Below are 57,671 nucleotides of genomic sequence, written 5' to 3'. Positions count from 1 at the left end.
GGGGCCCGGAATTCGAGCAAACAAGTAATCACAGCCCCGAAAAATGCTCATAAAAATCCATCCCGCCACCGCCCCAATAATTCCGAATACGATCGCGATCGCAAAATCATCAATTTTTTCTAGGTGGTACTGGGGAAAATGCCAAGTGGGTGCAATTCCCAAATGTGTAATTGCTGCAAATACTAGATAACTCGCGCAACTTGAAACAATGGCTGGCATCAAGGCTTCGTAATATTCCACAATATGCTCATGGTGCAAAATCTCCAACGCGAACATTGCACCGCCAAGAGGTGCGCCAAACAAAGCTGTGAAGCCAGCCGCCATCGCCGCTAAACTCAAAGTTCTGAGGTCTTCACCCTGGAGTTTTAAGCGCTCGGCAACCCAAGTACCAAAAGAACCTGTTACTTGTACTAGTGGCGCTTCTGGCCCAGCACTACCGCCTGCCGATATGCTGATTAGAGAAGCAAGAATCATTGAAGGATTTTTGCGAACATCTAAACGTCCGCCACGAAAATGAATATTATCAACAATCACGGCGATTTCACCGGGATTTCCCAGAAAATGAATTACCAGCCCGATAACTAAACCGGCGAATGGCATCACTATCAGGAGGCTAAAACCTTCAAATCGTTGCAGATGGTGAGTTAAAAATTCTAAAACATTCCAGTAAAACGCAGCGAATAGACCACCAGCAGTACCTACAGCTACCCAGAGGATCACCCACTGCGAAATCATCAGGGGATTACGTTTTACCAGTCCAAAAAGTTGAGCAAATGTCCAGCGTTGAGTTTGATTGCTAGCGGTGGTCTTTTTTGGTAACACTGTTTATTTCCTATTTGTGAAACGAAGAATATGGAATATTACGTTTTTTATCGTAAAGGCTATTTAGTTCACTGCATCATTTTTGGTCTATAAACCATTTTAGAAGAGCTTTCTTTTGATGGAATATCTAGCTCAATTTATTATTTCTCTTGGTAGATAAAATCACAAGTGAAAAAGACGAAAATAAAAAACAACCCTCATCTATTTTGAAACCTAGAGTTTTTTAAAAGATATATTTATGTAGGTTGGGTGGAGTGAAACACAACCCAACATTACCACCAAATTTTATGTTGGGTTACGCTATCGCTGCACCCAACCTACATAAAAAACTACAGTTCTCAAGGTAGACGAGGTTTAATATACAACATATCTGAAAATTAAACTGTAAATTTTTAGCTTGGGAGAAAATAAATATTTATGGCAATGTTCAGGGCATTAAACCTAGTCGTAACAAACAACTGCAACACCTTTAAGAACAATCTCAACCAGCAGATATAGCAGCCCTAAATCATTCGTGAAAATTACACCTCTCTTTCTTCTTTCCTTCCTTTGTGTCCTACCCTGCGGGAAGCTGCTCCGCGTCTATGCGTTCTTTGCGGTTCGTTTCCTAATCTACATCTTTCACAACTCAAATATGATTGCTATAGATTAATTACACCAGAATTTGCTCAAGCATTAGCTTGTTTTTAATTGGTGTTATTTATAAATCCAATAGACTTGTTTTATATAAGCAACCGCATTCATAAACGAATGCAATTTATCGGAGGAATTAATGAACTCAAAATATAACTTTCAATACTTTCAAGGCAGTTCTCTTTCTGATTTGTTTGCTCAAGATATCACAGATGGCTCTTATGGATTTATCTTAAATTATCCTGCAACTGGGAGTTGGGCTGCTTATCCCAACCGGAAAAAATATTTTATTCAAGATGGCAGTAGTGAAACTAGCAAAACCTCCTTCGACAAGATTTGTCAGAAAGAACCTTGGAAAAATCTGGCTGTCTTAGGCGATCGCCTTCCCGGAATTGTGATTATTCCGCCACCAAAGCCCCTGCTTGAATACTGGCAAGAGCATTTGGGATTCAAGTACTCCAATATTGAGATGATGGATGGCTCGACTTATCTAGACGATCTCAGCCACAGCGATCGCTTTGATAAACTCATCACTTTATTTCCCTTCGATTGTTTAAAACCTGAAAAACACGCTGTTACTTCGGACACCCATTACCGTTTACTCAGCAAAGTAACGCTAGAAGAACTAGGGGTGCAATGTCCAAAATATAAGAGCTACAATCTGCACCAAGTCAATATCGCAGACATTCAGTTACCACAATTTCCCTACTTAATTAAAACCTCCCACGGACTCTCAGGAGAAGGCACTTATATCATCAAAAGTCCCAGCGATCTAAACTACTGCCTTGAAGAAATTAAGAAATATATTGATATTAAGTTGCTTGATACGATTATTGTCTCCGAGTTCGTCAAGAATGAAGTACAGAATTACTGCGTACAGTTCTATGTCAACAAAGCAGGAGAGATAACTCTCATCGGCACTACCGGACAACTCGTCACTCCAGAAGGCAACTATTTAGGAGGAGTGATTGACTACGGCAAAACTGACATGAGCAAGTTCTTTGAAATGATTGCCAACGTTGGTGATTATGCTCATAAACAGGGGTATTTCGGCGTGATTGGCTTTGATGTACTGGAAAACCAAGACGGACAATTTTACGCGATCGATGCCAATTTCCGAGTTAATGGTTCTACTCCGTTGTGCTTGCAGCGTCATACTCTACTGCGACTGGGAAAAGAAGTAGCTAAATACTCCAGTAGCTACCGCATGGAGGGGACATTAGAATCAATCCTCATAACCTTTAAACCAGAATTAGATCGCAAAGAATTGATTATTCTATCGGCTTTAGAGAAGGCTAAATACGGAAAAATCTACACTGAACTTTATGCGATCCTTACTGGAGAAACTATCGAACAAATGCAGTATATTGAGCAGCAATTACAGACTAAAGGATTACAATTACTCTCTTAAATAGAATGATATAGGACTCATACTTACTTGCGTGAAAAAACTCCTACAACTCAAAAACTCTTCTTCCCTCTTGCCTATTGTCTTCCCACACAACTAAGTATGGCTACGCCACGCTGCGCGAACAAAAATCAAAACGAATTTATACAGTAAATATTTTATCTTCAAAATTAATCTGTTCGAAGCCTCATTACGATTGTTACTTAGTAGTTATTAACTCAGTCTTTTTATCATCCTGACAACACTGTATAAATCATTCCTAGGAGTGAAAGTGGGATGATTCTAACTATGGTATGAACCTAAGAGGATGTTTTAAAAGTCATGATTGATGTATCAAATATTTTTACCCCACCCTAACCTTCCCCTTATAAAGGGGAGGGAACTAGATTTCCTGTTTCCCCCCTTTATAAGGGGGGATTAAGGGGGGTAATTCGACTTGTGTGTACACCGTAGCCTTAGAAAGGGGGGAGGGAACTAGATTATTTTCCGGTTTTCCCCCAATGCATCGGGGGGATTAAGGGGGGTGATCATTCTATTAAAATCACAGCCAACCACTTTTAAAACATCCTCGAAAAGACAATGCAGTTAATAACGTATCCCAAGGTTTAAGCTCATGATATTCATGCCTCATAATTTTCTACTTATATGGCTGTTTCAACTGCTATCCGTTGGGATACTTGGTGGGGGAATCTACATTCTCTATGAGTGGTACGAACGAGAACTTATAGGAACTTCCTACTTAGTAGCTGGACTAGTAATGGTTCTGTGGACTTTTGGCGGTCGTTTTATCAGTTTGCCACTGCTGCGTCGTCCTGGAAATCAGGAACCCGAGTTTATGCGTAGTAAAACCGTGCAACGGTTGCCACGTCCTGATGGGAGCGTGTTACAAGTTGAGTTTTTTGGCCCTGAAGATGGTCAACCAATTATTTTGTCACATGGTTGGGGGCCAAACAGTACTATATGGTATTATGCCAAACGACAATTAAGCGATCGCTTCCGAGTAATTGTTTGGGATCTACCAGGTTTAGGAAAATCCTCAAAACCGAAAAATAACGACCACTCTATAGAAAAATATGCCCGTGACTTAGAAGCTGTTATCGCCATAGCAGGGGATAAACCTGTTATTTTGGTAGGACACAGCATGGGCGGGATGATTAACCTCACATTCTGTCGCCTGTTTCCAGAGCAATTAGGGAGTCGAGTAGCAGGCTTAATTCTTGTGGATACTACTTACACCAATCCGGTTAAAACCTGTATATTTAGTAATTTGGTACGTAAATTACAAAAGCCTATACTTGAACCTGTATTGTACCTGACTATCGTGCTGTGGCCGATTTTTTGGTTGATGACTTGGCTTTCGTATTTGAATGGTTCGCTGTACATCAGCGTAGAACTATCTGGATTTACGGGTACTGAAACACGCGGTCAACTCAATTTTGCCGCTTTCCTATCAGCATTGGGTTCGCCTGGTGTTCTGGCTCGTGGCACACTGGCAATGTTCAAGTTTGACGAAGCACAAACACTCGCAACTATTAACGTGCCTGTATTAGTCATGTGTGGGGCTTCAGATATAGCGACTAAACCTGTGGCCAGCGATCGCATGAAAGCAGAATTACCCTACTCTGAAAGATTCACCCTCAAACCAGGCGGACACATGGCATTGATGGAACAAAACCAGCAGTTTGCCGAAGCAGTCAGTAGGTTTAGCGCTGACTGTTCGCTCCGAAACAGTCATCTTAAATAGTGCTTTTTACTTCAACTCGGTAGATAATAGAACTCAGTATGAGCAAAAATACAGAACTCATATTTAGGGAGCTTTAATGACTCGACGTATTACCAGTGCTGTAAATTCAGTAGTAGCAAACTTATCACGACGCAATGCACTTTTATGGCTTGGAGGTAGCGGGATAACTACCGCCTTTATGGTGGGAACCCAAAAGGAAGTGGGGGCTCAAGAAAATAAAGAGTTGAAATTGGTGAACCCACCAACATTATATGATGCAACCCGAAATGGCTATAGTCATATAGCTGTAACGCCACCAAGGACTAGAACCGTCTATATTTCTGGTCAATTTGGTTCCGACTTACAAGGAAATCTTGTCTCCGATGACTTTGAAAAGCAGTTAGTACAGGCTTTTAAAAACCTCCGTTTTGCCTTACAAGCAGTCGGAGCCCAACCAAAAGATGTAGCAAAAACTACTATTCTTATAGCAGATTACAACCAAAGTAAATTGATCCCATTAGGACGTGAAATTAGTAATTTGTGGGGATATAAACCACCAGCAAATACTCTTATTCCCGTTCCAAGGCTTGCACTTGATGGGATGTTGTTTGAAATTGATGCTTATGCGGTAATTCCAGAAAAAGGTAATTGAGGGCTGGTTCCAACATAACCCTCTTTAAATATCAGTTCAATAACAGCAAGCCGGGTAACAAATTACTGTTTCTGCTCATCAATCATAGTCTCTTACTCTGAACAGGTAATTGCCTCTAGTGGTTAATCGCATTAATTTTTTTGGGTTGTCAGATCCCCGACTTCTTTAAGAAGTCAGGGATCTGAACACCTTAACTTTTCAGAAATAATGACATGAACCACTAGTACAGCACGGCGTAAATAAGCCACCCATTTGAAATATCTGAAACCCTTGCAAATAGGTAATTACGAATTACGCCTTGCGGTACTAGTCCCTAGTCCCTACTTAGAACGGCGCGATGCAGACGAACGAGCCCCAGGCTTCTCGCCATTAGTCGCAGGTGGCGCTGCTTTACGTTTAGTCGATGTCCGTGGTAAAGGTTTAGGAGTCCGAGGCGATCGCTTTTCACCACCAGATTTGGGTCTGTGTTGCCGTCCATTGGGGATTGGTTCGACTGTTGTATCGGGGTTAGGGCCAAAGCCAGCCACTACTTCCCTTGGCAAACGCTGCTCAATCAGTTTTTCGATATCTGTCAATAGGCTGTATTCATCGACGCATACCAGCGATACGGCTTCACCTGATGCACCAGCACGACCAGTTCGCCCAATGCGATGAACATAATCTTCCGGTACATTAGGGAGATCAAAGTTGACTACATGGGGTAGTTCGCTGATGTCAAGACCTCTAGCAGCAATGTCTGTCGCCACCAATACCTGTAAGCTACCATTCTTGAACTTTGCCAGAGCATTGGTACGCACCGGCTGACTCTTATTCCCGTGGATTGCCAATGCTTGAATGCGGTCTTCACCCAACTGCTTAACTAAACGGTCAGCGCCATACTTAGTACGAGTAAACACTAGCACTTGATACCAATTATCTCGCCGAATCAGGTGAGCAAGTAATTGACGTTTCTTGTCACGGTCTACTTGGTAAATTTTTTGGGCGATTGTCTCGGCGGTGACGTTGCGGCGTGCCACCTCAATCATTTTCGGGTTATTGAGCAACCCGGCGGCTAGTGCTTTGATTTTGTCCGAAAAAGTCGCGAAGAATAGCAAATTTTGTCGCTGTTTGGGCAAAAGTGCAAGGATGCGGCGGATATCATGGATAAAGCCCATGTCCAGCATCCGATCTGCTTCATCTAGAACTAAAACCTCAATATGTGACAGGTTCAGCGTACCCTGCTGCACGTGATCCAGCAGTCGCCCTGGAGTAGCAACCAAGATATCCACTCGGTTCTTCAAACGCTGTTTTTGCAGATTAATACCGACTCCGCCAAACATCACCATCGAGTTTAGCTGCAAGTATTTGCCATACTCGCGCACGCTTTCTTCCACTTGCGCGGCGAGTTCACGAGTCGGGGTGAGAATCAGTGCCCGGATCGGGCGGTATCCATTAGATGTAACTTTGACGTTTTTTTCGGACGATAACCGATGTAGAAGCGGTAGGGTAAAACTAGCGGTTTTTCCAGTGCCAGTTTGTGCGCCAGCTAGTAAATCGCTACCCGATAAGACGGCAGGAATCGACTGTATTTGAATTGGCGTAGGTTCGGTGTACCCTCGCTCTGTAACCGCACGGATAATTTCATTGGACAAGCCGAGAGTAGAAAAATTCATAAAACTCCAAAAGTAACATCGGCCTGTCGCCAATGGCGGCGTCAGTCTTAGGCGGACGGATAAAAAAGTCTTGAAAGGCTGGATGGGCAATAACGCAAAGACTGAAGAGCGAGTGCCGCAGTCCCACATTCTAACAGATTGTAGTCCATTGTGTGGTTAAAGTTGCTCTGATTCAGTGTTGTGTTAAATTAGCATTACTTGGAATATAAAGTATTGAACAATTAGGAGAAATTCGTTATCGCAATCCAAAAGCAACTGATTAATTCACAAATCAAGTCACCTCATGTCTTCTTGATTGACCATGAGAATAACAATCGTGGTCTAATCGACACCAATGAGGCGCTACAGTTAGCCGAGAGCCTAGAGCTTGACTTGGTTGTAGTCTCTCAAGGCAAAGAGGCCCCAATCGCCAAAATCCTGAATTATGGCAAGCTTCAGTATCAAAAGAAAAAACGTCAGAGCCAGAGTGCTAGACCTACGGTAAAAGAAGTTCGTTTCGGTTTAAACGTGGGTATTGCTGATTACAATTTACGTATTGAAAAAGCAGTTGGTTGGTTGAGTAAAGGCGATTCGGTGAAGTTTGCCATTCGTTTACGAGGCCGAGAACATCAATATCGTGACCAAGCAGGAGAACTGCTAGACAGAATTGCAAAAGACCTCAGTCAAGTAGGTAAAATCCAGTCACTGGATAAACGCTCACTAATTGTTCAAGTCATTCCTGCCTAGTTAATCTTGCGATCGCTGGAGGATGTATTTGTGCCAGCTTTTAAAACTCCCACGGCTATGAAAACATTGCTATTGCTCGTTTTCAGATCAAGCCGTGGGATTTTAGCTCAAAGCTAAGAAACCAAAAAAGCCAGAGGATAGGCAACAGCACTCCATCAGCTAAGAATGGGACATAGCCAATCAATCGGCGCATTTAGTGATTAGGTGTGTCAACGCATCAATCAGGCGATCGCTTTCCATTGGCACAATGTCCTGTCCATGCATCACATTTTGAGTAATATGAAAATGTACCAATGCCCCTAAGAGAATTCTTGCTGTTGCCTCTGGGTCAGGTATTTTTAGTTCTGGAGCCGCCAAGTAGTGAGTGAGAGTTTCCGCTACTGGCTTAATCATCACCCGAACACAAATTTGAGCTAACTCAGGAAAACGCCCAGATTCCCCAATTAGTACTCGCATAAATGCACTATGTTCTTTGTCGTTAAGCATCTGATCTAATGCTTTGGTTACTACCTGGCGCACTATGGTGGCTGGTTCTCCCTCAATCGGTTCTGTGCCAAAAATGGAGCTGTTCTTTTTGCTTGTCAGTTGCTCTAACAGTACTTTAAAAAGTCCTTCTTTATCTTGAAAGTGGCTGTAGACTGTCGCTTTAGAAACACCGGCTGCTACCGCTACCCGATCCATGCTTGTACCAGCATAGCCATTTTGGAGAAACTCTTGCATTGCACCTTGCAGAATTTGCTCTACTTTATCAACGGAATTATCTCGATCAACTTCGTCAGTTTTGATGCGTACCATTTATTAATTATCCTTTCTTATAAACAATATTAATAGATGCTCAAAATGCCCCAGTACAATATGGCGAAAATAAATATGCCCTTTGTTGAAGGGGACAGGGGGAAGGGAACAGGAATGAATACTATTTCGCTGCATAATGTCGAGCTAACTGATTGACAAGTTTAGTTGTATCATCTTGACTAAACTAGTCCGTTTAGTTTAGCATAAACTGAACTGTACAGTTTAGTACAAGTTGCTACTGGTGGTAAGGGGAATTAATAGTATGGAGCAAAACAGGAATTCAGAGGGTTTAAGGTCTTCTCAGAATCTTGTGCGATCGCCTGTTCTACTTGCAATAATTGCATCTCTAGCAATAGGTGGAATCAGTGTTTATACTCTGATGAAGCTTCAGGCTACAGCTAATGAGAAACAAAAAACACCAGTAGCAATTCAGCCTGTGGTAAAAACAGTCACAGCATTAGGACGGCTAGAACCAAAGGGAGAAGTAATAAAACTATCAGCGCCTTCTTCTAATGAAGGAAATCGGGTAGAGCAACTATTGGTGAAAGAAGGTGATTCGATCAAAGCTGGACAAGTAATTGCGATTATGGACAACCGCGATCGCCTTCAAGCGACTTTAGGTGAGGCACAAAAACAAGTTCAAGTTGCCAAATCTCGCCTTAACCAGGTAAAAGCTGGAGCAAAACAGGGAGAAATTGGAGCGCGTCAAGCTAGCGTGAATCGTTTGCAAGTAGAACTAGAAGGAAATATTAAAACTCAGCAAGCCACAATTAATCGTATAGAAGCAGAACTCCTTGGGCAACAACGGAGTTTACAAGCAACAGTGGCTCGCGTAGCAGCCGAGAGACGTAATGCCCAAGCTGAGGTACAGCGCTACGAGACTTTATACAAAGCAGGAGCAATTTCTAGCCAGGAAGTTGATAGCAGACGTTTAAGTGCAGAAACTTCCACTCAAGCGTTAATTGAAAGCCAAGCCACTCAGACAAGAACTGTGGCTACCCTACAACAGCAACTTAACGAAGCAAAAGCTAACCAGGATCAAACCCTCGCCAGCTTGCAACAGCAGATTAACGAAGCAAAAGCTAACCTGAATCAAACTGCTGAAGTCCGTCCAACAGATATAGCAAATGCACAAGCAGAGATAGAGAGCGCTCAAGCCACCGTGGAGAAAATTAGAACAGAACTGGCGCAAGCTTATGTTGTGGCTCCTAAAGCTGGTCGAATTTTGGAGATTAATACACGAGCCGGAGAAACTGTTGGCGATGAAGGAATTGTGGCTCTAGGTCAAACCGACCAGATGTATGCAGTAGTAGAAGTCTACCAAAGTGATATCAAGAGAGTGCGTCCGGGACAGGATGTGCGGGTAAGTAGTGATTCCCTACGCAATGAATTAGAAGGAAGAGTGGATTGGATTGGTATGCAGGTAAAGCGGCAAAATCTAATCAACGCTGATCCCTCTAGCAATATTGATGCCAGAGTTGTGGAAGTGCATGTGCAACTGAATAAACTATCTAGCCAAAACGCTTCTAGCTTAACTAATTTGCAAGTCAAGGCGGTAATTGAACTTTAATTGGGAATTGGGCATTGGGCATTGGGAATTGGGAATTGAGCATTGGGAATTGGGCATTAGGTTATTCCACCTCTTGCTTCCCCTGCCCCTGCCCCCTGCCCCCTGTCCCCTGTCCCCTGTCCCCTGTCCCCTATTCCCTATTCCCTATTCCCTATTATTATGAAATTAATCGAACAACTACGGCGGCGAACACCTTTAGGATGGCTGCAACTGAGTCATGAAAAAGGTCGTCTTTTGGTGGCATTGTCAGGTATTGCCTTTGCCGATGTTCTGATGTTTATGCAGCTAGGGTTTCAGACTGCCCTGTTTGAAAGTAATACAATCTTACATCGCAGTATGCAGGCTGATATGTTTGTCATCAGCCCCCAAGCACGTAACCTAGCAAATATGTCTAGCTTTACGCGGCGACGGCTGTATCAAGCAATGGATATACCAGGTGTAAAGTCGGCAGAAGGAATGTATATCAACATTGTTGATTGGAAAAATCCCCAAACACATCAGAAGACGACAATATTAGTTATGGGGTTCAACCCAGATCAGCAAGTGTTTAACTTAGCGGATGTGAATCGCCAGATAGATGCTGTTAAGCTACCAGATACCGTTTTGTTTGATCGCGCTTCTAGAGGAGATTACAATGAAGCGATCGCTAAAATTGACCAAGGTAAAACTGTCACAACCGAAATAGAACGCCGGACAATTACCATTAGCGGCTTATTTTCTGTTGGCGCTTCCTTCATCGCCGATGGTACTTTAATCACCAACGACCAGAACTTTTTGCGATTATTTCCCAGACGAGAAGCCAGCAGTGTCAGTCTCGGTTTAGTGCAACTACAACCAGGCTATGATCCAAAGCAAATGAAAGCAGCTTTAGAATCTCATTTAGATGACGATGTTAAAGTTTTGACCAAAACAGAATTTATCGAATTTGAAATAAATTACTGGAAAACAAATACTGCGATCGGATTTATCTTCAGCCTGGGTGTAGCAATGGGATTTATGGTGGGCGTGATTATCGTCTATCAAGTTCTTTCTACAGATGTGAATTCCCACATCAAAGAATACGCCACTTTCAAAGCAATGGGGTATAACAATCTTTATTTATTAGGTGTGGTGCTTGAGGAGGCGATAATTTTGGCAGTCTTGGGCTTTATCCCAGGAGCGATCGCACCTTTAGGACTTTATCATTTAACTCGTAATGCCACTAATTTGCCACTTTATATGACCGTAGCACGAGCCACCACAGTGCTAATACTAACCATGATTATGTGTATTATTTCCGGTGCGATCGCCACCCGAAAATTACAGTCTGCCGACCCCGCAGATATGTTTTAAATTTGTCATTTTTCATTTGTCATTTGTCATGGGTCATTTGCAAAGGACAAATGACAAATGACGAGCATCACGAGTAATCAAGCTATTTATGAGTAGTCAGCCTGTAATCTCTGTTAAAAATCTCGACCATTACTTTGGTTCTGGTCAACTTCGTAAGCAAGTTCTCTTTGATATCAACCTGGATATTAACGCCGGCGAAATTATTATTATGACTGGGCCTTCTGGTTCTGGTAAAACTACACTTCTCACCTTAGCCGGCGGCTTGCGTTCTGCCCAATCCGGCAGTTTGCAGATATTGGGACAAGAACTTTGTGGTGCTAGTACAGCACAACTTACCCAGGTGCGACGCAATAACGGTTATATTTTCCAAGCGCACAACTTGCACGGTAGCCTGACAGTACTCCAGAACGTCAGAATGGGCTTGGAAGTGCATAATAATATTTCGCCAGCAGAGATGAAAAGCCGTTCAGCCCAAATGTTAGAAGAGGTAGGATTAGGGCATCGGCTGAGTTATTATCCTGATGATTTATCTGGGGGACAAAAACAAAGAGTTGCGATCGCTCGTGCGTTGGTAGGTCGTCCTAAAATTGTTTTAGCAGATGAACCCACCGCCGCCCTTGACAGTAAATCGGGACGAGATGTGGTCAACCTCATGCAAAAATTAGCTAAAGAACAGGACTGTACCATTCTCTTGGTTACTCATGACAACCGCATTCTAGATATTGCCGATCGCATTGTCTACATGGAAGATGGCAAATTAGTAAATGACGGTGCTGTTGTTGCAGCCGGTTAGTTAGGCTGGTTGTTTTTTATTAAACTGATTCTATTCCTGAGAGGATCGCAACATTACTCTTGATGTAACCCATTGCTAAAGGAGATTGACCATTTAACAATGACAGAATTTGATTAAATATTTGTGGAAGAGTTGCACCATACAAATGCCAAAGCTTTTTCCAAAGTTGAGTTAATATGCGATCGCCTGCAATATCGTCAGTACCCGGTCGTAGCAACCAATGGGTTCGCAATATCTGAAAATGACGAATATCATTACTCTGCATAACTTTATAAATCTCTTGAGCAGCATATTCCACCAATTCATCTGTCACCACTTTCATTACTAGGGGTTGCAATGTAAATGAGGGTTCATAATCGCTGACCCATTTTTCTAAAAGCGATCGCCTCTCTAAGGCTACAATGCCCTCTAAAACCATACCTGGGTTAACGGATATCAGCAAATGGGTTTGCAATCGAGAGAATGAGACAGGTTCTTGCCAAATTGCCAGCCAGTAGAGAATGTCTTGCTCTAAGCCGGAAAGTTGCTCAAATTGCTGTTTGAGAATTACACGCAAGCGATCGCCCACAATTAGAGTATTCTGACTTAAAAAAGCAGCAATATTCCCGCCAAATACAGACTGAATCAAGGGTGTTACCAGTTTCAGCGCCAAGGGATTACCACGATAAAGTTGAATTAATGCCGATAACCCTAGTTCTTTGCCTGTAAATCCCCTTGATTGTAATAATTCTATAGCCTCTGCTTTTGCCAACCCTTTGAGATTTAAACAGCGAGATGTTTTTGTATTAATTTCGATATTCTTTAGTTGTTCTCGGCTGCTAATGAGAATACAGCTTTGATGCCGTTCTCGACCTATTTGTTGGATAAATTGACCATAGCTGAGGTTTTCTGACTGTGAGAAAATAGCCTCTAATCCATCCAATACCAATAGACAGTGACGTTTTTGTAACTGCTCTATGAGTTGTGTCGTACCTTGTTGAATATTCTGCACAACGCCTTGCTCAAAGGAGTTTAACAAGCTATTCAGCAGAGAAATCAAAGATGGGGAAGTTTGCAGAGACTTCCAAATTAAACAATCAAATTTTGACTGAATGCGGTCTACTAAAGCCAGTGCTAGGGCGGTTTTACCAATACCAGCGATACCGTTAATGGTGATTAATTTACAGTTTTGACTGGTGAGCCATTCTTCTAATTGTGCCAATTCCTGATTTCGTCCATAGAAGCTTTCGATATCAGGCGCTTCATTGCAATCTAAGTCAGGTGTGGGGATAACTACAGTAGATTCTAAGTCTGCATTGGATAATTCTGCGATCGCTTCCCAGTTGACAATACCAACAGCTTGACAGATAGCGATGAAGATTTCTCGCTGAATGCGATCGCCTTGCCAAAATCGGCGTAAAGTAGCTCTAGAGGTATGGGCATCTTGCCACCAACGTGCGGTGCTAGTTTTTGTCCAACCTAGACGTTGACGGGATTTGTCTACAATTGCTAGTCCTGCTGTTGATGCTTTCAGCGAGTTTGACATACATCAACTTTATAATTCACTATTTGAGCGTTTGCACATCAGGATAATTAATAATTTTAGCATCAGCAGTTAATAAAAGACAATTATAAAATCTTGCTGTAGCCACAATCATTTGATCGAATAGGTCGCTATGGAATCCATTTAATTGAGTTAAATCAACTATTTTTGGCAAAGACAAATTTAATAGTTGTACTCCCGGATAAGCTAAAGCAGCTTCTAGCCATTTATCAATATCTACAGGCAAAATTAGTCGCTTTTTCTCTACTAATTTCGCTACTTCCCAGCAAGAAAGAATGCTGATTCTTAAACCGTCAGGTTCGTAATCTTGTAACTATTGTTGCTGTTTTTGAGTCAGTCGTGAATCGTTCTGTACCCACCAAACCCAGATATGAGTATCAAGTACAATCATTGTAAAACTTCCCAATCTTCCACAGCTACAGGTTCAGTTGGATCTTCATAATGGTAAGGCTGTGTATTGTGCAAAGGATAAAGATTTGTATCTGATTGAGATTTTAGTGCTATTTGCTTATCTGGAGTTTTCGCTTCCAGAATAATCATTTCCACAGCATCGCCAGCATGAAAAGGTAAACCCTGTAGCGTCAGAGTTCCATCTTCAGTTAACACGATTTTTATCTTGTGAGCATTCATATTTCAACTCCTAAATCATTATCAAAGAATTCTAATAACCCAATTGTAGCTACAAAAAAACTATAAATTCGATATTGGATTGGTTAATAATTTTTCGTAGGTACATAAAAAGTGGTAATTATTCCTTCAACGAAATGAGGCGAGATTTTTTATTCTTTGAGCGACTGAAGCAACTGACTAGGACGTGCAACTTTTACACCAAGATAAAAATCAGGATAGCGAACAAATATATAATGCTCATACTCATACCAGTGCATCTCACCCTTTTCTTGGTTACACGTCTGACAAATGACCCAGAAATTATTGAATTCCATTGATAACCAGGGATACTGGGATCTAGGAAGCTTATGATCTATTGTTTTACCACCCTTTTCAGAATACTTGTCCCCACAAATTGGACAGTACCAGTCTGAATTATCTCTCACCCAATTTTTACTTTCTTGGGTTGTACCACACTCATAATCACCATTAACATATCGCCAGTAATCGAATTTTCTATAATTTTCAAAATCTTGATTAGTTAGTTTATGATAGCGCTTGCTACCAATTTCATCTGCAATATTAAATAATTCATTCAGTTCTTTTCCTTGAATGCTCACAGAATCTTCCTCTAATATTTGATAGTTCTATATGACTTTTGATTAGATTGCCTTTTATATGTTTTTTTTGTTTTATTACTAAAATCAATAATTTCTATTTCTGTATCAGGATACTGCCTATCTATCTCTTCTGCAATCTCATTTACTTCTTTAGCTAATTTGTAATTAGTCTCCTGTATCTCTTGAGAAGTGAGATATTTATTTCCAATTCGGTCTGCTTCTAAAAATAATTCTTCAAGTGTCAAATCATCGAATTGATATTTATCTAAAAAATCCTTTATTTTATCATAGAGACTGATGAGGTTATTCCATCCAACGTTCTTGTAGCCTTCTGTTTTTAGCCAGTGTCTATCCTCTTGCTTCAGCTTGTTTCTATTTTTTGAGTTAACACGTTGCATATCGCGGTAACTCATCCCATTGAAAATTGCTTTTTTAGTTTTAAGCTCAGTCATAGATTTAGTTCTTATCCCAGGGTAGATTTGAATAAATGAATTACCGCTCTCCGAATTTCGCTGTCTTCATACTGAAGAATTTTCTTGGTATTTATAGCTAGTTTTAGTCTGATTTCATCAACTAAATTTTTTAAGTCTTTATTGTCTTTCATGAGTCGCTCATTTACAACAATCAAATCCTTATTTTGAGAAGTTATAGCTTTGAGCCTATCTTCTACAAGATTATTTTTGTCGTATGAGCTTTGAATTTCATTTTCGCGTTTATCCCTTTCCTGTCTTTGATAATTTATAAGCTGATCAATTTTCGCAGCATATTCCTTTTCTTTCCGCTCCAGCTCATTTGTTTTCTTCGTTACCAAACCTTTCTGAGCAGCTTGAAGACGCTGACGATTGATTAATTCAAAACCAGCAAAATGTGAAATAGCTCTACGAATAGTAATTTCGTCAGGATTAGTCTTAAAATCAATTTTCTCTAATGCACGTTTAGCATCTGCTGTTGTCCATCCTTCACCTTCAAGTAGATTAATAGCCTGTGACTTATTCACTGTTCTAAGTTTATAGAGTATGGTTAATGTAATTTAGGTTACGTTATTTTAGTATAAAACACGTATACAGTAACTAGACTGGCAATTTTACCGAAAATCATTATTTACCAGTGAACCTACTACTGAGCATCAAGTGAGCATAAAACTGAGCATATCTCCCAGAAAAACCCGCCTACGCTAGAGACAGCAAACAAAAGCGTCAGGTAAAGATTATGACTCAAACCCTAGAACAACAACCCAGTGGCTTATATCTGCAAAACTCTAGCCAAGAGATTGCTTTTCCCCTCAAACACACTGAAGTAAAAGCCAAAATCGCTGGTAACATCTCACGGGTGGAAGTTACCCAAAGCTTTGAAAATCCATTTACCACAACCCTAGAAGCTGTTTATATCTTCCCCTTGCCAGATGAAGCCGCCGTTGATGATATGCTGATTCGCATAGGCGATCGCACAATTCAAGGCAGCATCAAAAAACGCCAAGAAGCTGTAGCCATTTACGAACAAGCCAGAAAACAAGGACAGACAGCCGGACTCCTCGAACAAGAACGAGACAATATCTTCACTCAATCCCTGGCAAATATCAAACCAGGCGAACAAATCGATGTGATTATTCGTTACAGCAACAGCCTAAAATTTGAGGGAGGAAATTATGAATTTGTCTTCCCAATGGTTGTTGGCCCCCGTTACATTCCCGGAATCACCATCGCAGAAGATGCAGTCGGGGGTGGTTCAGCTATTGCACCCATGACTTTAAATCAAGATACCGATTTAGTTCCAGATGCTTCCCGCTTAAACGCTCCCATTTTGCCAGCAGGAATGCGCTCAAGCCATGATATTAATGTCACCATCGAAATTAATGCTGGCGTTGAGATTCAGGATATTAACTCACCCTCTCACCAAATCCAAATCATCCATGAAGGACAGTTGGTAAATATCAAATTAGGAGGTGGAGACACCATACCCAATAAAGACCTAATTTTACGTTACCAAGTTGCCAGTAATCACATCCAAACAACCACGCTGACTCAAGTTGATGAACGGGGTGGACACTTCGCACTTTACCTGATTCCCGCCTTTGAGTATCGTCCTGATGAGATTGTCGCCAAAGATATGGTGTTTCTCATCGACTCCTCCGGTTCTCAAAGTGGCGAACCACTGATGCAATGTCAGGAATTGATGCGTCGTTTTATTAATGGACTCAACCCTGACGACACCTTCAACATTATTGATTTTTCCGATACCACACAGCAACTTTCACCCGTTCCTCTTCCTAATACTTCTGCAAATCGTTTATTAGCAATCAACTATATCAATCGGTTAAACGCTGGCGGTGGAACCGAGATGTTAGGCGGTATTCGCACCGTCTTAAATTTAAAAGCCACAAATCCAGGACGCTTGCGAAATATTGTTTTACTAACTGATGGCTATATCGGTAACGAAAACCAAATTTTAGCAGAAGTTAAACAGCGTCTCCAGCCAGGAACCCGCCTCCATAGCTTTGGTGCAGGTAGTTCGGTAAATCGGTTCTTACTCAATCGGATTGCAGAATTAGGACGGGGTATTGCTCGGATTATTCGTCACGATGAACCTGTAGATGAGGTGGTAGAAAAATTCTTCCACCAAATCAATAATCCAGTTCTCGCCAATATCCAATTGCAATGGGAGGGTGATGGGGAATCCCCAATTATGTATCCTTCTACACCACCAGATTTATTTGCAGAGCAACCATTAGTGCTATTTGGACACAAACCAGACGCGCATTCTGGAAAGTTGCACATCACTGGCATTGCTGCGGGTGGTAGGCGTTATCAGCACAGTTTTCACCTGAATTTTCCCCAAACAGGTAATCCTGCTATTGCTCAACTTTGGGGACGTTCCCGCATCAAGGATTTAATGAATCAAATGGTGAGTGGCGACACAAAGGGAGGTGTGGAAGCAGTGACAAATACGGCTCTGGCTTATCAACTGTTATCGCAATATACCGCTTTTGTTGCCGTCAGCGATGACATCAGAGTCAATCCCAACCAAGATTTTATGTCTGTGCAAGTACCTGTAGAAATACCTGAAGCAATCAGTCATAAAGGTATTTTTAGTAACCTAACTTTTGGCGCTGCTCCTGGTGCTGGAATGGCAAGGAGTCGCCAGCAGACGAAGAAACAATCTGCACCACCCTCACTATCTCCAATGTCTGTATTACCACCACCATCCCCAATGTCTGCACCAGCAAAACCGATGCAACGGTTTGAAGAAATGGAGTCATTGGCGATGGAACGCGATATTCCAGCATCAGAGCTAGAAATCGGATTTGCAGATGATGATTTTAGTAATCTTGATAGCCTGTTATCAGTTCCCGAAAGATCAATGCCACAATTGGAAGATTCAAAAGCCTTACACAAAGAAGAATCTTCTGTTCCTCGTTTACAAGTTGTGAACGTGACGGGATTGAATCAGCAGATGATTTTTAGGCTGACTCAATACTTGCAATCAATTCAACTCCCTAGAGGTTTTGGTGGTGATTTGGTGTTTGAATTCCAACTTAGCCGGGGACGGGTGAGACAGTTAGTACTGGATGAACAGGCTTCATCTCTGAAGGAACAGACAGTGATTGAATTAATTAAGCGATCGCTTTTAGCTTGGCTACCCTCCCAGACCCTCACCAGTACTGTGCTGTTAACACTTCGGATTCAACCCTAATCGCTCCTTTATTAATATAGTGGAGAGATAGTGGAGAGCGATCGCTAAAAGGGTTGGCGTAGGCATCGCTACCCCCTCACAGATATAGGTATTTAACAAATGTGGCTGAAATGGGATTTTCTGTTGGTTGAGACTCAAATTTTAATTTCTGATTTCCCACCCAAGAATAAACTTTCCTTATTTGAACCAAGTTCAGAACTCTGTTTGAGAGTGCCCACTCATGCCAAAATAAAAAAACCTATTATATCTGTGAGGTAAGGTGCAATACTTTTCGAATCAACCCTTTTTCAAGAAACCTCTAAGTGGTAATGCAAGATAAGTCAATTATGCTACCTTTCGGTTGGTGACATATCTTAGATTCAAAGAAGTAAGAAGAGTGAAAAATATTCATCAACAAAATTGGCTCAGATTTGTGAAACAGTTTTTTTTTAGCAGAAGTACTTGATACAAGTACTTTTGTCTAGATTAGTTACTACCACAAAAAAAACTGTCATAATTACAATCAGGTAAACACTCACTTCAGAAATATATTAAGAATAGAGATTCAATAATTTCTCCATACTGAAGTCTTAAATGCTATTAAAAATTGGAATACTTTTCTGCATGCAACAATTTCAAAGAACGTAAGACATACTTCTGATGTATTTTCTTCGTAGTTATGGTTGAAATTGTTAAGTTTTATGTTGAAAATAACGGTACTTGTTTTTGTAGTGTTGTCTATGTTTTATATTCTACTTTTAAAAGATGCTGAAACGTCTATGGTTTATATGCTTGGTGCAATAGTTTGTACACTTTTGTTAATAAATAATAAACTCTAATCTAGAAATTAATGGCTCTTCAGTACGCATTATACAACACTTATTCATTGCATAAATGCGAAAATGCACAGGTGTAACCAAAAATTTATATTATAGATTGTAGAACATTACTCATTAATTGTCACAGAAATATTGAGTCAATACTGTAAAAGGTATCGCTTTAATACTTTGAGATAAACTAATTATTCTAGTTACTCTCGGTATCTGATTTGATGGTAATACGAATCAGATGTCAATAAACACCCTATTCATATAATGGTGGGGTGCAAGGCATTGTGCCCCAACAAAAGGTGTGGTTCAAATACATGAAAACTACTGTAAAATGAGTGAATCGACAGATATTAATTTGCACCAAGACTACCACAAAGATAAGCATCTCTGCGGTAGTTATTAGTTAAAGACTATTAAAGTAAAGCAAAAAAAGGCAGGTCTAGCTTAATTTGCTAGGTTCAATTATCCCAATTCTAGAAAGTAGAGTTCTTAGACTTAGTTAACCCATCGCTTCCACGGCACTTAGCATGAAATTAATCCGCTGCTCAAACTCTAGATTTTTGATCAATGCGGCAAATTCATCCGTTTCATCAGGAAGTTGATAGTCGGAGGGCACTTGAATTATGCTTCCATCCTCCATTCCTTGTGCCAGAAGGAACCAAACGTCTAATTTAGCATTGGGACTTAGACTATTATAGGTTTGGCTGATATCGTTATCTGCACCATTAATAATGTCGCGTTGTGCTTGCAGTTGTTGTTCTTTAGACAAGTCCAGGAATTTGTCAAACACTGCTTTTGCAGGAGTTTCAACACTTAGAGGAGGTGCAGGTTTTAGATGCTCTTTAAGATCAAGATAACCGAACCAAAGTAGGGCTAGCTGAGTATCTACATCAAAGCGTTGAAAAGTTTCTAAAGCTGGTCTTGTTGCTTCATCAACTGTGTAAGTCATAAAAAACTCCAACTAAGTTAAGGGTATTCCGATTTGCTCAGTTACTACTGAAAAAATTGCTTTCAGTGCTTCATACAACTTAACGAACAAATCCGGATAGATAACCCTATTTAGGATAGGTATAAGACTCACAACATAAGACAGATATACATAACCCAAGTTGCTAGTTACAAAAATGCCTGCTTCGATGTATGGAAAGCAAAGATATTCGATTTCTACAAACCTTACTTACAGCAGTTTTCATGTATTTGAACCACATCCGTCGTAGGGCGCAAGGCCTTGCGCCCCTACCCTATGGGTCTATTTACCTGAAAATCGCTGTAATTAGCCTTTGGTGTTTCCGAAGCATTCTGTTACGCAGATAAAGCGCTAATGTTATAGTAGTATAGGAAATGAGCTAACATTTCCCTCAATTCACGGCATTTGCATATAAGATAGGTACTCTAATGCGTGAATAAATATCTGGAGAGGTGTCCGAGCGGTTCATGGTGACGCACTCGAAATGCGTTTTGGGGAAACCCAACGGGGGTTCGAATCCCCCCCTCTCCGTTTAAAAATATTTTTCAAGAACTGGACAAACAGATTGTGTTTGGCTTGAAAACTGGCAGGTATAATTATTTACAAGTGGAACGATCTCATATTTACGTGTCTACTGAGTCAAATATTGCCCAAAAACACTAAAATATACAGCGCCAACACAAATTTTTGGGATAAACTAATGCCATCGTGTGAGGAGTGAACGATGGCAAATCTCAGCCTGGGGAAAGAGTTTTCATTTAGTTTTATCAGTATCTGTTTATATCTGGGTATTAGTATAGGAGTCGTTATTCGGCTTGGGCAATCACAGCAATTAAACGCTGCGACTACACCCACTGAACCTGTATTATTACCCTTTGCTATTCCTGAACCTAGGTCATTCACACCAAAACAGCAAATCTCTTCAGATATTATTACTATCAAAGCTGTTGGAGATATTATTCCCGGCACTAATTTCCCTAACTATAGATTACCCCGATTTCGAGATCAATTATTACCAAAGTCAGTGAGATCCCACTTGCAAGGATCAGATATTTTATTTGGTAACTTTGAAAGTAGCTTAACTAATTATCCTTACACTACTAAAGATACTAGTAGAGGACAAGTCTTTGCTTTTCGCTCTCCACCTGGATATGCTCGGCTATTTGCTGAGGCTGGTTTTAATGTGTTTAATATGGCAAATAACCATGCAATGGATTTCGGCCCGGTAGGGTTCAAAGATACAAAGAAAAATCTTGAGGCTGTGGGCATTGCAACATTAGGTCATAAAAATCAAATTCTCTATTTGAAAGCTAACAATATCCCTGTGGCAATGGTCGGGTTTTCTCCTTATGAAATGTATAATTCCATCCATAATTTAGGAGCAGCCCAAGCACTTGTAGCAGAAGCAAAAAATAAAGCAAAGATTGTAGTAGTATCGATGCACGCTGGAGCCGAAGGGACTGGGGCGCTACATATTAAGAATCAGACAGAGTTTTTTTATGGAGAAAACCGAGGTAATTCAATCCAGTTTGCTCGAAATATGATTGATGCGGGAGCAGATTTAGTACTAGGACATGGGCCTCATGTTCCGAGAGCGATGGAAATTTATAAGGGAAAAATCATTGCCTATTCTTTAGGGAATTTTTTAGGATATCGAACTTTATCTACAAATGCCCAGACGGGTGACTCGATGATTTTAGAAGTCAAACTAAACTCTGTGGGAAATCTGGTATCAAGTAAAATTATCCCTGTGCGGATGAGTCAGCAAGGAATCCCTCAAATAGATCAACATTTTCGGACTGTGAAACTTATACGTTCTTTGAATAATCAAGCTTTTCCAAAAAATCCGGTAAAGATTAATAAGAAAGGGGAAGTTGTTGTAAAGAAAAGTAAATCAGGAATTTAGCTATGTTACAGAAGGGTAACTCTCAAGTAGTTCTTGATACAGAAAATCTCCTTTTTGGGACTGTGAAGAAAAAATCTAAAATTGACTAATTATTGTCATCTTGTAGCTTTTCCTGCAATTTGCGATCGCTCTGGGGTTGATTATCGGTTGGTGAATTTTGCTTTTCCAATGTTGGTACTACTACAGCAGAAGGATCTGACTGTTTGGATTGTGTCGGTGGTGCTGCTGGTATAACCACAGAATTTGGTGGAATTATCGGTTGAGGGGAAGCAGAATTCTGATTAGAGGCGGGTGAGTTATTTTGTGGCAATGGCGCAGGGGAAGCATTACGAGATGACCGGATCGCCCGTAGTTTTTCCACTAGCGAGGGTGTAGGGGAAACGCTAGGTGAAGATGGAGATTGCTGCAAATCGCCCCGTTGTGATTCTCCTGTAGGGCTGCTAGGAGTTTCTTCGGGGGAAGAACGGCGATTACGTCGGCGCTGCTTGGAATTAGAAAGAGGTGCTGATTCTGTTCTTGAGGTGGTGTTAGTCTCTGCACCATTTTCTAAGCTAGGTACTTTCGCGGCTGGTTGTTGAGTAGGCTGTTCAAAAAGCGGCTTTGTGGTTGGCTGCGGCTGAGATTTGGGTAAAATGCTAGTGATGCCAAAACCTGCGGTAGCAGCAACCAAGGCTACGCCTACACCTATGAGTATTTGAGATGATCCCGGTTTTTTTGCCAGTGGATTTCCTTTAGCGATGCCTGGGTTGGGCTGTGCCAGCACAGATGGCTTATGAAGGCGATTTTGGCTAGTTTTTCCAAGTAAAGTTGCAGCTTGTTGGGCAGATAAATTGACAGTTGGGACTGCATAAGTTGCTAAGGCTTCCGGTGTCATCAGCCCCTCATTTCCAGGTAGGAGTTGTAACCACTCGGCAACTGTCGCTGGTCGAAAACGAGACTCCACCGCCATACCGCGCATTATTGCCTGATTGACAGCAGCACTCAAGTGTGGTTGCAATTCGCGGGGGGAAGGCATTTGTTCGCGATCGCGCAATAATGCTGGCATAGGTACTTGTGCTGTCAACAGTGCATACAAAGTTGCGGCTAAACCATAAACATCTGTGGCGGGTGTGCGCGGCGCTTGCGTCAAATACTGCTCAATTGGAGAATAACCTTCAGAAACCAGACCAGTGTGAGTCTGTCTAACACCGCCATTAAATTCCCTGGCAATGCCAAAATCAATTAGTACTACTTCTTGTGTTCCTTGACGAAGAATAATATTATCTGGTTTAATATCTCGGTGCAGCAAACCATTGTTATGTACTACCTGTAAAGCTGCTCCAATTTGCCGAATGTAATGAATTGCTGTGGCTTCAGGCAAAGTTATTCCTGGTAATACAAATGCGTCTCCCAAGGTTTCGCCACGAATGTATTCCATTACCATGTAAGGCAGTCCAGCTTCCACAAAAAAGTCACTGACTCGGACTATATTTGGATGAATACACGTAGCTAATCGTCTGGCTTCATCTTGGAATTGGCGCTCAAATTTCGCAAAATCAGGATGTTGTCGCAGCCGTTCATTGATGGTTTTCATCACCACCTCCTGGCCCAAGTAGTGATGGGTAGCTTTAAATGTAATCCCAAAGCCACCCCGCCCTATTTCTTGAATTAGGGTATATTTTCCATCTTGCAAAATTGTGCCTGCTAACATAAAGAGTCCTGAATCCTGAGTGAGCAGATAAATAGCGAGTCCTGAGTCTTGAGGAATTTCTAAAAATTTTCCCGTATTTTATATGAGGCAGGGTTTATTACCTGTCTATTCTACGGGATGATTTAGTTGTCGGAACTCCCTAAGCGAGAAAACCTCCCCACCTCACAAAAGTTTTATCTTTTTCAGATGATAACGCGGGAGTCAAGAAATTCTGAAGTAGGAAAAAGACTTAAGCTATCTGCTATATCCGTAATGTCAAGGAGAAAATACGACTCGACGCGCTAGTTGCTACAACATAGTTTCTTAATTGACGCTTTAATTTCGTCTTAATTCAGCACAAGCTGAAACACTCAAAGCACTCTCCCACCCAGCTATTCCCCGCTACCTTGACTACTTTGAGCTAGATTCACCCAACAGCAGAGGATTTGCATTCGTACAAAGTTATATCTATATCCCAGCCCAATCTCTAGAAGCACAACTCAAAACTGGGCGTAGTTTCAGTGAAGAAGAAGTTAAGAAACTAGCAAAAGCCATTCTAGAAATTCTCAAATATCTGCATGGCCGTCAAACGCCCATAATTCATCGTGATATCAAACCAAGCAATATTCTATTAATAAATCGCTCTGGTTGAGCGATTGGCTAGGCTTACCAATTACTAGAGAGTAAATCACAAACTAAATTCGGCAGCGCCATCTTCATCTACACCTGCATTCTTACCCATAGCAGTAGGTTTAAATTTAGAGCCATGAATTAATTCAGCGAATGCAATTCCTGAATTTTGGTGAAGAATATTCAGCACACTCATAAAATCTCGCACAATTTCCCCTGGTGTCAGTAATGCTTCTGCACCCAAGCGATTAATAATTTCTTGCACAAACTCCTTCAACTCACGATTTGTCAAAGTCTGTTCATACCCAAAATTCAGTGCATGAATCTCAGCTAAACGCTGCAGAAGGGTTAAGATTTCTGCTTCACTCAACGGATTTAGCCGAATCACTGGCCCTGAATTTTCTTGAACATTAGCTTGTGCGACAAAACGACTTTCTTTTGTGCGTCTTTGCCAAGCTTGGTCTGCAAAAAGTCCGCGTTTAGGGTCTTCTAAAAATTTAGTTGTTCCACCAACAACAATTCCAAGATGTTCTGCTTTACATTGCATGGTGTCGTTAAACATTGCCAGGAGTCGATTATAATTCTTTTCTCGCGTTACCTTAGTAGATATTTGATATAAATGTACGGCTTCATCAACTAAAATCAACAGTCCTTTATAGCCAATCTCAGCGACAAACTTCGCAAACAATTTTATATAGTCATACCAACTATCATCATCAATAATAACGCGCACTCCTAAAGCTGCTCTTGCCTCAACTTTAGTAGTAAATTCTCCCCGCAACCAGCGCATCGCCGCATTTTTTAAATTATCATCATCCATTCGGTAGCCACGCCAATAAGCGATAATCACGCTACCAAAATCGAAGCCATGAACTAAATCTTCAATATATTGAACTACTTCCCTAATTTTTGATTCAACTTTGTCATCAAAACCATCGTCATTGGGACGCATTTCAGTTTCTTTAACCACTTCTTGTTGAATTTTATTAATCCATCCTTCTAAAATCGAGACTAAAGCACCACCATCAGGACGAGTTTTTGTAGCTAGGTGGCTCATTAATTCTCGATAGGTGGCTACACCTTCATTGTTGCTTCCAGCTAATCGGCGTTCAGAAGATAAATCAGCATCCGCTACTACAAAACCTTGCTCCATAGCGCGGTTACGAAGTAGTTGCAATAAAAAACTTTTCCCGGAACCGTAGTTACCAATTATGAAGCGAAATGCTGCTACACCTTCTGCAATATCATCAAGATTTTGTAATAGGCTTTTTAGTTCTTTTTCTCGACCTACTGCGATATATTCAACTCCTACTCTTGGTACTACCCCTGCACCAAGGGAATTGATTAAACCAGTGGAGATTTTTTTCGAGATTTTGAGCTTTGCCATGTATTACACTTCTTTTTATTCTAAACGCATAAGCACGCAGTAAATAGGTAAGGTACATATTCACCTTACTACTAACCTTACGACGGCAATAATATTTTAATTTGGCGACGCATGTCTAGCCATGAGACTTTCATGCGTTGCAATCATTTTTTTGACATGGGTAATATGCTCATGGTAGACTTCTGGAATTTCCGAATCTGAGTTAATTATTAATTCCCCAATAGTATCATTTGCCCGTTCATTTATAGAATCGATTAAAAGATTTGGCATAGTGATATTTGCTTCGGCAATTTTTTTAATAGCAGCCTTGGGATTATCTTGCTCGACTATCGCTTTTAATACTTGTAGTTCGTATCCTGGGAGATTTTCTAAAAGATTAGTCCATTCTTCAGATATATTCTCTGATGTATCAATTTCCGATTTATTTATGACTGCTGTAGTTTCCATTATTTCAGAAAAGGGAAACAATTCAGTATCATCTTCTTGGAAATTATCAGTTAAAGGTTCTTGATTAAATGTTTCTAGTTGTTGGAGTAATTCCCATACTTGATTTTGCAATGAATCTCGTTCTTCTTGCAATAAGGAAATTTGCCCTTGCAACTGCTGTAATTCGGCTTTGTGTTCTGCTAGTTGGGTTTGTGAAGAATGTAGGATAGCTTGAATATTTTCTCTTTCGGCTTTTGTCGCTACCAGCAACTGATTTTTTTGGGTTGTCTCAACTTCTAACTCTTGAATTGCAATTCGCAGTTCGTATAGTTTTTCTTCTAATTGGGGTTTGAGTCTGCCTAAAAGAGTTAAATTACTTTCAACTTCTTGTTTCTCTTGCTGAAGTTCTGAAATTTGGCTTTGCAATTGCGTGATTTCAGCACGAGATACATTACAATTCGACTCTAGACGACGCTTTTCTGCTGTAAGTATAGAAAAAGCATTGTTCAATTCTGTTTGATTTTTCTGCAAGTTATTAATTTCAGTTTGCAGAGTATTGATTTCAGTTTCTAGCTGTTTTTTCTGTCCAGTAAATGTTCTTAATTCCCGATGTAAACTATCTCTTTGATTACGGCTTTCTGTGACTTGATTTTGGAGTTGCTGTGACTCTGCATATAATAAATTATGATGTTCTTCGATTTGATTTATTTCTCTGACAACACGAGCTTTCAACCCCTCCATTTCTTTAATTCGTTTGCGGAGAGAACCTAAAACAAACATTTCATAATTTCTCCGCCGCTTATCTACAAATAATGCTGTTGCATAGATAGTAGCGGCAGTAATTAAACCTGTGAGAAAAGCTTTATTAAAATCCCAGCTTGGGACGAGACTAAGACCAAAACTCACACTAAAGGCAACTATTCCTAGTATAAATCGATTGCTGATCGTTACTGATTGCATATTGCTCGTTTTTAGCGTAGTGAAATTATCAGAATAAGTAAGTTTCATACTAATTCGTAATACTCGCCATTGGCGTAGAGTCTCGTAGAGAAGGCGAGAAGCAAGCTACGTAATTTGTAATTACATTGGCGGATACGCGAATGTAATTACGAATTAAAATACACAGGTTATTCTGTTTGGTTAAATAAGGCATTTTTCCAAAGTTTTGTATCATAGTATTTCTGAAATATCTAGTTTTAATTACTGGCACATCATGTTGTTATGTAACTAACAAAAAAAATTAATCATCAATAAATTAATTTTAATCCGAAGAATTGGATGTATTGTTGTTTGCATAAAAAAGTCTTAAATCTGCTTTTAAAAAATCAACAAACTGCCGTGCTGTACGTCCAGAACGACCGTTGTGACGAGTTGCCCACTGTAATGCTTGAAACTCCAAATCTTCTTGGGTAATATTAATTTCAGCTTGTGCTGCTAGATGTTGTACTATCTTTAAATAAGTTTTCTGATCGGCTGGTTCAAAGGTCAAGGTTAAACCAAAGCGATCGCTAAACGAAAGCTTCTCCTGCATCGTATCCCAAGCATGGATTTCCTCATTATCCTTGGGGGTAGGTCTATCTACAAAGAACTCCCGAATCAGATGGCGACGATTGGAAGTAGCATACACAACTACATTCTGCGGTCGCGCGGTTAAATTACCTTCTAAAACTACCTTGAGCGCTTTAAAGGCATCATCATCTTCTTCAAAGGAAAGATCGTCGACAAAGATAATAAATTTTTGTGACACTCCTCGTAAATGTTCCACAATTTCTGGTAAGTCTTTTAAATCAGATTTTGTCACTTCCAATAAGCGGAGACTACGCTCGCTATATTCATTTAACAAAGATTTCACTAAAGAAGATTTGCCAGAACCACGACTACCGTAAAGTAATACATGGAGTGCCATCTCTCCTGATAATAAAAACTCTGTATTTTTCAACAAAGCATCTCTTTGAGACTCGTAACCTACAAGCGCACTCAACTTAACCGGATCAGAATATCGGATACCGATAAACTGCCCAGCTTGCCAACGTAAAGCGCGATATTCTGCAAATAAACCAGAGCCACATTGCTGATAATAAGCCGCCAACTCTTCTACAGCATCACCCCAATTATCTAAGTCTTGTAAATATGTAGCGAACTTGGTCTCTACTCCTACGAATTCTTGCTCTTTATACCACACTACTGGCGAAATCGGCATGTGAGCTACGCTTTGTATCCACTCACTCAAAGAGGCGCTGCTACATTCATAGAGACTTTGTAATATTTGTAAATCATGTTGCACTGCTGCTACTAAAGCTGGAGGTAATTCTTCAAATTCTTTCACTTGGGCCAGTTTTGTAAAAGGATTATTAGAGAAGAGAAGTTGAGTAATTAAATAGTCTTCCCAGTTTTGATTTTTAGCAGCTAAAGCGTGGAAGTAACGACCGTAGGCTTGGAGACAACCCCGTGCATCAGAGTCAGTGTAACGTATAGCTTGCAACAGTTCCAGAAATGCTATCCCCACTTCGCCTTGAAGAACAGACTGGTACAGTAAAAGTGAGGCCGCTTGACGCTGGAGATATTGGACTTTTGTATATGAGGAAGTACTTGTTATTGGCATCGCTTGATTATCCATCAATCAACTGTGTGGTATAGCTATTTAGCTATGGTAAATTGTCGGCTGACCTTGGCAGTAAAGTCAAAATCTACAGATGTATTAACAATGAATTTAAGTATAATTGCTGCTTTCGCTTACGGCATATTAGCGATCGCTGGTGGAATTATTGGCTATACTCAGGCTAGAAGTAGGGTTTCACTGTTAAGTGGTAGCATTAGTGGTTTTTTACTAATACTTGCCGCTTACTTTCAACTCCAAGGACAAACCTGGGGTTTGATTTTAGCGCTGTTAGTGACTAGTGTTTTAGTGGTAGTCTTTGCTTTTCGATTAGCTAAAACACGTAAGTTTATGCCGGCGGGATTAATGACGATTTTGGGGATGGTGGCATTGGCAGTGATAGTGAATCAAATGGTGGCTTTAAAGTAGCATCAGTCTCAATACTTTTCGGTTAAGGGGGAAAGGGGAAAGGGAAAGGGTTTCAATTTATTTTTCCCCAAGCCCAGTAACCTTTCCCCAGATCAAAAGAGAGATTGTTGGGTTTATCCGAAAAGTATTGGCATCAGTCTATAAGTAATAGCCACGTTCCTGTTTTTATGAAGAAGGGGAAAGGGGAAGGGGGAAAGGGGAAGGGGGAAAGGTAAAAACCTCACCCCTTGTGGGCGAAATAATCCAAATTTTATGAGGAAGGTAAAAACCTCGCCCGCAAGTGGCGCGACAATCATCATCCCTTTCCCCTTTAACCTTTTCCCTTTTATATCCAAGGGTATGCATTCACAAAGCAAGCTAACGCATTCACAATGCAAGCCGATGCATTTACAATGCAAGCCGACGCATTCACAATGCAAGCCGATGCACTAACAAAGCACAGTATTGCCAAATTTGATTCGTTACGAATTAATGAAATGCTGTAGTTAGCGCAAAATCTGGTCAATCATCCGGTTCGCCTGGGAAGCATAACCTCCCCCGAATAAATTGAAGTGATTCAAAATGTGATAGAGGTTATAAAGTGTTTTTCTCTGCTCATAGCCTGTATCTAAAGGAAAAACTTCGTTATAACCTTTGTAAAAAGCTGCGGGGAACCCACCAAATAATTCTGTCATGGCAATATCAACTTCGCGATCGCCAAAATAAGTTGCTGGATCAAAAATCACGGGTTCTCCTGACGCAGTACACCCGGCATTTCCGCCCCATAAATCGCCATGTACTAAAGAAGGTTGTACTTGGTGCGCCAATAGTTCAGGGATAGCTGCTAGTAGTTTTTCTTGCTGGGGGAAACTTTCTCCCCGTCGCCTTGCCAACTGAAATTGATAACCAAGGCGATGTTTAATATAAAATTCTGTCCAGTCTGGTGTCCAAGTATTGATTTGGGGCGTTGAACCAATGGTATTGTTAATTTTCCAACCAAAACCTTGGCTACTGCTAGCTTGATGCATCGCCGCCAACTTGCGCCCCATCTCTTCCCACGAGTTGCTGTTGCCATTACCAAGTTCTAACCATTCCAGCACAATGTAGCTAGAGTTCTCAGCTACACCCCAGCAAATAGGTTTTGGGATGCGAATACTAGCTGTTGCTAGCATTTCTTTTAAACCCAATGCCTCAGCCTCAAACATCGCAACTTGAGATGCAACGTTGAGCTTGACGAAGTAGGTAATCTCATCATTGGAAACAGCATAACCTTGGTTGATACATCCGCCACCAACCGATCGCTGTTGCTGACTTTGAAATTTTTCGCCAGTCACCTGGCTGATATGGGTGTCCATTTGAGTCCACATGATTGAATTGGGAAAGGGGGGATAGGGAGCAGGGGAGGCAGGGGAGCAGGGGAGGCAGGGGAGCAGAGGGACAAGGAAGGTGACAAAAGTTTAGAACTTACAATAAGTCTTTCCCCTTGTCCCCAAGTCCTCTTTCCAATTCCCAATTCCCCATTCCCCATTCCCCATTTTTAATTTACGGCTTAACGACAACTACACCATAAGCATCTGGGGAAAGATACTCTTTGGCTGCTTGCATTAAGTCAGTTGCATCTTGACTCTGAATATAATCTGGGTAGTTAAAGGCGGGTTCTAAATCTCCCACCAAGGAATGATAGTAACCATACAACCCAGTGCGATCGCTTGGTGTCTCATTGCCAAAAATAAATCTGTTCGCTACTCGCCGCCGTACACGGGCAATTTCTGACTCTGTGATTAACTCGGTTTGGACTGTGCGAATATGTTGAGCGATCGCATTCTCTACTTCTGCTAAATTTTCTACTGCACATTTAGCTGAAATATAAAATGTCCCTTGCAGCTGATTGCTCATATTGCTCACAGAAATTGAAGAAACTAATCCCCGTTCTTCTCGTAAATCTCTCACCAATCTAGATGTCCGTCCGTGTCCCAAAACTCCTGCTAAAACATCCAATCCATAGGTGCGATCTAACTGCACCATTCCTGGAACCCGCCAAAGCATCAATAGCCTGCCTTGCTGGAGACTTTCATCTGTAAATTCTCGGCGGACAATTTCTGTAAATGGTGACTCAGGATTTAGTGAGGAGTGGGGGGTGGGGAGTGGGGAGTGCTGAGTTTTATTAGCTTTTGTAAATCCTTCAGCAACGATCGCAATTAATTCTTCCACAGGCAAATTGCCTACAGCTACAGCAGTAATTGACTGGGGTTGATACCAACTATGATGAAAATCCCGCATCTGTTGGGGTTTAAGTTCGGCAATCACCGATTCTGGACCCAATACCGGACGACGATAAGGTAATTCATTATATGCTGTCTCCATTGCCCGGCGAAATGTCCGCCGTTGGGGATTATCTTCTGAACGCCTAATTTCTTCTAAAACTACTAATCGCTCACGTTCAAAAGCATCATCGGGAATACTAGCATTTGATACTACATCTATTTGTAATGGAGCAAGCTGGGCAAAATCTTTGGGGGCAGTAGTTATATAGTAATGAGTATAGTCTTGGCTAGTAGCGGCATTGGTGACAGCACCCCGTTCTTCAATTCGACGTTCAAACTCGCCGCTAGCCAGTCGTTCTGTTCCCTTAAAAATCATGTGTTCTAAAAAGTGAGCCATACCGTTAATGGCATCAGATTCGACGGCTGAACCAACTTTAATCCATAAGTTGAGGTTTACAGCTTCAACTGGCATCTGCTCCGCTATGATTGTCAAACCATTGGGTAACTGATGCAGGGTTGGGCTATGAAGACGAGTAAATTTCCGCAGGGTTGAAGTCATTGCTACTTGTGTGAGGAGCTATCTTACTTCTTTATCTTATCCGCGACGCAAAATCTATATAAAAAGACCTCTCCCTAGTTGTAAAGTAGGTCGGCGAAATTAAAGCTAACTGGCTAAGGCTGTCATTTGTCCTTTGTCATTGGTCATTAGTAAGGGTTTTAAGTATATTTACGTTTCGCAACATACTTAGTTTTTTTAACGCCAACTTACTTACTACGCAAAATCTGTCCCTCTTTGACTCAAAGAAGGACAGACTTTAACTTTAGTTCTAAATAGGGAAAGTTCGGCGAACTAACGAGAGTAAGGATTATTGAAGGTTTCCCAAGCTGCAATAGCCGCCTTATGCAGGCGAAAACTGAAGTCCACTACGTCTTTCATCAATAAATACCAGTTTCTCTCAACTTCATCCTGAATTACCGCCCAAGAGTCCTCTAAGCGATCGCGTTGCATCAGTTTTCTGCCTTCAACCAATTCTCGTGCTTGTCGCACAGCTTTCAAATAGGTTTCACGTGTGAGAGTTCCTGCTGAATCAGCCTCAGCTTGAGCGCGTCTTTTTAGTGCCTCAATCAGCGCTTTGGTTTCGCGCTTCACTTCATCACTTTCGTTAGCCATTTCGGTTTCTACTAGTTCGTCGGTTTGAGAACTAATTTCTACAATTACTATGGATTCTGTAGATTCAATGACTGTGCTTTCAAAGGATTCGATGTTGTTAGCATTCATAGTTAAAACATCCTTAATTGCAAAATTTACTTTTGGATGAAAACTACATCAAATGACAAATCAATAAGCTTTTGTTGGCAGTTGTTGCTCTAATTTCAATAATGCTGCAACTCTTGCTTCTGTCGCAGGGTGACTGGAAAATAAGTTACCTAAAAACTGTCCAGAGATAGAATTGATAATTAATAACGGTTCAAAAGCTGGATTGGCATTTAAAGGGATCTGTTTTGCTGAGGCTTCTAAGCGTTGTAATGCCCTAGCTAAGGCGCGGGGATTACCAGTTAATCTAGCAGAACCTGCATCAGCAGAGAATTCTCGTGTGCGCGAAATTGCTAGCTGAATAATTGTCGCAGCCAATGGCGCAAGCATTACTGTTAACAAAACGCCCAAAGGATTACCGCCTCTGTTGTTATCTCGTGAACCACCGCCAAACCATAAGCTATAACTCACCATTTGCGCTAGGAATGAGATCGCACCAGCAACGGTAGCAGCAACAGCTTGTGTCAGGGTGTCACGATTAATAATGTGGGTGAGTTCGTGGGCGATAACACCTTCGAGTTCATCATCTGGCAATATATTCAAAATGCCTTCGGTGACAGCCACAGCAGCGTGTTCTGGATCGCGCCCTGTAGCGAAGGCGTTAGCACCTTGGCTTGGGACAATGTAAACTCTAGGCATAGGAATGTTAGCGCGATCGCTTAATCTCTGCACCATCCGATAAAGTCCTGGTGCTTCGCTTTCACTCACAGGCTGGGCCTGATATACTGCCAGAGCAATCTTATCTGATTGATACCAGGAAAATAGGTTTGTTACTGCTGCCAAGCCAATTCCAATTATCAAGCCACTACTACCGCCAATTACCCAGTAACTAATTGCGATCAAAAGTCCACTTAATGCAGCGAGCAAAGCAGCTGTTTTCACTTGATTTCCCATATTTTCGCTCTCCTACTAATGCTGTATGAATTTTCTAGAAAACAGCATTACTTAAGCCATACCTTAATGGTATCCAGCTAAACCTAGATATATAGTACAGAAAACCTATCTGATAAGTACGGTTTTCCTACTTAACTTTTATAAAAAATAATTTAGTTGTTTTTGATACTTGTTATCTGGAGAATATTTGGATTTACAAATAACAAAAAGACATCTATCTGTAGAAGTAAATTATTTATTTAGGCAGAAATTAAGCAGTTATAGTATGAAACAACTACGTCAATTTGAACTGTTTACTAAATCATCGCTTCCAATTCTTCTAAAGCTTGAAAACTTCCTACTTGCCAACTGCGTTCCACGGCAGCAGGAATAATTTGAGTAATAGCTATATCTTCAAAATTAGGACTGGTATTAGATTTTATGTATTTCCCATCTCTGAGCAAATAAATAGAAAGGTTTCCACTGTCGTAAACCCATAATTCTGGGACTCCAATGGCTTCATAAGCATCAAGAGTAGTTTTGGATGTAACATCAGTTTCAATGGCTAAATCTGGGGGCGGATCATCAGGTTGTAAGCGCCGATGACCAATCATTTGTTGATAATTTTGAATATAAAAGCAAGCATCAGGTTCAACTCCTGCTACGCCATGCCGTTTAAAGGTGGTGGAACCAAAAGGTTGATATCTGATATTTTTAGCCTTTAGCAATATTTTGACAATATCAGAAATTAAATCTTTGGGAATTTCATGTTCTGGTAAAGGAGCCATAATTTCTAAAGTACCCTGGCTGTAGGCAATTCGTGTAGTTCTTTTTTGTCCCAATTCTTCTAAAATAGATTCAAATTCTTGCCAGCTAACATCAGGAATAGTCACCGCGCTACCAGGTGCTAACTGCATCCGGCTAACAGCTTTGAAAACGGGGATAGCAGCAGTCATGTCGCTTCGCTCCAATTCAAAATTCAATATTCAAAATTGAAAATTCAATATCTATCAGGTTGCGGTGGATAATACAGCCCACCGTAACCTTTAGACTAATAGAATGAGTTTAACAAAAGCGATCGCTCTACACTTTAAACTTCTCAGTAATCCGCTTCATCGCCTCTTCGACATTCTCCCGGCTGTTAAATGCCGAAATGCGGAAGTAACCTTCACCCGCAGCACCAAAGCCAGAACCAGGTGTCCCCACAACGTTGACGGTTTGCAGCAACTTATCAAAGAATTCCCAACTGGATAAACCATTAGGAGTTTTCACCCAAACATAAGGTGCATTCACGCCACCATAAACTGACAATCCGGCGGCTGTGAGTTTCTCGCGGATAATTTTGGCGTTTTCTAGATAGAAACTAACCAATCCTTTGATTTGTGCTTGCCCTTCTTCAGAGTAAACCGCTTCGGCTCCCCGTTGAACAATGTAAGAAACACCATTAAATTTGGTAGACTGGCGGCGATTCCAGAGTTTCCATAGTTCTACATCGGAACCATCGGCGGCTTTTCCGGTGAGTGTCTTCGGTACTACGGTTAAGGCACAACGAGTTCCTGTAAAGCCTGCATTCTTGGAAAAAGACCGAAACTCGATCGCAACATCTCTTGCACCTTCTATTTCATAAATTGAGTGGGGAATCGATGGATCGGTAATATAAGCTTCGTAGGCTGCATCAAAGAAAATAATCGAGCCATTAGCTTTGGCATAGTCCACCCATGCCTTTAAATATTCCTTAGTAGCAGTTGCGCCAGTGGGATTATTGGGAAAGCAGAGATAAATTAAATCAACTTTCTTTGAGGGAATCTCTGCGATGAAGTTGTTATCAGCCGTAATTGGTAGATAAACTAAGCCTTCAAACTCGCCTTTATCGTTGGCATCCCCAGTATTTCCCACCATCACGTTAGTGTCTACATACACAGGGTAAACTGGGTCAGTAACGGCAATTAGATTGTCATGACCAAAGATTTCCAGAATATTGCCAGTATCGCACTTGGAACCATCGGAGACAAAGATTTCGGAAGCATCTATATCGGCTCCTCGTGCTTGGAAATCATGAGCAGCAATTTTTTCCCGTAACCAAGCGTAGCCTTGCTCTGGCCCGTAGCCTTTGAAGGTATTGCGATCGCCCATTTCTTCCACAGCTTTAATCATAGCTGTGCGGCAAGCCTCCGGTAGAGGTTCGGTAACATCACCAATGCCCAGCCGGATGATTTTAGCATCAGGATTTGCTTCTGCAAAGGCATTCACCCGCCGAGCAATTTCTGGAAACAGATAACCTGCTTTCAGTTTCAGGTAGTTGTCGTTAATAGTTGCCATTATGTAGATATGAAAAAACGCCCTCAAATAGCTTACTGCTAATTTATGAGGGCGGGGAGTGGGGAGTGGGGATGAAGGAGCAGGGGAGGCAGGGGAAGCAGGGGGAGAATAACTAATGACTAATGACAAATTCCCAATTAGACATTTACAGGCTGTTTACTATCAGCTGATGTGTAATTGCGATCGCTAATTACAAACTCCGTGATTGATTCTTTACCTGTAATTAATCTTGCTCCGCGATTACGGGTGAAATAGTTCCATGCCCACTGAATCATTACTACTAATTTGTTGTCAAATTCAATTAAGAAGTAGATGTGAATCACCAGCCAAAACAGCCATGCAACGAAACCTTTCAGCTTGATAAAGCCCAAATCTACCACAGCAGAATTGTGCCCAATCATCGCTAAACTACCATGATCGGTATAAGCAAAGGGTGGCAAACTTTTACCTGCAAGTCGCTGTTGCACTAATGTTGCTACATATTCACCTTCTTGCTTGGCTACAGGTGCAACACCAGGTAGGGGTTTACCATTTTGATGAGAAAAATTTGCTAAGTCGCCAACTACAAAAATATTGGGATGTCCCTTAATACTCAAGTCAGGTTCAACGATAATCCGTCCAGCGCGATCGCACTCAGCACCTGTGCGTTCTGCTAACACTTTTCCCATTGCTGAAGCTTTTACGCCTGCTGCCCATAATACGGTTTTTGAGGCAATTTCTTTAACTTCATCGCCTTGTTTGAGGGTAACAGTATCATTTTCAATATTCGTTACCAGTGTTTTTGTCTGGACAACCACCCCCAAGCGCGTCAAGGATGCTTCCGCTTCTTGTGATAACTCTGGTGCAAAGGGTGGAAGAATCCGATCCAAACCTTCTAATAGCAAAATTTTCGCTTCCGATGTGTCGATGTTGCGGAAATCTTCTTTGAGGGTTTGATTTGCCAATTCTGCGATCGCACCCGCTAACTCTACACCAGTTGGGCCGCCACCCACAATTACAAAAGTTAACCAAGCACGGCGTTTTTCTGGATCGGTTTCTTTTTCTGCGGCTTCAAAGGCTGAAAAAATCCGGCTACGCATTTCTATGGCATCTTCTACAGTTTTCAAGCCGGGGGCGAATTCTTCCCAGTTATCTTTACCAAAGTAGGAATGCTTTGCACCTGTGGCAACAATCAACGTATCGTAAGCTATTGCTTCGTCGCCCACAGTCACTTGTTTTGCTTCTGGATCGATATTATTCACCTCTCCCAGCAGCACTTTCGTATTCTTGCTCTTGCTGAGGACAGAACGCAACGGTGAGGAAATATCAGCAGGAGATAGCGCACCTGTGGCGACTTGATATAAAAGGGGTTGAAATAGATGAAAGTTACGTTTATCGATTAGGGTAACGTTTACTGCTGCCTTGGCGAGTGTTTTTGCCGCATAAAGTCCACCAAAACCACCGCCAACAATAACTACTTTATGGGGTGGATTATTGTCAAGTGAATTTACCATAAGAAATATTATCGTGTATGCCGACTATTGTAACTATTCTTAACAAATTTGTATCAAAATTGTCATCATATTTTTTGTATTGCTCTTTACATTTGAAGAATGATTAAAGCAATCAAAACTACAGAAGAAATAGAACTTTTAAAGATAGAGGGTTAGACAATAAGATTTGGCAATATTTAACATCCTGTTTGCTTATGTAAATTTATCAACGGTAGATGTAGGATTTATGCAAATTCATTCAGAACGAGTTGATTCTGGTGTTTGTGTCAAACGTGGGGAATGAGTTTGCCGCCAACGGTTAAAGCCATAGATAAGAGCAGCAAAAATTAACAAATAGGGACTGTAAACAATTAACCAAATACCCAGCTTGAGTAAGCCAACAGAAAATGCACTCAAAGAATGGGTAGAGTTATTCCAAGTTTCCTGAACTTGCAAACCAAAAGCAGGTTGTGGACTGGTGCTAGAAACTGCTGCTTCAAGGTTCAGCGTAATTGTGGAATATGCAACTTGATTTTTTAGGTTTTTCAGTTGGGCATCAATTTGTTCTATTGTTTGTCGGACATTACTCAGTTCTTGTGAAACACTAAGCACATCTCTCACAGAACCTGCCCGATCCATAATTTTTTGCAAATTGGCTTCGGTTTTTTGTAAATTGGTTAATCTGGCTTGGAAATTTACCAAGCGATCGCCTACATCTTCGGCAGTAATATTACGACTCTCAACAGTGCCCAATTTAGCTAGCTGTTCTAGGGTAGGTTCTAGCCGATTCTCTGGTATCCGCAATTGGATTGTTGCTGTGTAACGCGGGTTGTCACTTTTGGGTTGTTGTTGTTTCAACCCGATTAAATCCCCTTGCTGTTGATTGATAATTTGCGAAACAGCATCAACAGTTTTATCTACAGAGTTGACAGTCAAAGAGATTGCTGCTTTTTTGATGAGTTGGGGGCGAGAACGGTTTATTGGTGAAACTTCCGCCTTTTGGGAAATACTGTTTTCACGAGTAGATAATTGATTTACCGCGCCATTGGCTGCAACTTGAGGTGCAGACTGATTTGTTGACCGATCCGAAGAAGCGCAACTGGTGAAAATCATCCCTCCTAATAACGCACTTACAAATAAAGCAGATGTGCGCGGTAATTTAGTCAAAGCGTACATAATCTATCCTCAGATGGATGAAGTTAAACCCAGTATTGCTGAAGTAAAACTCAAAGCCTGTATTGTTGCGATTTATGTAACGGGGTTTGTCATTTGTCATTTATCATTTGTAAATAATTATTCTTCCCCAGTCCCCAGTCCCCAGTCCCCAGTCCCCAGTCCCCAGTCCCCAGTCCCCAATCCCCAGTCCCCAGTCCCCAGTCCCTAGTCCCTGGTTCAAGAGAATAAAGTTCATCTGTGGTTACTCAATTTGAGGTACAATCGTAAGCCTGCCAATAAATGACGATGCTTGCTGACAGGAGATGCTTCTATGGCCCGGATGTACTATGACGAAGATGCCAATTTAGACCTTTTGGCTGGAAAAACTATTGCTATCATCGGCTATGGTTCTCAAGGTCATGCCCACGCTCTCAATCTCAAAGATAGTGGTTTGAATGTGATTGTGGGACTATATCCGGGTAGTAAGTCAGTAGCAAAAGCTGAAGCTGCTGGGTTAACTGTGAAGAATGTCGCAGATGCTGCCAATGCTGCTGACTTTATCATGATTTTGTTACCTGATGAAGTCCAAAAAACGATTTACAAAAACGAGATTGAACCAAATTTAGAAGAAGGAAATGTGTTAGCTTTTGCCCACGGTTTTAATATTCACTTTGGGCAAGTTGTACCACCAGATAATGTAGATGTGGTGATGGTTGCACCAAAAGGGCCGGGGCATTTGGTACGGCGGACTTATGAAGGTGGGGAAGGTGTACCAGCGCTGTTTGCAGTTTATCAAGATGCCAGTGGTCAGGCACGCGATCGCGCCATGTCTTATGCTAAAGGTATTGGTGGTACTCGCGCTGGTGTTCTCGAAACCACTTTCCGCGAAGAAACCGAAACCGATTTATTTGGCGAACAAGCCGTATTGTGCGGTGGTTTGAGTGCTTTAATCAAAGCCGGATTTGAAACTTTGGTAGAAGCTGGTTATCAACCAGAATTGGCTTATTTTGAATGTCTGCATGAAGTAAAGCTGATTGTTGACTTGGTAGTAGAAGGCGGTTTAGCTAAAATGCGCGATAGCATTTCTAACACTGCTGAATATGGCGATTATACCCGTGGGCCAAGGATTGTTACCGAACAAACTAAAGCTGAAATGCAAAAGATTCTCAGCGAAATTCAATCTGGGCAATTTGCACGAGAATTCGTTCTAGAAAACCAAGCTGGTAAACCAGGATTTACCGCCATGCGTCGCAAAGAATCTGAACACAAAATTGAGGAAGTTGGTAAAGATTTACGCGCTATGTTTAGCTGGTTGAAAAAAGCTTAAGCAAAACAAGGATCTGAATATAGAGACGTTACATTACAACGTCTCTACAATGATTTTGAAATTACGCAAAATTATTTTTCATGCCGCTATAGATGTTATTTAAAATGCGTAGAATAGGTGCATTTTAAATAACATCTTTTGCTTTAGATTTTGAGATAATCTGCAATGTACTCTCCATAGCGATCGCGCAACATTTGTTCGCGGAATTTGAATCCTAATGTTTTCCCTCGACAGGATAGAGATTTGCACAAGCACCGCGAGACAGCTATTGATTCATATTCAGTGGTTTCGTAGTCCCAGCTAATTTCCTCACCGGCTTCGATATCGCCCAAAGCAACGAAGTCATATCCCCCAAACTGATTGTTGCTTACGCCAGTATTTGGATCGCAAGAATGATTGATGACGACAGCAGGCTCATCTAGGTTGACATACAAATTAAAATCCATTTGAAAGGAATAAATTGTTCGTTGGGGAACTTCTTCAATTGGGATACCCACCACAACGGTTTCCCCTTTGGCAAATTTTTTCGTAGCAAATACTCCTCTTCCTTTTGCTGTTTCCTGAATCGTGACATGAAAATTGAGCTTTACAGCTGAAATTGACTCTATTGTATTCATAGATAAAGACCCAGTATGTTTAAATTTCTTGCTGCCAAATTTCAAACTTGGCTTAGTTAGATTTCACTTTCGAGGTGAAAGCTCGTTAACTGCTCTGTACCTCAACTTTTGCTTCCGGCTCAAGCTTTTGAGGGCTCTGACTTAGAAGCAGAGCAACTAAGACAAGAATCGCGCCAATTAGACCGCGTATTCCCAGATGTTCTCCCAGTAGCCAAAACGAAAAAATTGTGGCGAACAATGGCTCAAGTGTATAAAGTAAAGCTGTTTCGTCGGCTGAAACCCATTGCTGTGCCAATGTTTGCAGCCAGATAACAGCAGCCGTCGCCAACAGCCCTAAGTAGACAATCACTCCCCAGTGCTGGTGAATTACCTCAAATTGGTTAAGAATTTGTGTATTATTCCAAAGCAGACCTAGCACCGCAATGAACAAAAGTTGAACACTGGTAAGCGTTAAGGTGGGGTGACGAGACGCAACCCGGTCTAGGAAAATTATGTAGCCTGCATAAACAAAAGCATCAACGAACATCAACAGATCGCCAATTCCTAGTTCTCCCCCTTCCCAAAACATCACGCCAATACCGATCACAGCAACTCCAGCAGCTAGGAAAGTTCTCAACGGTACGCGTTGACCACTCAGCCATGCTAGTAGTGGGACGATGAGTGCGTTCAAACTGCCAATGAATGCAGCCCGATTCGCTGGTATAGTCTTGAGTGCAATTGTTTCTATAGCTAAGAAAAAGAAAAGGAAAAGACCTAGTACTGTACCATCACGAAGTAAAAGTGCGTTAATATTACGTAAATTTACAGCAAAAACTGCTGCTGCTATGACAAAGCGTGTAGCAATCAATGCACTTGGTGGAAGACTACTAACAATGTCTTTAGTCAATGGAAAAGTTGTAGCGCTAATTACATTAACAAGGATAAGCAGCATTATTCCTTTTAAACGCAACGTATTTTCAATTTGCATCAAATTAATTGATTGAATAATGTTTCTTTACATCCATAGAGAATGCGATCGCATAGAGAATGTTGGTTTTGCTGCATCCAGTCAGCGCCTTCTGAATTGAGGATTTTTAGTTGGGAAAGTTCTACGAAGTAAGTTGGCACAATAAAATCAAACTATGTAAATAAAAATGAACTAGGCTAAAACCCTTATACCTATTGCCTATTGACTATTTTCTATTGCCTTATCCCAACGACAATTATTTACGCCCACTTACTTAATCTGATTTTGGTAATTTCATGTCTTATTTTTACATTGCAATTAAAAGGTAAAAGAAGTTTGCATTAATCCAATCCGAATTGTATCATTTGGTGCGTTATGTTTAAAATTTCTAATCACTAAGAATCTCATAATCACAAAAATTCTGTCACTAAGTAGATAGCGATAGAATAATTACAAATGTTAGTACACTGAAAATTTTTGCGATCGCCTACAGTAGAGGCTCCGCGCGATCGCTTTGTGATGGATACCTGCAAATCAGATTGCTACATTGCGCTTCTCGTACACTGCGGTAAGCCGCTACATATCATCCATGAATGCGATGATTTTTGTATCACTTCTATTTCTCTTTCCTAAAAGGAGAGAGGCTTTGAGGCTTATTCACCAACGCTAGCAGGAAGGGGCTGTTCTTATCCCATACAATTGAGAAACCCTATTTATAATTTGGTGAAATACAAAAATAAATAATTTATACTTGCAAAAAGGCTTTAATTCCATAACGATTAAAAGGATGCAGGTATGAGAAAGTTTTTTAATTTCTGCTTCGAGGTTGAATTTTATCTAAAAATTGCTATTACTTGCACAATTGTTCAGCAAATATTTTATTGGTTGTTGCACAATATAGAACTCAATTTTATAACTCAAGTGCTGTTATACTGGCTTGTTGGTTCTATTTCATTTTATAGCATTGGTCTTTTCATCGAAAAGGTAATTAAAAACAATGATAATTTAAGAGAGAAATTAACTGCCAGAGTTAAGAAAGTCAAAACACAACCATTTCCTTCATTTACTGCCAAAGGCATCATTGCTGGAGAAATCAAAAGTTTTATAGCAGCTTTAATTATCCTCTACATAGCACCAGAGGTAAATAGAGGAAATAGTTTGCTCTCAAACCTAGGATGGTTTTTGATGAGAATAATTGTTGCTGATTTCTGTTTTTACGTTTCCCATTCGCTACTTCACAGAAAATTTTTACAAAAAATACATTTAAAACATCATGAGTTTGCCGACTCATCAAGTTTTGTTGCTGGACATAAGAGTTTGACTGAATATATTATTGTTACTATTACAGACCTTTTGCCTATCTTTATATTTGGGTATGACATCACCCAACTATGTGCTTGGACTATTATAGGTAATGCTTACAACCTTGAAGGTCATAGTTCCTTATCAATATTTTTTGTTCCATCAGATTTTCACGATCTTCACCACAGTTGTTTCAAGAGAAACTATGGAATTCAGGGATTTTGGGACAGGTTATTCAACACCCTAAATCCTCCTACAAAGAAGCCAGGAATTATGTTTCCTGTAGCTTATTTAGAGGAGATCACCATGAAGTTGTCTAATACTTTAGATTGATTGAGAACTTTAAATCCAGAGAATCCATCTTTTGATTTTTGGCTACAGTGTACACACAAGTCTTTTAAAGTTGTCTCACAAGCTTTTTATTCCCCTAACTCCCATTTTTAAGGAAAATGTCTTAAATTCTTCCTTTTTAAGGAGAATTTAGGAGGATCTGTAACATTTTGGTTTTGTAGTCTGACTCATTAATTTTATGTCCAAAATTACCACCCCATTGTTCCTGGACTACCTTTAAATGGCCCGACAATATCAGAGGTAATCCATCCCCCATAAAAATCACCAGGTTGAGACATAACTAGCTCATCATTTACATAGCAAGCATCCATTAAACTAGGATAAAAAGCATAATATTCTTGAATCGTTACAAAATCAGATGTGGGGTCAAAATATCGCCAAGCAGCGCTATTTATATACTTGTCACCGATGCTTATATCATAATACTGACACTTACCTTTCCATTCACACCAACTTTTTTTAGGTGTTTCTATCAGATATTCTAGTTTAATATCTTCTGAAGGAATGTAATAAGAAGGAGGATGGCTAGTTTCTATGACTCTTTTAGCTTTACTTGTTTCTGCTAAAACAATATTATTAACAATTATCCGAATTGATTTGTCTGTATCTTCTAAACGAGCCGGACGCGGATAATCCCAAACTGACTCTTGACCAGGTTGTGGAGGAATAGGATTTGGTCTCATGGTTAATAATTTATTGTTTTTACTTTACCATTAAAGTGCAAAGGGAGTTCGCATTAATCTAATTCCATTCTAGATGATTTTTTCGTAATATTTTTCTTAAATTTTAGGCTAATAATATGTTTGCTGTCTCAACGAAAATTAATCCTAGTCATTACAGGGAGAAAAGGAAGATGTAAAAACTGTTATTCTGTAACTATTAGTATCCTGCAAATTATTTGTGTAAAACCTCATGTTGGGGTTAATGCTTGATATCTTGAACAATCCTAAAACCGGCGTGTTGATAAAAATTAGGACGAAACCAATTGCGATAATATTTTAAAGCTTCTGTACCGTTAGTTATCCAGCATCCTCCTAACATCATCTGATGCTTATTATCAAAAAATATTGCAGAATTATCTTCGTAAAGAAAATGAGGCTTATATCCTGGTAAAGGATTTAAATTCTCACTCAAGTGTTCCCAAAGATTTCCGCGTAAATCGTACAAAGCAGAATAACTTTTGGCTGTTTCTAACATTCCTACTGGACTAGGTGAGCCAAATTTTAAATTGATATTGTAATTGTCTACATCTTCTACCAAACCACTACTATAAGTTGCTAAATGATATTCAGCTTCACTCATTAAACGGGTATTTTTACCTTGCCAACGACAGTAAGCTATTGCTTCATAGTGATTGACCTCTACAGGCCAATCTAAGGGTAAGTCGATTTCATCAAACATCGCTCGATACTTGTAACTGCCATTTTGAGGTATCCAAAATTTGGGATATTTGATGTTGTTTTCAGTTTTCCAATGCCAAGATTCGTCATCCCAATACGCTCGGTTTTCGTAGCCACCAGCCTTGACAAAATAACTAAAATCGGCATTGGTAATCAGATATTTACTGGCTAAAAAAGGTTCTACTTCAACAGTGCGATCGCCATAATCAATATCCCATCCATAGGTCGGCTCGTTAAAGGCTTTGCCAAGTTTGACTACCCCACCCATCACTTGTATCATTTCGTTTTGAGCAGTGTAGCCATTAAAAGGGGCATATTGCCAGTTTTGAGGGCGTTTCACTCTCTCAATTGGTAGTTGGCGAATTAACATCGAAGAGGTTTCAATATGAATACGCTGGTGTTCAATCCCCATCATTAAAGCCCAGAGGGAATGAGTAGGGTGAATTGGTAGAGTTATCGGAGTAGTTTTAATTACTTCGGAAATTACTGTATATGCTTGTTTTCGATACTCCCAAGTTTGTGCAACTTGTGGCCATTCCAAATGAGCGATCGCTTGATTTAATTCCTCTGGTACCTCTGGATCAACTCCAATTTCAAACAAAATTTCATAGTCTGCATTGATCCTTTTTTCTAATAATCCAACGCTAATTAATTTATTGATGTAGAAAACAGCCGAATGTCCCAGATAGAAAATTAGAGGGTTTCTCAAAGGATCGGGATTGAGATAAAATGTATCTTCTTCTATTAAAGTTTTCATCAGCATATCTTCTAGTTGCCAAGCATTCTCAAAATAATCGAGGATAACTTGGCGATCGCAACTATCTAGTTTAGGTGGATGAGTAGATTGAAAACTGTTCATGATATAACTCAATTGCTATTATATAGATGATTAACTCTGGTTGATTTACTTGACATTAATCAAAAAGTTGTTAATTGTTGATTACATTCCGACTTTGTTTATTTTTTCCAGATATGTTGAATTTTCATAAATTAAACATATTCATGAACAAACAAATGCCACTTACTTAAGCATTCATACAAGGGCTAAAAATACTCAGATATTGTAGGATGATCAATGCCTATCCGCCTTAAGTAAGTGCCATTCATGAACAAACCATAAGCTTTGTAAGCTAAGGTTTAAAGCTTAATTCACGGATATGTCTATTTAAATTCAAATTTGGGGAAGCAAAATTTAAGCTTGGCAAAGAATTAACCCAAACCACTGATTGGGATCTGTCCAAGTTTTCAAAGTCTTGAGTCCATGTGTCTCCAGTTGTTTTTGCATAGTTACTAAATCAAACTTGCGAGAAATTTCGGTGAGAATGCTCTCTCCATCTGCAAAGCCAACTTGCAAATCTAGCGCTTTTAAAGATATCTCATGACTCTTTTGGCAATGCAGATACATTTCTATTTGAGTATCATTTTCATTATAAATAGCTTGGTGAGTGAATAAGCTGAGGTCAAAATTACCTTGAAAACGCCAATTTAAATGAGAAAGGATATTTAAATTAAAAGCAGCTGTTACTCCTTGACTATCATTATAAGCTGGCTCCAAAATTTCCTTGGGTTTTTGTAAATCAATCCCCAAAAGAAAGTAGTCACCTGCTTGCAAAGTCCTAGTAATTTGGCTTAAAAAATTATCACATTCTCGTGGATTAAAATTCCCAAGAGAACTGCCTAAGAAAAAAATCATCCGTGATGCTGCAAATGTTGATTCTAGCTTCGTCAAGGCTTGTTCGTAGGTTCCTATTAATCCCTCAACAAAGAAATGTGGATATTTTTGTTGTAGTTTAAGTACGCTAGATTTAAGGATGCCATGACTAACATCAATGGGTATATATCTACAGTGGCTTGCAATTTTTTGGTAAGCATCTAGCAAAAAAAGAGTTTTTGTAGAACTACCACTGCCTAACTCTACAAGTTCACAATTACCTGTTATCTGAGCTATTTCATCGGCATATTGACGTAAAATCCATGCTTCTGTTCGTGTTGGGTAATATTCTGATAATTCACATATTTGTTCAAATAGTTCTGAGCCGTAATCATCATAAAAATATTTAGGGGGTAAAGTTTTGGGACTTTGAATTAATCCTTGGATGACATCTTCACCTTCATTGTTGAGAACTCGATCATTCTCATTAAGAGATTTTAGATATGTAGCTAACATTGTGTCAATATATTTAGTTCTGAATGAAGTATTTAATATGACATATTTAGTATTTAATAGCAAGGCTTATTTCTAGGTAATTAATAATAAATTAAAATACGAAAAACCTCTAGATTTAGTGTGGTATTAAAGCAGGCTTTACTAATTTAATACTTGCTGATTTATTCAACTGTGAGCTAATAAATAAGTCGTTAGGAATAGACATAACTACATTGTTAGAGGTAAACATTATCTACTACCGAAAATTCGAAGCACATAAGTTAGCTTTATTGATGATAACTTAAATTTTAGTTAAAAATAATTAGAGCTTTGGTCGCGATCGCAAAACCAAAATAACTCTTATTTTTATTTTAATAGATAACTAAACTTTATCGAAAAATGAGTTTTATTAAATACCAAGTTATCTATTTTTATTTCATAAAAGTTAAATGATTTGCGATTGCCTGACTCAAAAAAATTGTATTTTTTATCCCGTTTTTTGCTTAACTCTTCTCTTGTCAAAGACGCTATGCTAGGGTGTATACACAAGTCTTTTAAAGTTGTTCCACAGCATTTATATTTCCTCTATCGTAATAGTATAAGACTTACGCAAAATTACACGCAGTAGGGGCAATTCATGAATTGTCTCTATTTAACAATCAAAGTTTGGGCTATTTTTTGCGTAAGTACTGTAGGAGCCAAAGTTCCCCTTTTTTAGGTGGATTCAGGTGGTTATAAGGTCGTTTTGTACACTGTATGTACACCGTAGCCTAAAAGGAGAAAGGCTTTGAATTTTACTGTCCTTCCCTACAATTTTAATGCAATAGAGAATCGCTATATGGTATTAAGTAGGAAGTTAAAATTAAACATAATATTAAAATTAATCATAGTAAAATTAAACATAAAATAAAATCCTACTTTTGACGGATAAATCGCTCAAAACTAGGATTATTAGGACTAAAGTCCTTACTACAAACTTTAATTTATTTAGGCTTAGTTACTTATCTTTTATAGTCATCAGAGAGATTTACAAGTAGGAGTTTCAATAAATTTCGTGCAACTAATTTGGAGAAGCATACGGCGATGCCTTCACAGTAGGCATCGCGGATTTTAGATAAAATCTAAAATCCCAAATCGAGTTACCGATTCACCGCCGCAGCTTCTCTTGCTGCTGCTGCTTGATCTGGGTGGATACCCAAGCGGGTGAGATTAATCCGACCTTTGTTATCAATTTCACGGACTTTGATAATCACTTCATCGCCCACCGCTACTTCATCCTCAACTTTGCCAACGCGGTAGTCAGCTAGTTGTGAGATGTGGATCATCCCTTCTTTCCCAGGCAGAAATTCCACAAATGCACCTATGGGTATAATCCGAGTAATACGTCCTGCATAGACATCCCCTTCGTGCAACTTGCGGGTCATACCTTGGATGATGTTTCTGGCTCTCTTCGCCTTGTTCTCATCCACAGCCGAAATTGTCACGGTGCCATCATCTTCGATGTCAATTTTTGCACCAGTTTCTTCTGTGATGCCCTTAATAGTCTTGCCTCCAGGCCCGATGACCAGACCAATCATGTCTGAGTCAATCTTGATTGTTAACAGACGTGGGGCATAAGGTGAGGTTTCAGTCCGTGGCACGTCGATGCAGGCGAGCATTTTCTCCAGGATGTGCAACCTAGCTGCTTTGGCTTGGTGGACGGCTTGGGAAATAACATCCAACGACAAACCGGGGATTTTCATATCCATTTGCAAGGCGGTAATTCCGGTATCCGTCCCGGCAACCTTGAAGTCCATATCGCCCAAAAAGTCTTCAATGCCCTGAATGTCGGTGAGGATTCGCACTTCGTCCCCATCCTTAATCAGACCCATTGCTGCGCCACTGACGGGTTTGAGTATTGGTACACCAGCATCCATTAAGGCGAGGGTGGAACCGCAGACTGAACCCATTGAGGTGGAACCGTTGGAAGAAAGTACTTCCGATACGATGCGAATCACGTAGGGAAATTGTTCTTTTGAGGGTAACACAGGAATTAGCGATCGCTCTGCTAATGCCCCGTGACCGATTTCACGCCTTCCTGGAGAACGCATTGGCTTGGTTTCCCCGACTGAGAACGGCGGGAAGTTGTAATGATGCAGATAACGCTTATGTTGGTCTAACTGCATATCATCGTTGAGGTTTTGAGCATCACCCGGTGTACCCAAAGTACAAGTGGATAATACCTGAGTTAGTTCCCGGTTAAATAAACCGCTACCGTGGACTCGCTTTGGTAAGACACCAACTAAACAAGAAACACGACGCACTTCATCAAGTTTGCGACCATCAACGCGAACGTTATCTTCGATGATTTGCCGCCGCATGAAGTACTTGGTAATATCTTTAAAAGTGTTACCAAGTGCCTTGCTATTTGCAGTTGCGGCAACTCGAATTGGGTCTTCTTCTGGAAGTTCCTTAATCGTCGTGGCAATTTCATCCTTGACGACATCTAAAGCTGCATCGCGTTCGGGTTTGGTGAAGGTAAATTGAGACAGGATTTTCTTAATCTGACCGCTAGCGCGATCGCGGATATAATTTTCTAGCGTCTGGTCTACTTCTGGTGGTGCTTCTTGCACTATCACTAAGCCCAGTTCTGCTACTAAATCTTGCTGCGCTTTGATTAAGTCCCGCACTGCTTCATAACCAAAATCAATCGCCTCGATGATATCTCGCTCTGGCAACTGATTGGCTCCCGCCTCCACCATGATTACGCCATGTGGAGAACCCGCTACGACCAGATCCAAATCTCCAGCTTCAATTTCTGCATAAGTGGGGTTAATAATGAAATCATCTCCCACTAAACCAACGCGAACTGCTGCCATTGGCCCATTAAAAGGAATCTGGGCAATCAGGGTAGCGATGGAAGCGCCTGTAACTGCTAATACATCGGGTGGAACCAACTCGTCCATCGATAGCGTTAAGGCGATAATTTGCAAGTCATCCCGTAACCATGAAGGGAACAAAGGACGCATGGGACGGTCTATAAGACGGCTGGTGAGAATTGTTTTTTCTGGTGGACGACCTTCCCGCCGCATGATCCCTCCGGGAATCCTACCAGCTGCATACAGTCTTTCTTCGTAATCTACTGTGAGGGGAAGAAAATCAATGCCTTCTCTGGCTTGCGATCGCGTAGCTGTCACTAAAACGGATGTGTCCCCTGATTCTATCAAAACCGACCCACCTGCCTGGGGAGCTAGCAAGCCTACTTTCAGTCGAATATCCCTTCCATCGAAGGATATTGACTTATCAACTTCTGCCATTCAGTTCTTTTTCCTTCTCTTTCGCTATTCTCTTTCTGTGGCAATCCTAACATTTATGCACTAGGGCTGACTTCTAGTACATACAAAGATAAGAGTTGTCATCAATCCAAAGCACGATACATCATCAGCGCGTCTACCACCTGTTCATTATCTAGCTTTGCGGCACGAGGAATTCGCCCAATAATCTCAAATCCTAACGACTGCCAAAGGGTAATTGAAGGTATATTAGTTTCAAAGACCAAATTGAACATTACTGCTTCGTAGCCCAGGTTTGCTGCTATCAAGAGCATAGCCTCCCCCATGAACCGCCCGATACCCTGACCGCGCAACCCAGGTTGTACAATAAAACCAGCGTTGCAAATATGGCAACACCGACCGGGGAAGTTTGGTTTTAAATAAAACGCCCCTAACATTTCTTTGGGCTTGTGTGTAGCATCCAAAACAGATGTCCTGACAACAAAGGCATCCTTGCTTAACCAGTAAGTTGAAAATTCTGCCTGAGATAGAGGTTGCCTTTGGGGATAAGTTTTACCTTCAACAATTACAACATTGAGTAATGCTCTTACAACCTCCTGTTCTTGAGGATGAATATAATCTAGTTCTACTTTTGTGTTATTTTTTATAACTTTAAAAATGGGGAAATCCATTACTAATAATGTTGATTCAGAATGATTATTTGAAAATTATTTGTATGCAATGATTTGATTATAAATGCTATTGGGAAGATTTAATAGTTAGAGATTTGCGAGTTAGATTATTTAATTTTACAAGAATCTGAGTAGTTAGCAAATGGCGATTTTACACGGTAATTGGTTACTAAAAAGTCAAAAGGGTTGTTTATTTATTTGGGGAGAAACATGGCGATCGCCACGAGTCAATTTAGAGTCGAGTGAAACTGGAGATATCCCACCACATCCATTGGCAATGACATCAGTGGAGTTGAGTGAGTGGTTGGTTTCCCAGAAGATGGCAATTACTAACTTTATCCAGCAACCCCAAGTTGCGAATACTACTACTGGGCGAACACGTAAAGCCGCTAGTGCCACTGCGATAAGTTTACCAACGCATTCACAAATCATTGCCCTACCAACTTATATTCCCGAAGAGAGTACAGAAGGAACATCTGCAATCTTCCCTGTGCATTCTGCCAGCTTGGGGCTAGAAACAGACTCTCCGCAATATTTGCAACCGTGGCGAGTAGAGGGTTTTTGTCTCAACCCCAGCGAAGCAGTAAAATTTCTCGCTGCTATTCCTTTAAATGCTGCAAAAGGTGAAGATGCCTTTTTAGGAGGAGATTTACGTTTTTGGTCGCAAGTTTCCCGATGGAGTTTAGATTTAATCTCGCGGTGTAAGTTTTTACCAAGAATTGAACGGCAATCAGACAGTGCATTTGCTGCTAAATGGCAAGTACTTCTAGATAGTGCTGTAGATGGAACTCGCCTAGAAAAATTTTCTGCGGATATGCCATTGGTTTGTCGTACTTATCAGGAGGGACTGGGGAATGGGGACTGGGGACTGGGGACTGGGGAGGAGTTTTCCCAATCCTTACTTTATGTAAACTTTCCTGCCGAACCTCAAGAATTACTTTTGGGATTTCTCAACAGTACGATAGATACACAAGTGCGAGGGATGGTAGGTTCTCAGCCTCCAATGGAAGCTAAAGTGATGGCATCTTTACCAGGTGGGGTGCGACAGTGGTTGCAAGGCTTAACTAGTGCATCTAGTACAGTTAACGCAGATGCTATTGAAGTGGAACGACTCGAAGCGGCACTGAAGGCTTGGACGCTGCCGCTACAGTACCAATTAACTCTTAAAACTCTATTTCGTACCTGTTTTCAACTGCGTTCTCCAGAGTCTGGCGAAACAGATTGGACATTGGCGTATTTTCTGCAAGCAGCTGACGATCCTGAGTTTTTGGTGGATGCGGCAACTATTTGGAACAATCCAGTTGAACGTTTGGTTTATGAAAATCGGACAATTGAGCAACCACAGGAAACCTTTTTGAGAGGTTTGGGGTTAGCTTCTCGATTATATCCAGCGATCGCACCCAGTTTTGAAACCGAATATCCCCAATCTTCTCGGATCAGCCCTATGCAAGCTTATGAGTTTATCAAAGCTGTAGCTTGGAGATTGGAAGACAGTGGTTTGGGAGTAATTTTGCCTCCTAGTTTGGCGAACCGCGAAGGATGGGCGAATCGTTTGGGTTTGAAAATTTCTGCCGAAACCCCAAAGAAAAAGCAGGGACGTTTGGGGTTGCAAAGTCTACTAAACTTCCAATGGCAATTGGCAATTGGTGGACAAACTATTTCTAAAGCTGAGTTTGATAAACTTGTGGCTTTAAATAGTCCACTTGTGGAAATCAACGGTGAGTGGGTAGAATTGCGACCCCAAGATATTAAAACAGCCCAAACATTTTTTACCACTCGCAAAGACCAAATGGCCCTTTCCTTGGAAGATGCCTTGCGTTTTAGTACAGGAGATACCCAGGTAATAGAAAAATTACCAGTGGTTAGCTTTGAGGCATCTGGGGCGTTGCAAGAGTTGATTGGGGCGTTAAGTAATAATCAAGCGATCGCACCTTTGCCCACACCAGCAGGCTTTAAAGGGCAGTTGCGGCCTTATCAAGAACGTGGTGCAGCTTGGCTGTCCTTCTTAGAACGTTGGGGCTTAGGCGCGTGTCTCGCCGACGATATGGGACTCGGTAAAACCGTGCAGTTCATCGCTTTTTTGCTACATCTTAAAGAGCAGGATGCGCTAGAAAATCCAACACTGCTAGTTTGTCCAACTTCGGTTTTAGGCAACTGGGAAAGGGAAGTCAATAAATTTGCACCAAGCCTGAAAATTTTGCAATATCACGGTGATAAACGCCCAAAAGGAAAAGCGTTTTTAGAAGCAGTGAAAAAGCACGATTTAATCGTTACTAGCTACTCACTTCTTCATCGAGATATCAAATCATTGCAAAGTGTCTCTTGGCAGATAATTGTTTTAGATGAAGCCCAGAATGTGAAAAACCCAGAGGCGAAGCAGTCAAAAGCAGTGCGGGAATTAGAAGCGACATTTCGCATTGCATTAACGGGGACACCAGTAGAAAATAGGCTGCAAGAACTATGGTCTATTTTAGATTTTCTCAATCCAGGCTATTTAGGCAATAAGCAATTTTTCCAGCGTCGATTTGCCATGCCAATTGAGAAGTATGGTGATACGGCTTCTTTAACTCAATTACGTTCATTAGTGCAACCATTTATACTGCGGCGATTGAAAAGCGATCGCGACATCATTCAAGATTTACCAGATAAGCAAGAAATGACCGTATTTTGCGGTTTGACTGGTGAACAAGCCGCACTTTATCAACAAATTGTAGAACAATCTTTAGTAGAGATAGAATCTGCTGAAGGATTGCAACGTCGGGGGATGATTTTGGCTTTACTAATCAAACTCAAACAAATCTGCAATCATCCAGCCCAATATTTAAAACAAGCAACATTAGAGCAACATAATTCAGCCAAACTTCTGCGGCTAGAAGAAATGTTAGAAGAAGTTTTAGCAGAAGGTGACAGAGCTTTAATCTTCACACAATTTGCTGAGTGGGGTAAATTACTTAAACCCTATTTAGAAAAACAGCTTGGGCGAGAAATATTCTTTTTATATGGCAGCACCAGCAAAAAACAACGTGAGGAAATGATCGACCGTTTCCAACACGATCCTCAAGGGCCACCGATTATGATTCTATCTCTGAAAGCCGGTGGTGTAGGACTGAATTTAACACGAGCAAATCATGTATTTCACTTTGATAGATGGTGGAATCCAGCCGTAGAAAATCAAGCCACAGATAGAGTATTTCGGATTGGTCAAACCCGGAATGTGCAAGTACATAAATTTGTTTGTACAGGCACTTTAGAAGAAAAAATTCATGACATGATTGAGAGTAAAAAACAATTAGCTGAACAAGTTGTGAGTGCTGGTGAAGAATGGTTGACTGAACTGAATACAGACCAACTCCGCAACTTGCTAATACTCGATCGCAGTGCAGTAATTGACGATGATGCAGAATAAGTTCTTAGTAAGGACTTTAGTCTTTGATTTGAGCGCTAAAGCGCTCACTACGAACTCGCACTGATGTAGCAGACTACTAATTTTTTAAATTGACTTATGACAAATTACACATTACAAGCAAGCCGAGAATGGTGGTCGCAACAATGGTTAGACTTACTAGATTCTTATCGCTTTAAAAAACGTTTAGAACGTGCGAGAAATTATGCTCGTCAAGGAAATGTTCTTAGCATTGAATTTAAAGGTGCAAAAGTATTGGCTAGGGTGCAAGGTAGTGAAGTAGAACCTTATAAAGTTTCTCTTTCCCTTGAACCATTTACCGATGAACAGTGGGGTTATGTAATTGAAACCATGTCCCAAAGGGCAATTTTTGCTGCCAAGCTACTAGCAGGAGAAATGCCACAAAATATAGAAGAAGTGTTCACAGCTAATGGTCTTTCGATATTTCCATTTACCCTTGGTGATGTCCAGAGTAAATGCTCTTGTCCTGATAAAGCAAATCCCTGTAAACACATTGGTGCGCTTTACTATCAGTTAGGCGATCGCTTCAGTGAAGACCCTTTTGTACTATTTCAGTTGCGCGGACGCACCAAAGAGCAAATTATCAGCGATTTACGTCAATTACGTAGTGCCAAGATTCAACCCGGTACCACAGAAACGCCCGATATTCAACAGCCAATTTCTAATAACAAATACTCGGTAAAAATTGATTTTTTCTGGCAATATAATGAGCCACTAGAGTCATCCTTGGTAGTGATTGCGCCTTCCACTAATGAGATGGTATTAGATGTATTAGGAGCAATCCCTCTAGCGAAGGAAGAGGAAAATGCTGTAAGTTCTACTTCGAGTGATGTGGTAATGAAGTATTTGAATACAATTTACAGAGATGTGAGCCAGAAGGCTTTTTTAGCAGCAATGAATGTGGGAGGAAGCTGATCATAATTCGTAATTCGTAATTATGAATTATATTGACTAGATAGTTCACCTTTTCCGCCTTTTCTCACCCATTCGCGCACCGCCTGACGAATTGCCCGTCTGCCATTTGCCCGATTTTTTTCAATCAGTTCTGGCAGATATCGAATTGCTAAAGTAGGAAACACTAAACTATTCACTGACTCGACATATTCCCCATTTTGCAGGAGATAAATCTTTAGTTCACCGGAATCATAACACCAAAGTTCTGGTACTCCCAGGCGGGCATAAATGGGAAAACGATTTAGCGACTTACTAGTAACATCAATTTCCAGTGCCAAATCAGGCGGTGGATCTTGTTTTAAGTCCAGATCCAATCTACCCCGAATCGCAGCTTCATTCTGAAAATAGAAGCAGTTATCTGACTCCACCCCTGCCATTCGGCTTTCTCGCTTCCAAGTGGTCGAACTATAACTGTCATAGTCTATAGCCGACTCTTCAGCAATATCTTGAACTGCAATACTAATTACCTCTTTGTAATATTCGTGTTCAGGTAAAGGTGTGATAATTTCTAAGGTACTGCGATCGTAAGCTAACCTCGCTGCCCGATGCTCTCCCAAGTCTTTTAGAAGATTTTCAAACTGTTCCCAGCTAATGTCGTAAAGCATTACTCGGTCTGCTCGATTTTTCGCGACTGTCATTGTTACGACCTCCAGAATGTTTTATTGTCCAAACTCAAGCCTAGCCTGTTCTACCAAATCAGCGGTAACAAGCTCTTGTCCTGCTTCACGGGCTAGTTGTTCAATTCTGGCTTTAGCTTGAGAGCGGACAAAAAAGGGAATATTTTGTAACTTTTCCTTAGCTTCAGATGTCCATCGTAAAGCATCAATAAAATTGGAATCGCTCATGGTATTAATAACCTTGGTAAGTCGTTCACTTTAATCAATAGATTACTAATTTTCCTATAAAAAAAGCCCTTGCTTTTACGCAAGAGCTTTTAAATTATTTAGTTGTCAGTAATGAAATAAACTTTACAACCTAATCTAGGTCGTCCATAAACATTACTGGCTCAGTATCACGGTTAATTCCTTTCTCAAAACCACCAGCCGCAGCCCGTGCGCGACCAGCGTGCCACAAGTGACCAACTAGGAAGAAGAATCCTAGTACGAAGTGAGAAGTCGCCAACCAAGCGCGAGGAGATACGTAGTTGAAGGAGTTAATTTCAGTAGCCACACCACCCACGGAGTTCAAAGAACCCAAAGGTGCGTGAGTCATGTATTCCGCAGCGCGACGAGCTTGCCAAGGCTGAATATCGTTCTTGATTTTTTCCAAGTCAAGACCATTGGGGCCACGTAGAGGCTCCAACCAAGGGCCACGGAAATCCCAGAAGCGCATGGTTTCACCACCGAAGATGATTTCACCAGTTGGAGAGCGCATCAGGTATTTACCTAGACCTGTGGGGCCTTGGGCAGAACCGACGTTAGCACCCAAGCGTTGGTCACGAATCAAGAAGGTCAAAGCTTGAGCTTGAGAAGCTTCTGGACCAGTAGGGCCAAAGAATTCGCTAGGATAAACGGTGTTGTTGAACCAAACAAAGATTGAGGCAATGAAGCCCATCAGTGAAAGAGCGCCCAAGCTGTAGGAGAGGTAAGCTTCACCAGACCAGATGGATGCACGACGTGACCAAGCAAAAGGCTTGGTAAGAATGTGGAAAACGCCGCCAGCAATACAGATAAAGGCAATCCAAATGTGACCGCCGACCACATCTTCTAAGTTATCAACGCTGACAATCCAGCCTTCGCCACCGAAGGGAGACTTGATTACATAACCGAAGATAACTGCTGGGTTCAATGTCGGATTAGTAATAACACGAACGTCACCACCGCCTGGTGCCCAAGTGTCATACAAACCACCGAAGAACATTGCTTTTAGAACCAACAGCAAGGCACCGCATCCCAAAATAATCAGGTGGAAGCCGATGATGTTGGTCATCTTGTTCTTGTCTTTCCAGTCGTAACCAAAGAAAGAAGAGTATTCTTCTAAGGTTTCTGGGCCACGAACGGCATGATAGATACCGCCAAAGCCAAGGACGGCTGAGGAAATTAGGTGGAGTACACCGACAACAAAGTAGGGGAAGGTGTCGATAACTTCACCACCAGCACCAACGCCCCAACCCTGAGTTGCAAGGTGAGGTAACAGGATCAAGCCCTGCTCGTACATGGGTTTTTCAGGCACGAAGTGAGCGACTTCAAATAAAGTCATCGCTCCTGCCCAGAATACAATCAAGCCAGCATGGGCAACGTGAGCGCCCAGGAGTTTGCCAGATAGATTGATTAAACGCGCATTACCAGACCACCAGGCAAAGCCAGTAGATTCTTGGTCGCGTCCAGTGCCGCCTAATATATTTGGTCTATTAGAGAGCGTTACCACGTGGTAATACCTCCTCAGGGAATACAAATTGTTCGTGGGGTTGATCTTGAGGAGCCATCCAAGCGCGGATACCCTCGTTCAGCAAAATGTTTTTGGTATAGAAGGTTTCAAACTCAGGGTCTTCCGCCGC

General features: G+C 40.9%; 47 protein-coding genes, 1 tRNA gene and 3 pseudogenes (1 of these 51 running past the window's edge). 17 read left to right on the top strand and 34 right to left on the bottom strand.

The features are described from left to right. On the bottom strand, positions 1-822 hold the 5' portion of the coding sequence (locus H6G86_RS12410) for a chloride channel protein (RefSeq protein WP_190934594.1). Its footprint begins 474 nt before the window's first position; 822 of the gene's 1,296 nt are visible here — the first part of the coding sequence; the start codon lies at positions 820-822; its stop codon lies beyond the left edge, outside the window. Between the two features lie 772 nt (positions 823-1,594). On the opposite strand from H6G86_RS12410, the gene H6G86_RS12405 reads away from it, so the two are divergent. From H6G86_RS12405 to H6G86_RS12395, 3 genes are all read left to right on the top strand, one after another. Beyond that, on the top strand, positions 1,595-2,866 hold the full coding sequence (locus H6G86_RS12405) for an ATP-grasp domain-containing protein (RefSeq protein ID WP_190934593.1): 1,272 nt from the start codon (positions 1,595-1,597) through the stop codon (positions 2,864-2,866). Between the two features lie 619 nt (positions 2,867-3,485). Then, a complete protein-coding gene (locus H6G86_RS12400; RefSeq protein ID WP_242064796.1) occupies positions 3,486-4,607 on the top strand; it encodes an alpha/beta fold hydrolase in 1,122 nt (373 codons plus the stop codon). A 76-nt stretch (positions 4,608-4,683) separates the two neighbouring features. Further along, the gene (locus tag H6G86_RS12395; protein ID WP_190934591.1) at positions 4,684-5,238 is read left to right on the top strand and encodes a RidA family protein; all 555 of its coding nucleotides are present in this window, start codon (positions 4,684-4,686) and stop codon (positions 5,236-5,238) included. Between the two features lie 320 nt (positions 5,239-5,558). On the opposite strand, the gene H6G86_RS12390 is transcribed toward H6G86_RS12395, so the two are convergent. Beyond that, complete coding sequence (locus tag H6G86_RS12390) at positions 5,559-6,890, bottom strand: DEAD/DEAH box helicase (RefSeq protein WP_190934590.1); 1,332 nt, start codon at positions 6,888-6,890, stop codon at positions 5,559-5,561. A 237-nt stretch (positions 6,891-7,127) separates the two neighbouring features. On the opposite strand from H6G86_RS12390, the gene infC reads away from it, so the two are divergent. Continuing rightward, positions 7,128-7,616 (top strand): translation initiation factor IF-3, encoded by a 489-nt coding sequence (infC, locus tag H6G86_RS12385; RefSeq protein WP_094331432.1) that lies wholly within the window; start codon positions 7,128-7,130, stop codon positions 7,614-7,616. Positions 7,617-7,796: 180 nt separating this feature from the next. Here the strand turns inward: infC and H6G86_RS12380 are convergent, their stop codons facing one another. Beyond that, complete coding sequence (locus H6G86_RS12380; protein ID WP_190934589.1) at positions 7,797-8,411, bottom strand: TetR/AcrR family transcriptional regulator; 615 nt, start codon at positions 8,409-8,411, stop codon at positions 7,797-7,799. A gap of 262 nt (positions 8,412-8,673) precedes the next feature. Here H6G86_RS12380 and H6G86_RS12375 point away from each other — a divergent pair, with 262 nt between their 5' ends. From H6G86_RS12375 to H6G86_RS12365, 3 genes are all read left to right on the top strand, one after another. Beyond that, positions 8,674-9,981 (top strand): HlyD family efflux transporter periplasmic adaptor subunit, encoded by a 1,308-nt coding sequence (locus H6G86_RS12375; protein ID WP_190934588.1) that lies wholly within the window; start codon positions 8,674-8,676, stop codon positions 9,979-9,981. 156 nt (positions 9,982-10,137) lie between these two features. Further along, the gene (gene devC, locus H6G86_RS12370; protein WP_190934649.1) at positions 10,138-11,313 is read left to right on the top strand and encodes an ABC transporter permease DevC; all 1,176 of its coding nucleotides are present in this window, start codon (positions 10,138-10,140) and stop codon (positions 11,311-11,313) included. An 88-nt stretch (positions 11,314-11,401) separates the two neighbouring features. Then, a complete protein-coding gene (locus tag H6G86_RS12365) occupies positions 11,402-12,106 on the top strand; it encodes a DevA family ABC transporter ATP-binding protein (protein ID WP_190934587.1) in 705 nt (234 codons plus the stop codon). A 19-nt stretch (positions 12,107-12,125) separates the two neighbouring features. On the opposite strand, the gene H6G86_RS12360 is transcribed toward H6G86_RS12365, so the two are convergent. From H6G86_RS12360 to H6G86_RS12335, 6 genes and pseudogenes are all read right to left on the bottom strand, one after another. Further along, entirely contained in the window at positions 12,126-13,631 is a 1,506-nt protein-coding gene (locus H6G86_RS12360) for an NB-ARC domain-containing protein (protein ID WP_190934586.1), read from the bottom strand. 19 nt (positions 13,632-13,650) lie between these two features. Continuing rightward, a pseudogene (locus H6G86_RS12355) lies at positions 13,651-14,040 on the bottom strand (type II toxin-antitoxin system VapC family toxin). Then, complete coding sequence (locus tag H6G86_RS12350; protein ID WP_190934585.1) at positions 14,037-14,279, bottom strand: hypothetical protein; 243 nt, start codon at positions 14,277-14,279, stop codon at positions 14,037-14,039. Before H6G86_RS12350 ends, H6G86_RS12355 begins: the two are co-directional and overlap by 4 nt. A 149-nt stretch (positions 14,280-14,428) precedes the next feature. Continuing rightward, positions 14,429-14,878, bottom strand: a complete 450-nt coding sequence (locus tag H6G86_RS12345) for an HNH endonuclease (RefSeq protein WP_190934584.1) — start codon at positions 14,876-14,878, stop codon at positions 14,429-14,431. A gap of 11 nt (positions 14,879-14,889) precedes the next feature. Continuing rightward, positions 14,890-15,330, bottom strand: a complete 441-nt coding sequence (locus H6G86_RS12340; protein WP_190934583.1) for a hypothetical protein — start codon at positions 15,328-15,330, stop codon at positions 14,890-14,892. Between the two features lie 11 nt (positions 15,331-15,341). Continuing rightward, on the bottom strand, positions 15,342-15,875 hold the full coding sequence (locus H6G86_RS12335; RefSeq protein ID WP_190934582.1) for a hypothetical protein: 534 nt from the start codon (positions 15,873-15,875) through the stop codon (positions 15,342-15,344). A 212-nt stretch (positions 15,876-16,087) separates the two neighbouring features. Here H6G86_RS12335 and H6G86_RS12330 point away from each other — a divergent pair, with 212 nt between their 5' ends. Continuing rightward, positions 16,088-18,568: a VIT domain-containing protein gene (locus H6G86_RS12330; protein ID WP_190934581.1), complete on the top strand. Its 2,481-nt coding sequence runs from the start codon at positions 16,088-16,090 to the stop codon at positions 18,566-18,568. Positions 18,569-19,876: 1,308 nt separating this feature from the next. On the opposite strand, the gene H6G86_RS12325 is transcribed toward H6G86_RS12330, so the two are convergent. After that, a complete protein-coding gene (locus H6G86_RS12325) occupies positions 19,877-20,326 on the bottom strand; it encodes an orange carotenoid protein N-terminal domain-containing protein (protein WP_190934580.1) in 450 nt (149 codons plus the stop codon). A 464-nt stretch (positions 20,327-20,790) separates the two neighbouring features. Here H6G86_RS12325 and H6G86_RS12320 point away from each other — a divergent pair. After that, positions 20,791-20,875 (top strand) — tRNA-Ser (locus tag H6G86_RS12320). Between the two features lie 193 nt (positions 20,876-21,068). Then, positions 21,069-22,250 carry a CapA family protein gene (locus H6G86_RS12315; RefSeq protein ID WP_190934579.1) on the top strand — a complete coding sequence of 394 codons (1,182 nt, stop codon included), beginning with the start codon at positions 21,069-21,071 and terminating at the stop codon, positions 22,248-22,250. Between the two features lie 85 nt (positions 22,251-22,335). On the opposite strand, the gene H6G86_RS12310 is transcribed toward H6G86_RS12315, so the two are convergent. After that, entirely contained in the window at positions 22,336-23,940 is a 1,605-nt protein-coding gene (locus H6G86_RS12310; protein ID WP_190934578.1) for a serine/threonine protein kinase, read from the bottom strand. Positions 23,941-24,274: 334 nt separating this feature from the next. On the opposite strand from H6G86_RS12310, the pseudogene H6G86_RS12305 reads away from it, so the two are divergent. Then, a pseudogene (locus H6G86_RS12305) lies at positions 24,275-24,568 on the top strand (protein kinase domain-containing protein); the annotation flags it as partial. A gap of 39 nt (positions 24,569-24,607) precedes the next feature. Here the strand turns inward: H6G86_RS12305 and H6G86_RS12300 are convergent. The 3 genes from H6G86_RS12300 to H6G86_RS12290 form a co-directional block, all read right to left on the bottom strand. Continuing rightward, positions 24,608-25,936, bottom strand: coding sequence for an ATP-binding protein (locus H6G86_RS12300; protein ID WP_190934577.1), 1,329 nt, complete (start codon positions 25,934-25,936; stop codon positions 24,608-24,610). Between the two features lie 96 nt (positions 25,937-26,032). Further along, a complete protein-coding gene (locus H6G86_RS12295; protein WP_190934576.1) occupies positions 26,033-27,322 on the bottom strand; it encodes a tellurite resistance TerB C-terminal domain-containing protein in 1,290 nt (429 codons plus the stop codon). Between the two features lie 301 nt (positions 27,323-27,623). Next, the gene (locus H6G86_RS12290) at positions 27,624-28,979 is read right to left on the bottom strand and encodes an ATP-binding protein (protein ID WP_190934575.1); all 1,356 of its coding nucleotides are present in this window, start codon (positions 28,977-28,979) and stop codon (positions 27,624-27,626) included. Positions 28,980-29,066: 87 nt separating this feature from the next. Here H6G86_RS12290 and H6G86_RS12285 point away from each other — a divergent pair, with 87 nt between their 5' ends. Next, a complete protein-coding gene (locus H6G86_RS12285) occupies positions 29,067-29,387 on the top strand; it encodes a TMEM14 family protein (protein ID WP_190934574.1) in 321 nt (106 codons plus the stop codon). Between the two features lie 485 nt (positions 29,388-29,872). On the opposite strand, the gene H6G86_RS12280 is transcribed toward H6G86_RS12285, so the two are convergent. The 8 genes from H6G86_RS12280 to H6G86_RS12245 form a co-directional block, all read right to left on the bottom strand. Continuing rightward, entirely contained in the window at positions 29,873-30,733 is an 861-nt protein-coding gene (locus H6G86_RS12280; protein ID WP_190934573.1) for a fructosamine kinase family protein, read from the bottom strand. Positions 30,734-30,908: 175 nt separating this feature from the next. Further along, on the bottom strand, positions 30,909-32,189 hold the full coding sequence (locus tag H6G86_RS12275; protein ID WP_190934572.1) for a M16 family metallopeptidase: 1,281 nt from the start codon (positions 32,187-32,189) through the stop codon (positions 30,909-30,911). Between the two features lie 291 nt (positions 32,190-32,480). Then, positions 32,481-32,909 (bottom strand): hypothetical protein, encoded by a 429-nt coding sequence (locus tag H6G86_RS12270; protein WP_190934571.1) that lies wholly within the window; start codon positions 32,907-32,909, stop codon positions 32,481-32,483. Between the two features lie 60 nt (positions 32,910-32,969). Next, on the bottom strand, positions 32,970-33,839 hold the full coding sequence (locus H6G86_RS12265; RefSeq protein WP_190934570.1) for a zinc metalloprotease HtpX: 870 nt from the start codon (positions 33,837-33,839) through the stop codon (positions 32,970-32,972). Positions 33,840-34,135: 296 nt separating this feature from the next. Beyond that, positions 34,136-34,774, bottom strand: coding sequence for a Uma2 family endonuclease (locus H6G86_RS12260; protein WP_190934569.1), 639 nt, complete (start codon positions 34,772-34,774; stop codon positions 34,136-34,138). A 127-nt stretch (positions 34,775-34,901) separates the two neighbouring features. Next, on the bottom strand, positions 34,902-36,137 hold the full coding sequence (locus tag H6G86_RS12255; protein WP_190934568.1) for an LL-diaminopimelate aminotransferase: 1,236 nt from the start codon (positions 36,135-36,137) through the stop codon (positions 34,902-34,904). Positions 36,138-36,274: 137 nt separating this feature from the next. Continuing rightward, positions 36,275-37,630 (bottom strand): NAD(P)/FAD-dependent oxidoreductase, encoded by a 1,356-nt coding sequence (locus H6G86_RS12250; RefSeq protein ID WP_190934567.1) that lies wholly within the window; start codon positions 37,628-37,630, stop codon positions 36,275-36,277. 234 nt (positions 37,631-37,864) lie between these two features. Further along, positions 37,865-38,785, bottom strand: coding sequence for a DUF4349 domain-containing protein (locus tag H6G86_RS12245; protein ID WP_190934566.1), 921 nt, complete (start codon positions 38,783-38,785; stop codon positions 37,865-37,867). A 13-nt stretch (positions 38,786-38,798) separates the two neighbouring features. Between H6G86_RS12245 and H6G86_RS38385 the strand changes: the two genes are divergently transcribed. Together H6G86_RS38385 and ilvC are read left to right on the top strand one after the other, a co-directional pair. Then, the gene (locus tag H6G86_RS38385) at positions 38,799-38,993 is read left to right on the top strand and encodes a hypothetical protein (RefSeq protein WP_206758433.1); all 195 of its coding nucleotides are present in this window, start codon (positions 38,799-38,801) and stop codon (positions 38,991-38,993) included. A 102-nt stretch (positions 38,994-39,095) separates the two neighbouring features. After that, positions 39,096-40,091, top strand: a complete 996-nt coding sequence (gene ilvC / locus H6G86_RS12240; protein WP_179073886.1) for a ketol-acid reductoisomerase — start codon at positions 39,096-39,098, stop codon at positions 40,089-40,091. 143 nt (positions 40,092-40,234) lie between these two features. Here ilvC and H6G86_RS12235 read toward each other — a convergent pair whose 3' ends face one another. The 3 genes from H6G86_RS12235 to H6G86_RS12225 form a co-directional block, all read right to left on the bottom strand. Then, positions 40,235-40,708 (bottom strand): SET domain-containing protein, encoded by a 474-nt coding sequence (locus tag H6G86_RS12235; protein ID WP_190934565.1) that lies wholly within the window; start codon positions 40,706-40,708, stop codon positions 40,235-40,237. Between the two features lie 85 nt (positions 40,709-40,793). Next, complete coding sequence (locus H6G86_RS12230) at positions 40,794-41,639, bottom strand: DMT family transporter (RefSeq protein WP_242064791.1); 846 nt, start codon at positions 41,637-41,639, stop codon at positions 40,794-40,796. 35 nt (positions 41,640-41,674) lie between these two features. Further along, a complete protein-coding gene (locus H6G86_RS12225) occupies positions 41,675-41,815 on the bottom strand; it encodes a hypothetical protein (protein ID WP_190934563.1) in 141 nt (46 codons plus the stop codon). 634 nt (positions 41,816-42,449) lie between these two features. Between H6G86_RS12225 and H6G86_RS12220 the strand changes: the two genes are divergently transcribed. Further along, complete coding sequence (locus tag H6G86_RS12220) at positions 42,450-43,289, top strand: sterol desaturase family protein (protein WP_190934562.1); 840 nt, start codon at positions 42,450-42,452, stop codon at positions 43,287-43,289. A gap of 206 nt (positions 43,290-43,495) precedes the next feature. On the opposite strand, the gene H6G86_RS12215 is transcribed toward H6G86_RS12220, so the two are convergent. The 5 genes from H6G86_RS12215 to H6G86_RS12195 all read right to left on the bottom strand — a co-directional run bounded on the left by H6G86_RS12215 (position 43,496) and on the right by H6G86_RS12195 (position 50,796). Continuing rightward, entirely contained in the window at positions 43,496-43,990 is a 495-nt protein-coding gene (locus H6G86_RS12215; protein WP_190934561.1) for a DUF427 domain-containing protein, read from the bottom strand. A gap of 238 nt (positions 43,991-44,228) precedes the next feature. Further along, a complete protein-coding gene (ovoA, locus tag H6G86_RS12210; RefSeq protein ID WP_190934560.1) occupies positions 44,229-45,566 on the bottom strand; it encodes a 5-histidylcysteine sulfoxide synthase in 1,338 nt (445 codons plus the stop codon). Between the two features lie 333 nt (positions 45,567-45,899). Beyond that, the gene (gene egtD, locus H6G86_RS12205) at positions 45,900-46,874 is read right to left on the bottom strand and encodes an L-histidine N(alpha)-methyltransferase (RefSeq protein WP_190934559.1); all 975 of its coding nucleotides are present in this window, start codon (positions 46,872-46,874) and stop codon (positions 45,900-45,902) included. A 1,118-nt stretch (positions 46,875-47,992) separates the two neighbouring features. Further along, positions 47,993-50,149, bottom strand: coding sequence for a polyribonucleotide nucleotidyltransferase (locus H6G86_RS12200; protein WP_190934558.1), 2,157 nt, complete (start codon positions 50,147-50,149; stop codon positions 47,993-47,995). A 101-nt stretch (positions 50,150-50,250) separates the two neighbouring features. Continuing rightward, complete coding sequence (locus H6G86_RS12195; protein ID WP_190934557.1) at positions 50,251-50,796, bottom strand: GNAT family N-acetyltransferase; 546 nt, start codon at positions 50,794-50,796, stop codon at positions 50,251-50,253. Positions 50,797-50,938: 142 nt separating this feature from the next. On the opposite strand from H6G86_RS12195, the gene H6G86_RS12190 reads away from it, so the two are divergent. Together H6G86_RS12190 and H6G86_RS12185 are read left to right on the top strand one after the other, a co-directional pair. Next, a complete protein-coding gene (locus H6G86_RS12190; protein ID WP_190934556.1) occupies positions 50,939-54,202 on the top strand; it encodes a sll1366 family intein-prone helicase in 3,264 nt (1,087 codons plus the stop codon). A gap of 96 nt (positions 54,203-54,298) precedes the next feature. Beyond that, entirely contained in the window at positions 54,299-55,135 is an 837-nt protein-coding gene (locus H6G86_RS12185) for an SWIM zinc finger family protein (protein WP_190934555.1), read from the top strand. A gap of 20 nt (positions 55,136-55,155) precedes the next feature. Here H6G86_RS12185 and H6G86_RS12180 read toward each other — a convergent pair whose 3' ends face one another. The 4 genes and pseudogenes from H6G86_RS12180 to H6G86_RS12165 form a co-directional block, all read right to left on the bottom strand. Then, entirely contained in the window at positions 55,156-55,812 is a 657-nt protein-coding gene (locus H6G86_RS12180; RefSeq protein ID WP_190934554.1) for a Uma2 family endonuclease, read from the bottom strand. Positions 55,813-55,833: 21 nt separating this feature from the next. Further along, positions 55,834-56,019: a PCP reductase family protein gene (locus tag H6G86_RS12175; RefSeq protein ID WP_190934553.1), complete on the bottom strand. Its 186-nt coding sequence runs from the start codon at positions 56,017-56,019 to the stop codon at positions 55,834-55,836. Positions 56,020-56,149: 130 nt separating this feature from the next. Next, complete coding sequence (gene psbC / locus H6G86_RS12170; RefSeq protein ID WP_114081127.1) at positions 56,150-57,541, bottom strand: photosystem II reaction center protein CP43; 1,392 nt, start codon at positions 57,539-57,541, stop codon at positions 56,150-56,152. After that, a pseudogene (locus H6G86_RS12165) lies at positions 57,525-57,671 on the bottom strand (photosystem II D2 protein (photosystem q(a) protein)); the annotation flags it as partial. The gene psbC and the pseudogene H6G86_RS12165, both read right to left, overlap by 17 nt.

It is taken from the genome of Nostoc sp. FACHB-133, from assembly GCF_014698055.1.
Taxonomy (GTDB): Bacteria; Cyanobacteriota; Cyanobacteriia; order Cyanobacteriales; family Nostocaceae; genus Nostoc.
The sequence above is the reverse complement of the archived record's forward strand: the minus strand, read 5'-3'. Positions and strand labels throughout refer to the sequence as shown.

Bases quoted from the DNA above. Each gene is read 5' to 3' on its own strand.
- H6G86_RS12405 (WP_190934593.1), top strand. From the start codon at position 1,595: ATGAACTCAAAATATAACTTTCAATACTTTCAAGGCAGTTCTCTTTCT.
- H6G86_RS12400 (WP_242064796.1), top strand. From the start codon at position 3,486: ATGCCTCATAATTTTCTACTTATATGGCTGTTTCAACTGCTATCCGTT.
- H6G86_RS12395 (WP_190934591.1), top strand. From the start codon at position 4,684: ATGACTCGACGTATTACCAGTGCTGTAAATTCAGTAGTAGCAAACTTA.
- H6G86_RS12390 (WP_190934590.1), bottom strand. From the start codon at position 6,890: ATGAATTTTTCTACTCTCGGCTTGTCCAATGAAATTATCCGTGCGGTT.
- H6G86_RS12380 (WP_190934589.1), bottom strand. From the start codon at position 8,411: ATGGTACGCATCAAAACTGACGAAGTTGATCGAGATAATTCCGTTGAT.
- H6G86_RS12375 (WP_190934588.1), top strand. From the start codon at position 8,674: ATGGAGCAAAACAGGAATTCAGAGGGTTTAAGGTCTTCTCAGAATCTT.
- H6G86_RS12365 (WP_190934587.1), top strand. From the start codon at position 11,402: ATGAGTAGTCAGCCTGTAATCTCTGTTAAAAATCTCGACCATTACTTT.
- H6G86_RS12360 (WP_190934586.1), bottom strand. From the start codon at position 13,631: ATGTCAAACTCGCTGAAAGCATCAACAGCAGGACTAGCAATTGTAGAC.
- H6G86_RS12350 (WP_190934585.1), bottom strand. From the start codon at position 14,279: ATGAATGCTCACAAGATAAAAATCGTGTTAACTGAAGATGGAACTCTG.
- H6G86_RS12340 (WP_190934583.1), bottom strand. From the start codon at position 15,330: ATGACTGAGCTTAAAACTAAAAAAGCAATTTTCAATGGGATGAGTTAC.
- H6G86_RS12330 (WP_190934581.1), top strand. From the start codon at position 16,088: ATGACTCAAACCCTAGAACAACAACCCAGTGGCTTATATCTGCAAAAC.
- H6G86_RS12325 (WP_190934580.1), bottom strand. From the start codon at position 20,326: ATGACTTACACAGTTGATGAAGCAACAAGACCAGCTTTAGAAACTTTT.
- H6G86_RS12315 (WP_190934579.1), top strand. From the start codon at position 21,069: ATGGCAAATCTCAGCCTGGGGAAAGAGTTTTCATTTAGTTTTATCAGT.
- H6G86_RS12310 (WP_190934578.1), bottom strand. From the start codon at position 23,940: ATGTTAGCAGGCACAATTTTGCAAGATGGAAAATATACCCTAATTCAA.
- H6G86_RS12300 (WP_190934577.1), bottom strand. From the start codon at position 25,936: ATGGCAAAGCTCAAAATCTCGAAAAAAATCTCCACTGGTTTAATCAAT.
- H6G86_RS12295 (WP_190934576.1), bottom strand. From the start codon at position 27,322: ATGCAATCAGTAACGATCAGCAATCGATTTATACTAGGAATAGTTGCC.
- H6G86_RS12290 (WP_190934575.1), bottom strand. From the start codon at position 28,979: ATGGATAATCAAGCGATGCCAATAACAAGTACTTCCTCATATACAAAA.
- H6G86_RS12285 (WP_190934574.1), top strand. From the start codon at position 29,067: ATGAATTTAAGTATAATTGCTGCTTTCGCTTACGGCATATTAGCGATC.
- H6G86_RS12280 (WP_190934573.1), bottom strand. From the start codon at position 30,733: ATGTGGACTCAAATGGACACCCATATCAGCCAGGTGACTGGCGAAAAA.
- H6G86_RS12275 (WP_190934572.1), bottom strand. From the start codon at position 32,189: ATGACTTCAACCCTGCGGAAATTTACTCGTCTTCATAGCCCAACCCTG.
- H6G86_RS12270 (WP_190934571.1), bottom strand. From the start codon at position 32,909: ATGAATGCTAACAACATCGAATCCTTTGAAAGCACAGTCATTGAATCT.
- H6G86_RS12265 (WP_190934570.1), bottom strand. From the start codon at position 33,839: ATGGGAAATCAAGTGAAAACAGCTGCTTTGCTCGCTGCATTAAGTGGA.
- H6G86_RS12260 (WP_190934569.1), bottom strand. From the start codon at position 34,774: ATGACTGCTGCTATCCCCGTTTTCAAAGCTGTTAGCCGGATGCAGTTA.
- H6G86_RS12255 (WP_190934568.1), bottom strand. From the start codon at position 36,137: ATGGCAACTATTAACGACAACTACCTGAAACTGAAAGCAGGTTATCTG.
- H6G86_RS12250 (WP_190934567.1), bottom strand. From the start codon at position 37,630: ATGGTAAATTCACTTGACAATAATCCACCCCATAAAGTAGTTATTGTT.
- H6G86_RS12245 (WP_190934566.1), bottom strand. From the start codon at position 38,785: ATGTACGCTTTGACTAAATTACCGCGCACATCTGCTTTATTTGTAAGT.
- H6G86_RS38385 (WP_206758433.1), top strand. From the start codon at position 38,799: ATGGATGAAGTTAAACCCAGTATTGCTGAAGTAAAACTCAAAGCCTGT.
- ilvC (WP_179073886.1), top strand. From the start codon at position 39,096: ATGGCCCGGATGTACTATGACGAAGATGCCAATTTAGACCTTTTGGCT.
- H6G86_RS12235 (WP_190934565.1), bottom strand. From the start codon at position 40,708: ATGAATACAATAGAGTCAATTTCAGCTGTAAAGCTCAATTTTCATGTC.
- H6G86_RS12230 (WP_242064791.1), bottom strand. From the start codon at position 41,639: ATGCTGCTTATCCTTGTTAATGTAATTAGCGCTACAACTTTTCCATTG.
- H6G86_RS12220 (WP_190934562.1), top strand. From the start codon at position 42,450: ATGAGAAAGTTTTTTAATTTCTGCTTCGAGGTTGAATTTTATCTAAAA.
- H6G86_RS12215 (WP_190934561.1), bottom strand. From the start codon at position 43,990: ATGAGACCAAATCCTATTCCTCCACAACCTGGTCAAGAGTCAGTTTGG.
- ovoA (WP_190934560.1), bottom strand. From the start codon at position 45,566: ATGAACAGTTTTCAATCTACTCATCCACCTAAACTAGATAGTTGCGAT.
- egtD (WP_190934559.1), bottom strand. From the start codon at position 46,874: ATGTTAGCTACATATCTAAAATCTCTTAATGAGAATGATCGAGTTCTC.
- H6G86_RS12200 (WP_190934558.1), bottom strand. From the start codon at position 50,149: ATGGCAGAAGTTGATAAGTCAATATCCTTCGATGGAAGGGATATTCGA.
- H6G86_RS12195 (WP_190934557.1), bottom strand. From the start codon at position 50,796: ATGGATTTCCCCATTTTTAAAGTTATAAAAAATAACACAAAAGTAGAA.
- H6G86_RS12190 (WP_190934556.1), top strand. From the start codon at position 50,939: ATGGCGATTTTACACGGTAATTGGTTACTAAAAAGTCAAAAGGGTTGT.
- H6G86_RS12185 (WP_190934555.1), top strand. From the start codon at position 54,299: ATGACAAATTACACATTACAAGCAAGCCGAGAATGGTGGTCGCAACAA.
- H6G86_RS12180 (WP_190934554.1), bottom strand. From the start codon at position 55,812: ATGACAGTCGCGAAAAATCGAGCAGACCGAGTAATGCTTTACGACATT.
- H6G86_RS12175 (WP_190934553.1), bottom strand. From the start codon at position 56,019: ATGAGCGATTCCAATTTTATTGATGCTTTACGATGGACATCTGAAGCT.